Here is a 49,127-nt window from a genome sequence, read left to right on the forward strand (position 1 = left end):
CCCGCCGGTCGGCTGGGGCGCCACGGCGGCGGGCGGCGCCATCGCGGGTGTCGGGTTCACCGTCTCCCTGCTGATCGCGACCCTCGCCTTCGACGGCGACCAACTGGAGGAGGCGAAGATCGGCACGATCAGCGGCATGGTCTGCGCCTTCGCCGTCACCTGGACGATCACCGCGGTGATCGGCCGGCTGCCCAAACACCGGCGCAGCCGCGCGCTCCTCGGCATCACGGAGACCATCGTCGATCTGGCGATGCCGGTCGACCCGGAGCGCGACAAGATCCGCGGCCCGCTGGAGGCGCCCGTCACCGTCGTCGAGTACGGCGACTTCGAGTGCCCGTTCTGCGGGCAGGCCGAGCCCGTCGTCCGGGACCTGCTCGCCGACTTCGGCGATGTCCGTTACGTATGGCGGCACTTGCCGCTCACCGATGTGCACCCGATGGCCCAGATCGCGGCCGAGGCGTCCGAAGCCGCGGCGAACCAGGGCCTCTTCTGGGAGATGCACGATCTCCTGCTCGACCGCCAGGACGCGCTGCGCCCCGTGGACCTGAGGCGCTACGCGTCCGAACTCGGCCTGGACACCGAGCGCTTCGAGCGGGACGTACGCAAGCGGCGCGGCGCGGGGCGGATCGCCGAGGACGTCGAGTCCGCCGACCTCAGCGGAGTGTCGGGGACGCCTTCGTTCTTCATCAACGGCCGCCGCCACCACGGTGCGTACGACATCGACAACCTCTCGGCGGCGGTGCGGGCCGCGCGGCAGCGCGCCGCTCTCAAGCCGCGCGACTCGCCACCGGACTCGCCGCCCGACTCGTCGGCCGGCTGAGAGAAGCGGCGTCAGCTCGCGGCGTTGGCCGCCGACGCCTTGTCCGCGCTGACCAACCGGCGTACGGCGTCGGACTGCCAGTACTCGCGGGCGAACCCCCGCATCTCCTTACGGGCCCGGCGGGCGTCCCCCGAGCCCGGGTGCACCCGCCGGGCGAGATCACTCGCCGAGACGAGAGCGGCGAGCATCCGGCCGCGCGCGTCGGGGAAGCCGACCTTGGCGTCCCCCTGGAAACGGGCGAGGGCCGGGGCCGACCAGTCACGGCCGGCCGACGGGTAGCGGTGGTACGGGAACAGCCCGAGCGCGCGCCGCTTCTCGATCCGGATCGCACCGCGCTTCGCCAGGCTCCGCGCGCTCACCTCCGTCATCTCCCGCGACTCACGGCGGATCCACCGCCGGGCCGAGACCGCCTTGCCGGCGGCGGGAAGCCGCCCGAGCGCGCTGTCGAGCACGGGATCTCCGGTCGGACGACCATCAGAGACGGAGATCCGACCCCGGTCGTGGCCTATCCGCCCTGCGGCCTCCAGCTCGGCGAGCACGGCACCGGCCACGCCGTACCGCGTATGGCTCATGGTGCCGCGCGGCCTGCCGCTGGACGGGTCGATGGCGAGGAGCACCAACTCCTCGGGGAGCGTGACTGTGGTCGTGTCCATGGCGACTCCTACCGTGTGTGGTTCCACTGCTTGCGACGCCGTACGGCCACCCGCGGTTGCCGAACCCCCAGGCCGAACTACTGGGCACTGCCCGGCGACTCGGCCGCCACGACCAGCAAGTTCGGCAGCCGCGTGTAGCTCTCGATGCCCGGTGCCGCGTGTTCCGTTTCCCCCGCGAGAGCCGGATCAAGCCCCGGCTCGGCGAGTTCACGCAACGCGCACCCCAGGGCGGCCAGTTCGCGCGACAGGCCGACAGCAACCGGCGCCCGGCGCGGCCCGCCTCACAGTTTCCGCCTCACTGTCTCCGCTCCGGGGTGCCGCTCGCGGCCGAGACCTCCACGAACTCCGCCCGGCCGCTGGAGGTCAGCCGCAGGATGGGTACGGCCTTGTCGCGCGGGTCGCCGTTGGCCTTGAACGAGATGAAGCCGCTGGCCCCCGGCACCTGTCTGCTCTCGTTCATCTGGGCGAACATCCTCGCGACGCTCCGTCCGGTGGCCTTGCCGCCCTGGCTGATCGCCAACTGGGCCCCGCGCGCCGCTGTGACCACCGCGTCGTGGGACATCATGGCCTGCCCGTCGTCCCGGGGGTCGTCGGGGAACCACTGGTCGAGCTGCCCGCCCTCGACGAAGTACGGAGCGGACCGGGCGGACACCGCGTCCGGGTTCTTCTTGTACATGTCGGGATGGGCGAGACCGGTGTAGTAGATGCCGATCTTCGTCTCGGCCGCGTTCGTCAACTGCTTGGCCGTCAGGTTGGTCGTGTCGTCGCCGGCGAGCAGGGTGAACTCCTGCTTCACACACGTACGGTTGGACAGCGCGTCGAGGAACGCGGAGAGCTGTGTGCCCCGTCCGGCGAAAAAGATGACCTGCGGCTTCTCGTCGCACAACTGCGCCGTCATGAGCTGGAGTTCGGTCCTCCACGAGTCGCTCAGCGAGGAGTCGTACCCCATCCTGTCCGCCACCAGATGGTGGGTGGGGTCGGGGAACGCCTTGGTGAACGCGTCCGCCAGGGTCCTGGCGTAGAGGTTGCTCTTCGCCACGTCCGCCACGACCACCGCCGTACCGAACTTACGCCGCTTGAGGTAGGCGGAGGCGGCCAGCGCCTCGTCCGTGTTCGTCGGTGCCACCCGTACGAAGTTCTCTATGTTCTGGAGGTTGGTGGCCGTCATGATGGAGGCGACCATCGCGATGCCGTTCGCCGACAGCTTCTTGACTGCGGCCCGGTTCGCGTCCGTGCTGGGGCCGAGTCCGGTCACGGCCACCAGATGGTCCTTGGAGCCGGTCCGCTTGATCAGCTCGCCCACCGTGTGCGGCCATTGGGCCGACTGGCTCCCTGAGTTGGCGATCAGCAGCTTGATCCTGGGGCTGCTCGCCAGGTCCCCGCGGTTGACCCGCTGCTGTGCCAGATAGGCGCCTTCGAGCTGGTGGCGTACCGATTCGGGGGTGTTGCTGTCCTGGGCCGTCAGGGTGAACGAGGTCAGATAGGCGACACTGACATAGGGCTTGCCATCCGTCTCCACCTTCTCGTTCTCCTCCTGTATCTTCTTCTCGACCGTGGCGAGATGGGACGCGAAGACATACGAACCGTCGGTCACACCGACACACTCGTGATCCGCGCCTTGCTTCACGACCCCGTCCCCGCAGCGTGCGTTGCTCTCCTGGAGCCAGGACACCAGGAACCAGCCGCCGACAGCGAGGACGACAACGGCCACCGTGCCGAAGGCGATACGCCGGACGATGTGCAGAGGCCACTCGATTCTGACCATCATGTGCTCAGCCCTCCTCTGTCATGGTCTGCGGATGACGCCAATTGCGGTAGCGCTCAGCCTCGTTGAAGAGCGGCACGATGTCGTCGCGGCGGAGCTGGGAGAGCTGGGTGAAGCCGTCGGCGATCATGTTCCCCAGCCGCATCCCAGGGTCGGCGAGCGGATCGCTCCACACCCAGCGTGCTGTCACCAGACCCTGCACCACCGTCCCCACGTCCATGACCTGATGCGAATCGCTGCCCCTGCCGAGCGAAGCCAGCAGCCCCAGCGGACCGCCGTCCGGGGAAAGGCGGTTGGGGGCCGCGGTGATGGATTCGAACTCGCTGATCCACTGCACGGCGGGCACCGCGCGGAAGCGCCCCACGAGATGGTCGACCACCTCGTCGACCTGCCGCACGGCGAGCTTGTGGTACATCTCCTGGATGGGCCGCCCCTCGGCCCTGAAGTGCTCGGCGAGCAGCTCGTGCACGGTGTCCCAGTCGCCCGGGCGCTCCGCCAGCCGCCGCAACAGCAGGCGCCGCAGCCAGGGATGGAGCATGGGGACGAGCGCGCCGGGTCCCGCGAGCAGCCAGCGCGCCCGCATCTCGCCGAACAGCGCGTCGCCGTGGCTCAGTACGCGGGTGCCCACCGACAGGTCACGGGCGGCCGCACACTCGGCGAGGATGTCGTGCTCGCTCTCGTCCAGACCGCGCAGCAGATGTCCGAGCGCCGTGTCCGTGAGCGTACGGGTGACCTCACCGGTGACCAGCGGCTGTTCCGGCAGTTTGCGCAGCCACCGGTCCTGGTCGGGCCCGCTCTCGGCGGGCGCGCCCGACTGCCGCAGTACATCGAGGATCTGCTGCACCGCGCGCGGCAGGCCCCCGGTCAGGCGGTGTACGAAGGGGGAGAGCCGGGTGTACGGCGCGAGGTCCGGGTTCCCGCCCATCCGCAGCTCGATCCGTATGCGCACCTCGTCGAGGCTCAGATCGCGCAGCCGCAGCGGATACCACCAGGTGTCCTCGCTGTCCCTGGTCGGCCGGTTGTTGTGCCAGTCCGCCAGCGAGGCGCGGTCGGGTCCCCGTAGCTGCCACGGCCAGGCGTCCCCGGTGGCGGGACCCCAGCGCGGCAGCCAGCGGTTGGAACTGGCGACGACGGTCAGTGGATCGCACGCCGCCTCCCGCACCACGGCGTCGTCATGACGGGCCCGCACCAGCAGATCGAGGAAGCGACGGCCGTACGGCGAATGGGAGTTGTCGAGCAGCAGCAGGTACGAGCGCGGCATGAAGGCACGCGAGGTGTTACGGCGCAGGTCCTCCAGGAACGCCGAGAACAACACCCGGTCCAGCAGCTCGTGGTCCTCCTCGTCGCCCTCGTGGCGCCACAGGTTCAGCTCGACGAGCGCCTCCCACGGGTCGCCGTTGCGGGTCAGCGGATGGGCGCCGAACCAGTGGGCGCCGGTGGTGAGCTTGCTGGTGAACCCACGGCCGGGCAGCCGGTTCCTGCCGCGCCGCAGGGCGTCCTGGAACACCGAGAGCGCGATGACCGAGGCGCCCTCCGGGATGCCGATGGCGCCCATGCCCACTTCGAAGAACGCCGCCAGATAGTCTCCGTGCCTGGCCTCGTTGGCATGCTGGAAACGGTCGAGCTGCCGTCGTACGGCCGTGCGTCCCTCGGCGAGCGAGCGGATGTTCAGCTCCTGGTCGGAGGCGAGCAGCGCGAGGCTCAGCAGCGGAAACCGGGAGTGGCCGTAGCGCGGCAGCTTTCGCTCCAGTTGGCGGGCGAGCAGGGCGAGCGCGTAGCGCGGCAACAACGACTGCGTACCGCCGAAATTGACGTAGGCGAAGGGGTGCTCAGGGCCGAAACGTTCCATCAGCGCGATGTGCGCCTCGCTGGCGCCACTGCCCCGTGGGCCGAGCAGCATCGTCACAGGACGGTCCGCCGCTGTCGGCTCCTTCAGACACCCCTCGACGAGCGATACGATTCCGCTCCGGCCGCGCAGGCCGATACCCGCGCTCGATTCCACCATGTCTCCCCCCTCCGCCGCCCCATGGTGACCGGCGGCTTGAGGTAGCCCACGGTAGGCGGCCGTACGTGTCAAGTCATCCTGGTTGCAGCATTGTTAGTATCCGCGGCGCGCTCGGGACCCCTCTCCGCGTGACCTGTTTCACACACGGCATCCCATTGGTCTGCGCATGTCCCGGCCGAGTGCGGGCAGGCGCGGTTCTGGAAGCCGTAGTTCTGAGGAGGGCGTGACGGCCACAGCCGTGCGGGCTGCCCCTGAACCTGAGACGGAGACGATCACTGTGCTGATGGCCCACCCCGCGATACTGCGGAACCTTGTCGAGCAGTACGAGAAGCTTCAGGTCCTGCACGCCGAGCAGGGCACCTTCGAGACGCGCCGGAGGCTGGAGGACGTCACGTACACACTGTGCGTCTCCACCGGCACGCAGACGGTGGAAGCCGCGCTGGCCGTCGCCGAACGACAGCTCACAGCCGCCCTTGTCGAGGCGGCTCCCGTGAAGGACACGCCGGACGCGGACGTCCAGCTCACGGCCTGACCGCAGAGAGATGTGAACCATGTCGGTGAACCCGTCGATATACGACCAGCTCGTCCAGGAACACGGTGATGTGGTCAACGAGGCACGCGAAGCGGCCGACCACGCACACCGGCAGGCGGAGGACGTCCTGGACTGGTCCACGCCCAACTCCCGCTTTCCCGGCGGGGGACAGCGGCGCCCGGCGGGCGGCTGACCCCGCCGGCGGCGGGTGCGGTGTGTCAGTTGCCCGCCGCCCCGCCTGTCGGCCCACCTGACGATTCGCCTGCCGGCCCGTCGGCGACCGGCAGGCTCTCGCGTACCTCCCGGGCGGCCGCCACCACGTTCTCCAGTGAGGCACGCACCTCGGTCCAGTCCCGGGTCTTCAGACCGCAGTCGGGATTGACCCACAGCCGCTCGGCCGGAACCGCCTCAAGTCCCTTGCGCAGCAAGGCCGCCACCTCGTCGGCCGGCGGCACACGCGGCGAGTGGATGTCGTACACACCCGGCCCGACCTCACGCGGGTAGCCCGCCGCGGCCAGTTCGTCCGCCACCCGCATGTGCGAGCGGGCGGCCTCCAGGCTGATCACATCGGCGTCCAGGTCCTTGATGGCCCCGACGATGTCACCGAACTCCGCGTAACACATGTGCGTATGGATCTGGGTGGCCGCGGCGGCGCCACCGGTGGCGAGCCGGAAGGCCTCGGTCGCCCAGTCGAGATAAGCGGCGCGGCCCGCCGCCCGCAGCGGCAGTGTTTCGCGCAGCGCCGGCTCGTCCACCTGGATCACCGGAGTACCGGCCGCCTCCAGGTCACGCACCTCGTCGCGCAGTGCCAGCGCGACCTGCCGCGCCGTGTCGCCGAGCGGCTGGTCGTCACGGACGAACGACCAGGCCAGCATGGTCACGGGACCCGTGAGCATGCCCTTGACCGGCCGGTCGGTCAGCGACTGGGCGTACGTGGTCCAGCGCACCGTCATAGGCTCGGGGCGCGAGACGTCACCGGCGAGGACCGGCGGCCGGACGTAACGGGTGCCGTACGACTGCACCCAGCCCTGCCGGGTGGCGAGGAACCCCGTCAGCCGCTCCGCGAAGTACTGCACCATGTCGCTGCGTTCGGGCTCGCCGTGCACCAGGACATCGATCCCGGCCTTCTCCTGGAAGGAGAGGACCTCACGGATCTCGGACCCGATGCGCTCGTCGTACACCGCGGTGTCGATGCGTCCGGCGGCCAGATCGGCGCGGGCCGTGCGCAGTTCGGTGGTCTGCGGGAACGAACCGATGGTGGTGGTCGGCAGCAACGGCAGTCCGAGGCGCGCGCGTTGCTCCCGTGTGCGTTCCGGGTACGGCCGGGAGCGGCGGAGGTCGGCGCCGGTGACCGCGGCTGTCCGCGACCGTACGCCGGGGTCGTTGGTCAGCGCGGAGCCGGCGCGGGACGCCAGGTCGGCGCGGTTGGCGGCGAGTTCGGCCGCGATCGCTTCCGAACCGAGCGAGAGACCACGGGACAGTGTGACGGCCTCGGCGGTCTTCTGCCGGGCGAAGGCGAGCCAGCGCGCGATCTCCGGGTCGATGTCGTGCTCGGCGTCGACGTCGAGCGGGACGTGCAGGAGCGAGCAGGACGGCGCCACATCGACCCGGTCGGCCAGGCCGAGCAGGGTGCCGAGGGTCGACAGGGACTGCTCCAGGTCGTTGATCCAGACGTTCCGCCCGTCGACGACGCCCGCCACGAGCCGCTTGCCCGGCAGCCCGCCGAGGGCGGCGAGGTCATGGAGGTTGGCGATGGCGGGCCCGGTGAAGTCGAGCGCGAGCCCCTCGACGGGCGCCTCGGCGAGAACGGGCAGGGCCTCGCCGAGCCGGTCGAAGTACGAGGCGACCAGCAGCTTCGGCCGGTCGGTGAGCGCCCCGAGACCGCCGGTAGCGTCCGTATCGCCACCGCCCGTGTCGCCGCCACCGCCGTACGCGCGCACCGCCGCGGCCAGCTCCCCGGCGGTGCGGTCCTGTACGAGCGCGGGCTCGTCGAGCTGCACCCACTCGGCGCCGGCCGCCCGCAGATCGGCGAGGACCTCCGCGTACACCGGCAGCAGCCGGTCCAGCAGGGTCAGCGGCTCGAAGTCCGGGTCGACACCGGGTGCCGCCTTCGCGAGCAGCAGGTAGCTGACGGGGCCGACCAGCACCGGGCGCGCCGCGTGACCGAGCGCGAGCGCCTCGCGCAGCTCGGCGACCTGCTTGGCGGAGTCGGCGGTGAAGACGGTGTCGGGCCCCAGCTCGGGGACGAGGTAGTGGTAATTGGTGTCGAACCACTTGGTCATCTCCAGCGGCGCGACCCGCTGGTTCCCCCGGGCCATCGCGAAGAGGCCGTCCATCGGGTCCGCCTCGACGGCGGCCCGGTGGCGGGCGGGGATCGCGCCGACCATCACACTCGTGTCGAGGACGTGGTCGTAGTACGAGAAGTCGCCGGTCGGCACCTCGTGGACACCGGCGCCCGCGAGCTGCCGCCAGTTCGCCGCGCGCAGGTCGGCGGCGGCGGTGCGCAGGGCCTCGGCGGTGACGGTGCCCTTCCAGTACCCCTCGACGGCCCTCTTCAGTTCCCTGGTCGGGCCCTGCCGGGGATAGCCGTGCACAGTGGCGCGTGCGGAATGTGTGGCGTGCGCGGTGCGCGCTGCCGGGGCTGGGGACGTACTGGTCACGGAACTCTCCTTCGCGAGCGTATTCCGGTGACCCCGGGACGGGACGTGGAAACGAAGGGGGATGCGCGGAGTCTGCCGGCGGTGGTTTCCGGGCTCCGGCGGGTCCGGCGGAGCCACGGCCGGTCTTCATGACGGCGGTCGTTCCCACTCACCGTTGCGGGGCAGTCCCGGAATCACACCGGGTTCCCTCGTGCGACGCGCCCGCCTGGCGGACAGGCGCGAAACGGGTACACCCGTAACCCTAACTCGCGTCGCGCCACGCGGCGCTCAGTTCCCCGACCGTCCCGAACCGCCGGGCCGGCTCGGCGCGGGTGGCACGGGCGATCACCGCCAGTTGCGCCGCCGTACCGCGCCACTCCTGCTCCTCGTCCCCGCCGTCCAGCAGCAGCCGCGCCGTACGCCCGAGCGTGAAGACCGTCGTACGCGAGTCGATCAGCGCTCCCCGCGAGAACTCCTCCGGCGCCATGAAGCGCCGCGAGCCCGGCAGCCGCTCCTCCTCCAGGACGAAGGGCCCCGGACGGTACTCGTCCAGATCGATCAGCCGCATGACCCCCGCGTCGAAGTCGTACAGCAGCGAACCGTCGTAGAAGTCGACCGCCACTCGGCCCGAGTCCTCGACGACGACATGCGCGTCCAGGATCCTGCCGACGGCCCGCAGCACCTCCGGCACGGGCAGCGCGCGCAGCCGCGCCATGGCGCTGCCCCGGCCGCCGGGTCCGTTCCCGTACAGGGCGTCGCCCTCGTGCCAGGGCATCACGACTGCCCAACTGCCCTTGGTGGCGAGCCGGTGGAACTGGGGGACGATCGCGGGATGCCGTACGGCACGGTGAAACGTCCAGCCGCGCTCCAGCGACCGCAGCCCCTCCGCGGTGACCGCTTCCTTCACGAACCAGCGCTTGCCGTCGGCGAGGCGTACGCCGTAGGAGACGCACCCCGAGTCACTCTCGCGGAACGTCGTGAACACCTCGCCCACACGGCCGAGGTAGAGCTCCAGATCGGGTACGTCGTCAATGGCGAGGAGTGGATGCAGGACCATGCCGCTCATAGTGTCACCGGTCAGCGTGTCCATGCTGTGAACGGCCGCGCCCGGCGCCCCGAACTCCGCGTTTCCCGGATTGCCCGGTGGATAATCCGCTGCCTACGGTCGCAAGGGAACCTCCGGTGAGAAACCACTGACGAGTGACGGCCGCCGAGAAGAACGAGAGCGAGGAATAGGCGTGAGTGTTTATATCCGTGCCCGGTTCGAGGTACGTCCGGGAGCAGAGAAGGAATTCGAGAAGGCGGCGCTGGCGCTGGCCGCCGCTGCGGCGGCCGAGCCGGGCACGGTGAGCTACCGGTGGTTCTCGCTGCCCGGATCGGCCACCCGTTTCTCCGTGGAGGAGTACGTCGACTCCGCCGCCGTCATGACGCACATGGATGCCGTGGCCGATCTGCTGGCCACCGCCGACGAGAGTGCCGAAATGGTTCTCGTTGAGCTGTACGGCCCCATCAGGCCCGATCTGCGCGCGGTGATGGAGTCGAACCCGAGGGCCACCATCCTGCCGGATTATCCGGCGGCCTGAAATTCGCGTGACTTTATCGGCGGGTCGCTTTATCGGCCTCTCGCGCGGACTGTGGTTACGGTCTCAGGCTCCGGTCCTCCGCGCCCTGAGGATCGCGTCATGAATGGTGACGGGAGCGCCGTCGGGGCCCTCCGCAGTGCGCGCCCGGGACTCCTCGACCAGGACGGTCCACTCGGCCGGGTCGAGGGTGGCGGCGATCTCCGGCGCCGTGGCGAAGAGGTCCGGCAGCATCGGCCTCGGCATGGCGCCCTCCAGGTCGGAGGGGTGGTGTCCGACGAGCAGCAGGAAGCCGCCGGGGGCCACCGAGCGCGCCAGCCGCTGATGGAGCACGAGGCGCTCCTTCTTCGGCAGGTGCATGAAATGCGCCGAGACCAGGTCGTAGGCGGACTCGGCGGGCGGCTCCTCGGTGAGATCGACGTGCAGCCAGGTGATGCGCTCCGCCACGGCTCCGCCGCGCTTACGGGCGTGGTCCGCCGCGCGCTCCAGGGCGACGGCCGAGAGATCCGTACCGGTGACCTCCCAGCCCTGCTCGGCCAGCCAGATCGCGTCGGCGCCCTCGCCGCAGCCCACGTCGAGCGCTCTGCGGGTGCCCTGCACCGGTGCCGCTTCGAGGTCGAGGGCGGCTACCTCGCTGACGAGCTGCGGGTTCGGGTTGCCGCTCCAGAGGGAGTCCTTGGAGAGGTAGAGGTTGTCCCAGAAGGGCTGGTCGTGCGCGAAGCCCTCGGCCCGCATCGCCTCATGCATGTGGGCGTCATGGTCGTCATCGGCGTGGTGTGCGCCGTGTGCGTCCTGCGTGGCGTGCGTGTCGTCCGTCGTGCTGGTCATGGTGACCACCTCCGCACGAAGAGTCGCCCGGCCGCCCCCGGATTGACAAACCCTGTTGCGGAAACGGCAAACTGGGAGGGTGAGCGACGATTTCGACGAGATCCTGACAGCGGTCGGCCCCCGCCTGCGCGCCCTGCGGCAGCAGCGCCAGGTGACCCTGGCCGCGCTCTCCGAGACCACCGGGATCTCGGTCAGCACACTGTCGCGCCTGGAGTCGGGTCAGCGCCGCGCCAGCCTCGAACTGCTGCTTCCGCTGGCCAGGGCGCACCGGGTGCCGCTCGACGAACTGGTCGGCGCCCCGCCGACCGGCGACCCCCGCGTCCACATCAAGCCGACCACCCACCACGGGATGACGGTGCTGCCCCTCACCGAGCAGCCCGGCTCGTTGCAGGCGTTCAAACTGATCCTCGGCCCCGGCCGGCGCCTGGAGCCCGACCCGCGCACCCATGAGGGCTACGAATGGCTGTACGTGCTGAGCGGGCGGCTGAGGCTCGTCCTCGGTGAGCGCGACTTCGTGCTGACCGACGGCGAGGCCGCGGAGTTCGACACGCGCCTGCCGCACTGGTTCGGCAACGCGGATTCCCGGGGCGTGGAGTTCCTCAGCCTCTTCGGCAGGCAGGGCGAACGCATCCACCTCAAGGCGTACCCGCGCACCACCGGCGGTCAGGCGCCGGCGGCCGGGGCGTAGCCCGGGGAATCCCACGGGCCCGGGGGTCCGGGGACGGTGGATCCGCGGGCCCCCGGCCCGGTCACCCGTACGTCCTGATGACCATCAGGGGGACTTCCCGTACGTCCGAGGAGGTACGGCACAACACCCATGCGGGTGGATTCGCGGATTCCGCGCCGTCCGTAGCTTCGTGATCAAGACAGCACCTGATCAGGAGGCAACGCGGACATGAACAGCAAGGCAATCGCCCCCGAGTACCAGGGCGAGTTGAGGACGGTTCTGGGAGTCAACTCCTCCTACGAAGAGGTGCTGACCAAGGCGAGCAAGGCGCGCCGTGGCGCCGGGAGTTCACTGGAGCAGGCGCGGGCCTCGCTGGCCGTGGCCGAGGCGTACCGGCGGCTGGGCCGGGTCGAGGAGGCGGGTGAGGCATGGCGTGACAGTTACCGCAGCGCCCGCCGGACGGGTGAAAAGGCCGCGATGGCCTGGGCGTTGTGGAGCGGCGGCACCCTGGCCAGGCAGTGCGGCACACTGCCGCTGGCCCGCCGGCTGCTGACCCACGCGCTGGACCTCGCCGAGGGCAGCGGCGACCGGGTGGCCTACGGCTACTGCCTGGCGGGCCTCGCCGAGACCGGCCGTATCCAGGGCGACTACGCGGCGGTCGGGGAACTGCACGCCGAACTCCTCGCGCAGGCACGGGCGCACGGCGAACCCCGGCACATCGTCTGGGCGCTGTCCGGCATAGCCCAGATGCACCGCAACACCGGTGCGCTGGACGAGGCGCTGGAGATGTTCGAGGAGTCGGTACGTACGGCCGCCGCGGGCGACGACGCTCGCGGCCACGCCTGGTCGATGCGCGGGGTCGCCGACGTACTGTCCGCCCAGGGGCACCCGGAGCGCGCGTTGGAACTCCTGTCGGAGGCCGAGGTGATCTGCCGACGGATGGATCTGAAGAGCGCCCTGGCCTACAACCACAAGATGCGCGGCAACGTCCTCTACCGGGCGGGCCGTTACGAGAGCGCGCGGTCCGTGTACGCCGGCGCGCTCGCGGAGTTCCGCGCGATGAACGAGCCGCGCGGCGCGGCGCTGTCCCGGCTGGGCCTGGTCAGGGCCCAGTACTTCATGGGAGCGTCGGACGCCTCGACCCTGGACGAACTCAACGCCCTGGAACGGGAGGTGGCCCGGATCGGGCTGCGCCAGGCGGCGGAGACGATCAGAGCTTTCCGCGCGCGGGTGGAGGCGCCGGAGCGTACGGCGGAACGCACGCGCCCGTGACGTACGCCGCCCGGCCGTGACCTGCGCCCGGCCGTGACCCACCGTCCATGTGGGCACCGCTCCCGGTGTGTTCGGCCGGGGCAGGCAGCCGGCCGATCTACCATGAGCCCCGCCCCCGCACCACGGAGCGCTCATCTGGAGGTCGTTGTGTCCGGCTCGGGTCCCGCACCTGCCCCAGGTCCCGCACGGACCCGGCGCCGCCTACCGCGGCGTCCGGTGATCGTGGGCGCGGGAGCGCTCGCCGCCGTGGTGGCCGCCGTCGCCGTATGGGGGTGGGCCGCTCCCGACGCACCCGCGCACCGCGCCGCGTATGCCGACGGGCTGCCGCACACCCGCGTCGACGTGCTGTCCGGCGCGTGCGGGCGCGGCTGGGACCACCCGCGCCCCGGCAGACAGGCCTTCGACGTGCGCAACACCTCGGGCAGGGCCGTCGAGGTCTATCTCAGGAACGCGCGCACCGGCGCAGTCCTCGGCGAGGTGGAGGGGCTCGGCCCCGGCACCACCCGTACCGTGCGGGCCGACGTCGGCGGGGGTTCGTACGCCTTCGCCTGCTACCCGGACGACGCGGTGCCCGTCACCGGACCCACCGTCAAGGTGCCGGACGGCGCAGGACAGAAGGGCGGGCCCGCCGCCGTACCCGTCAGCCTGCACGACTTGATCCCGCCGACGTTGAGCTATCAGCACTGGGTCACCGACCGCATGGACGACCTCGTCACCGCGACCGGCGCACTGCGGTCCGCGATCCGGGCGGGCGACCTCGGCCGGGCCAGGGCCGCCTGGCTGCCCGCCCATCTGGTGTACGAGCGGATGGGCGCCGCCTACGGCACCTTCGGGGACGCCGACCAGGCGATCAACGGCACAACGGCGGGCCTGCCGGGCGGCGCTCACGACAAGGACTTCACCGGCTTCCACCGGATCGAGTACGGCCTGTGGCACGGCGAGTCCGCCTCGGCGCTGCGCCCTCTCGCCGACCAACTGACCGACGACGTCAGCACGTTGCGCACGGACTGGAAGCGGGCGCGGATGGATCCGCTGGACGTCGGCCTGCGCGCGCACGAAATCCTGGAGAACACCCTCCAGTTCGAGCTGACCGGACGCACCGACTACGGCAGCGGCAGCAGCCTCGCCACCGCCCGCGCCAATCTCGACGGCACCCGCGCCGTGCTCACCCGGCTGCGCCCGCTGCTCACCACCCGCTACCCGGGGCTGACCGAGCTTGAAACCGAACTGGCCAGCACGCAGCGCCTGTTGGACCAGCAGAAGCGCCCGGACCACGACGGTGGCTGGACGCCCCTCAAGGGACTCGACCGCAGCCGGCGCGAGAAGGTGAACGCCGACGTGGGCGAACTGCTGGAGCGGCTGGCGGACATCGCCGCGCTCTGCGACGTACGGAGGACGCCATGACGCACGAAACGCACGGGACACGCGAAACGCACGGGACGCCCGAGCGTGACGTACAGCGGCGCGGCTTCCTGCGCGACGCGGCCCTCGGAATCGGCGGGGTCGTGGCCGGCGCCGGGCTGATCGGCGCGGACCGGGCCGCCCCTACCGCCGAGGCCGCCGCCCGGCCCACGGACACCGGCACTTTCCCCGCCTTCCACGGCGCTCACCAAGCAGGCGTCCTCACCGCGCCGAAGCGCAGCACCACCTACGTCTCCTTCGACGTCACGGCGGAGGACCGGAACGGCCTGAGCGAGCTGCTGCGTACGATCACCGACCGGGCGCGCTTCCTCGTACGCGGCGGGGTCCCCGCCCCGGCCGGCATCACCGCCCCGCCGACCGACTCCGGAATCCTCGGGGCCAGGGTGCCGGGGGACGGCCTCTGCGTCACGGCCGCCGTCGGCGCCTCCCTCTTCGACGACCGCTTCGGCCTCGCCGGCCGGAGGCCCCGGCGGCTGCGCGCCATGGAGGCCTTCCCCGACGACGACCTGGACGCCGACCGGTGCCACGGCGACCTGAGTCTCCAGTTCTGCGCCGACAGCACGGACACGGTGCTGCACGCGCTGCGCGACATCGCCCGGCACACCAGGGGCGCCATGCAGGTCCGCTGGCGCGTCGACGGCTTCAGCAGCCCTCCGCGCCCCTCGGGCACACCCCGTAACCTCATGGGATTCAAGGACGGCACAGCGAATCCGGACCCGGGCGACAGCCGCCTGATGGACCAACTGGTGTGGGTGGCAGCCGGCGCTGGGGAGCCCGCGTGGGCGACCGGCGGCAGCTACCAGGTGGTGCGGCTGATCAGGATGCTGGTCGAGTTCTGGGACCGGGTCTCGCTCACCGAGCAGGAACGGATGTTCGGCCGCAGCCGGGAGACGGGAGCGCCGCTGGACGGCAACCACGAGAGCGACTCCCCGCACTACGAGCGGGACCCCAAGGGCGATGTGGTCCCCCTCGACAGCCATATCCGCAAGGCCAATCCGCGCACCCCGGGGACCGGGGACCAGCGCCTGCTGCGCCGCGCGTACAACTACGACCTGGGCATGGACACGAACGGCAACCTCGACATGGGACTGCTCTTCTGCTGCTACCAGCAGGATCTCGCGCGGCAGTTCGAGACGGTGCAGAAGCGGCTGGCGGGCGAGCCGCTGGTCGACTACATCTCGCCCTTCGGCGGGGGCTACTTCTTCGCACTGCCCGGCGTGCGGGACGGCGCCGACTGGCTCGGCCGGTCCCTACTGGCCCCGGGCGCGGCCTGACAACCCGCCAGAAGGTGAACAGGAAAAGAATTTCCGGCTTCACGTGAGGGAGCGGAAGCCGATCTCCGTGTCATTGTGGTCCGGTTGCTTCATCGATGATCCAGGGGCGCAACCTCAGGGCCGCGCACCCGGTCGACTCCGGAGGGCGGGACCGCATGGGCGGCACAAGGGCACGAGCGGGCGCGAAGCGCTGGGGAGCGCTGGCCGGAGCGGCGGCGCTCGCCGTACTCGGCGGTGCGGCGCCCTCCCAGGCGGCCGCACCCGCCACGCACGGCTCGGGGTCCACGGCGACGCCGGTCAAGCACCTCGTGGTCATCTTCGACGAGAACATCTCCTTCGACCACTACTTCGCGACCTACCCGAAGGCCGCGAACACCGACGGTACGAAGTTCACCGCCTCGCCCCGGACCCCCCGCGACATCGACAACCTGCGCACCGCGGGGCTGCTCAAGAAGAACCCCAACCAGTACCTCCCGGAGCGCCTGACCCCCGCTCAGGCCGTGACCTGCGACCAGAACCACTCGTACGGTCCCGAGCAGTACGCGTACAACGGCGGCAAGGCCGACAAGTTCGTTCAGTACACGGACTCCGGCAAGTGCTCGGGCGACCTCTTCGGCGAACCCGGCCTGGTGATGGACTACTACGACGGCAACACGGTCACCGGCCTGTGGAACTACGCCCAGCACTACGCGCTCAGCGACAACTCCTTCGGCTCCGCCTACGGCCCCTCGACGCCCGGCGCGATCGAGCTGGTGTCGGGCCAGACACACGGGGTGGTGTCCACCGACCCCAAGTCGTCCACGGAGGACCCGGAGCAGACCGCCGAGCCCGACCTGGCGGCGGTGGCCTCACCCGACGCCAAGGGGGTCGGCACACTGATCACCGACCCTGACCCGGCCTACGACGACTGCTCGGGCAGCGACCACACCAGCGGCGACGCCTTCGCCGAGCTGCGCGGCAAGAACATCGGTGACCGGCTCAACGAGAAGAAGGTGAGCTGGGGCTGGTTCCAGGGGGGCTTCCGCCCGAGCACCCCGTGGGACGGCCAGGACGGCAACGGTCATCTCGCCAAGTGCGGCGGCACCGCGCACGCCAACGTCGGCGGCGCGCAGGTCGTGGACTACAGCCCGCACCACAACCCCTTCGCGTACTATCGGTCGACCGCCAACCCGCACCACGTGCCGCCGCGTTCGGTCGCCGAGATCGGCCACGCGGGCCCCGCCAACCACAACTACGACCTGACCGACTTCGACGCCGCGCTCAAGTCGGCGCGGCTGCCCTCGGTCAGCTTCCTCAAGGCCCCCTCGTACCAGGACGGCCACGCCGGCTACTCCGACCCGGTCGACGAGCAGAACTTCCTCATCGCCCAGATCAACAAGATCCAGCAGTCGCCGCAGTGGAAGGACACCGCGATCGTCCTGGCGTACGACGACTCGGACGGCTGGTACGACCACGTGGCGGCCAAGCCGCTGAACGGCTCGCACGACACGACCAAGGACAGCAGCGGCAAGACGGTCGACTCGCCCGCCTGCCAGAACGGCCCTGCTCCGGTGGGCGGTTACGAGGACCGCTGCGGGCCGGGCGCCCGGCAGCCGTTGATGGTGATCTCCCCGTACGGCAAGGTCAACGCCGTCGATCACACCCGCACCGAGCAGGCCTCCATCATCAAGTTCGTCGAGGAGAACTGGCACACCGGCCGCATCGGCGACCACTCCTTCGACACCAGGGCCGGGTCGCTCACCAACATGTTCGACTTCAGGCACCCCAACGGCAAGCAGGTGCTGCTGAACAAGGACGGCTCGGTGAAGTCGGTCGGCCCGATCAAGCGGGTCGCCCCGGTCCCGGCAGCGATCACCCGCCCCCAGATCGGGAACGCGGAGTTGCGGGCGACGGCGGCCGCCGAACCGGCGGGCCCGGGGTGGCTGACGTGGACCGGCGCGGCGGTGGTGGTGATCGGCGGCCTGACGGCAGCCTTCGCGGTACGCCGCCGCTCCCGCACCGCTTGACGGTCGCCTCGCGGCGGGCGGCCGTTGACGGGGCCGGTTCGTGGCGCGCGTCGCGGTTTCGGTGCCGGGCGCCGGGGCCTCCGGAGGCACATGTCCGGACGTGTGATTTACGGCGTCGTCACCGCGGAACGTGTTGCCTGAGGCGGTCGTGCGCCACAAATCTCACGTTGGCGTCCGGACACGTACCTCCTGCGACCCCGTCACCCTCCGTCGCCGGTCGCTCGGCCCGTAACGCCGCGTCCGGGGCGGTCAGTGCGGGGTTCCCGCAGGTGAAGGGGGGCGCGTAGGGGTGGTGTCCGGGATACTCACGCGTGATTTGCGGCGCAGGGCCGCGTCCACCTGGCATCCGCCCGCACGCGCCGTAAATCGTGCATCCCGGATATCGCCCCGGAGCGACCCCCGACAACAACCGCAACCAAGGCCGGTGACCCCGTACCCGCCCGCGAAGCTCAGTCGCGGATGTCCTGGAGTAGCCACTCGCTGGGGATCACGTGGCCGAGGCCACGCTCGCGGGCGCGTTCGTAGACGATCGACGCCACCGCGTGGAACTGCGCGCCCTGGATGTTGCCGCGTTCGGAGAAGGTCACCTGCTGGTCGTTGTCGCGGGCGCGGGCGCGGCCCGTGAGGATGTCGTCGAGGCGTACGACCCTCGCCTCCCGTGGTGGGCGCCGGGCGCCGGCGCCGTGCCGGTGGTGTTGCCAGACGGGGGCGTCGGGCTGAGCGCGGTAGACCACGTACTCGTCCTCGGTCGCCCAGCCGGGCGCCGACTCGGGCACCGTGGCGCTGCCCAGGCGCAGCCATACGTCGAAGCGCCGCTTCGCCTCGGCGTCGGGGCGGCCGCCGATGCAGGTCACATGGGTTCCCGGGCGCAGATGGCGGCCCTTGACGACGTCGCCGACCGCGTCGGTGCAGCCGGCGACGATGTCGGCTCCGTCGTACACGGCCCTTGGTTCGTCGACGGCCACCGCGTCCAGGCCGTACAACTCGCGCATTTCCGCGGCGAATCGCTCCCGGTTGGCCCGGGTCGGGCTGTAGACCTGCACGCGCTCCAGGGGGCGTACGGCGAGGAACGCCTCGACATGGCTCCGGGCCATGCCACCGGAGCCGAACATCCCGAGTACCGCCGCGTCCTCGCGGGCGCCGAAGCGGGCGCCGATGGCCGAGTCGGCGCCGACGCGCAGGTGTTGGAGCAGTCCGTCGTTGAGCATGGCCACCGGCTCACCGGTCCGCGCGTCCATCAGGAGGATCAGACCGCAGAACTTCCCGGGCCGTACGCAGTGTTTTTCCTGGGTACGGGTGCCCTCGTGCGTGGCTTCGACCTCGGTCAGTACGTCGGACTTCATCCGGATGGCGACATAGCCGGTGCGCGCCGAGCCGCCCTCCATCGTTCCCCACTGGTAGACGCGCCGGTCGTCGATCGGCAGCCGCAGATCGGTGCGCGGGCGGCAGATCCCGACGCCGGTGGCGAGGTCACGGTACGAGTCCTCCAGCGCGCGCACCACATCGGGCATCGTGAGGACGGCGGCCGTGACCTGGTTGTCGAGGAAGAGCATGGTCCTCCGGTCCTGCGACCGTTGTGGTGGGCGTGTGTCAGGTGCGCAGTGGTACGTCCGGGCCTTCGTGCTCGGTGCGTGCCACCAGGTGGCGCCACATCGCCGACACGTTGAACGACGAGCCCAGGTCGGGCAGTTCGGCGAGATCCTCGTCGGAGATCGGGCGCAGCGGCGCGCCGGTGGAGGCGGCGGCCAGTGTGATCCGGGCCAGTGCGTCCACCGCGAGTGCGTGCGTGACGGCGGTGGCGACGGCCTCGGCGGGGTCGCCGGTGCCCACGGTGACCAGGCCGTGCCCCTTCAGTACGACCACGGGCCTGGTCCCCAGCGCCTCCACCATCTGTTCGGCGAGGTCACGGCGGCGGATCAGCGCCGAGCGGGGCCAGACAGGGATGCCCTCGTGGGCGAGCCGCGCGGCCGGGATGTCGTACGAGCCGACCAGCGGCAGACACGGCAGCCCCGCCACCGATGCGGCGACCACCGCGGGCGGATGGGCGTGCACAACGGCGGTGACCTCGGGGCGGGCGCGCAGGATCTCGGTGTGGATCGGCAGTTCGTTGGGCGCCGTCCAGCCCTCGGGGACCTCGCCCGAGCCGTCGAGGCCGATCTCCCGCACGTCGTCGACCACGGTGAAGGCCAGTCCGCGTTCGGCGGGCCCGCGCCCGCGCATCAGGAGGGACTCGGGTCCCACCCGTGCGCTGACATGGCCGAGGATGTGCTCGACCAGACCGGTGACCGCGAGCACGCGGCAGGCCACGGCGACGCGTTCGCGCAGTTCCTCGTGTGTCTCCCGGCCCGGATCGGTCATCGTCGTCCTGTCCTCGGCTCGTGCTGAGCGCGATAAGTTCGGTCTTTTGGTATGACCTTAATCCATTGGCCGTAATGCCGTCAACGAGCGTGTCACGCATGGGACACTGGATCCATGCCAACGCGCCCCAGGAGTCAGCCTCCGGAAGCCAGGACCGGGGAAGAGACGTCCACCGGGCGGCTCCCCGTATCCGAAGACCTGTTCAAGACCGTGTCCTCCAGCCGTGTCTCCCAGGTGATCGTCGAGCAGATCCGACTGCTTCTCAAAGAGGAACGGCTCAAGCCCGGGGACCGCCTGCCCAGTGAACGCGAGCTGTGTGTGCACTTCGGTGTGAGCCGTGTGACGGTGCGCGAGGCGTTGCGGATCCTCGAAGCCAGCGGGCTCGTGGAGATCCGGGTCGGCGCCCGTGGCGGCGCCTTCGTCACCACGCCCACCTCCGCCCGGGTCGGTGCCGGCCTCGCCGACCTGCTGTCGCTCTCGCCGCTGACGGCGGCCGAGGTCACCGAGGCGCGGCTCGTCTTCGAACTCGGCATCGTGCCGCTCATCATCGAACGCGCCACCGACGAGGACATCGCGGCGCTGCGCGCGATGTGCGACGAGCACGCGGAAGCCCTGGAGCAGGGCCGCTACTCGATGGAACTCTCGGCGGACTTCCATGTCCGGGTCGCCGCCTGCACGCACAACTCGGCGATCGAGATGCTTGTGCAGTCCTTCCACGGTCCGTTGCTGATGAGCCTGCGCGAGGCGCAGACCGTCGAGCCGCTGATGGGCCGGCGCGGCTCGAAGGAACACCGCGCGTTCGTCGACGCGGTCGCCGAGCGCGATCTCGAAGCGGCGACGGCGACCATGCGTACGCACCTGGAGCGGACGGCCGCGCGTGTGAAGGAGGACGGCGCCGGTAAGTGACGGGATGACACCCTCGTGACCGACACCGTCGCGACCCGGCTCCCAGCCGATGGACCGCCACCCGCACACAGCGGGTGGCGGTCTTTTGCTGTGTGCGGCTGTGTGTGGCGGCACCCTTCCCGCCTTCCCGCACCCTTGGCTTACCCCCTCGCAGGTATTATGGTTAGACCACTGGGGGTGAGTTCATGCGGCGCGGCTGGACGACGGCGATCGTGGCCCACCGGCCCGCCAAGTGGCGCTCGGCCACGGCGTGTTCATCCCTGCGGCCCCATCCCCGGCGGCCGGTGTGGCGGACCGGCGCGCGCAGGTCGCTGCCGTCGCCGACGGCGTCTCACACCGAACAGCTCGAACAGCTATCACAGGAGGAACCATGGGTAAGGAAGGGCGTGTCTTCGTCCGAGGTCTCACCTCGCAGACGTACGGCCTTGGCGAGTTCCGCCAGCAGCAACTAGCGGTCGAGAGGGTCCGTGACGACTCCGTCGTCGTGGACGACGCCAAGGTGGGCCACTCCGGTGACAGCGAGAAGTCCCGGACCTGGTGGCGGGTGGGCCCCGGCGACGAGGACTTCCTCACCCAGACCATCCAGGTTCACTTCGTCGAACTGCCGCCGGAGTCCAGCAACCACGGACACGGCCACCAGAACGAGGCCGCCTTCTACATCCTGGAAGGCCGTGGCTACGAGATCCACGACGACCAGCGCTACGACTGGAAGAAGGACGACCTGGTCTTCGTCCACACCGACTCGGTCCACCGCCACTTCAACCCGTACGGCGAGACGGCGACCGCCCTCGTCGTGAAGGCCAAGAGCACCTGGATGTTCATGGGCCTGTGGCAGCAGGGCCGCAGTGGCCCGGTCGAGCGCGAGGCGGAGTTCGGCCCGCGCGAGGAGTGGGCGAACATCTGGACGCCCGGCGTCCTGGACCGCAAGAAGGTCATCGGCGTCGAGGACACCAAGTGGGAGACCACCCCGCTCGGCAACGTCCGCGTGATGTCGTCCCCGGAGAGCACGGACGCCCGGATCTTCTCCATCGACGCCTTCGAGCTCGATGTGCCCGCCGGCAGCCGGTCGGGCAAGTACTGGAAGATGGCGGACGAGGTCCTCTACATCCTCGAAGGCGGCGGCTACGCCCTCCAGTGGGAGGTCGAGGCCGAGATCGCGGAGAAGTACTACGCGCGCGTGGCGCTGGAGCCCACCCGCCACGAGATCACCAAGGGCGACACGCTGTACGTGCCGCAGAACCACATCTGCCAGCTCTTCGCGGCCGACGGCACCCCGCTGCGCGTGCTGTCCGCGCAGAACCGGGTCTTCAAGCACCTCGGTTACGACACGGTCCACTTCCTCGAGGACGCCCCGGAGTACACGTCGGCGACGGCGTGACCCGTCGGGGACGGCGCGCACCCGCCCTGCCCGGTGTGCGCGCCGCCCCCGGCCCCGTACGTACCCACAACGGCCCCGGCCCCTCACACCGCAGATCCGGTGTGAGGGGCCGGGGCCGTCTGCCGCGTACGCGGCGGCCGGAGTGTCAGGCGGCGCCCGACGCGGTACTCGCGGCCAGTTCGTCGGCGGCCTCCCGCGCCGCGAGCAGCAGGTCCTCGGCACACAGCGACGACGGCTCACGCGCCGTCTCCAGACGCAGCGCGAGCGCACCGTGCACCGTTTTGCGGATCCGCCGTCCGTCCAGGCCGGCGAGCGTCCTGCCCACCCGCCGGTGCAGCGCGCCGTCCTCGGCGAGTCCGCTCAACTCGGGCCACTGCGCCGCCAGTTCACGGAGCGAGTCGGCGACGATCAGCGGAATCACCGACTCGTCGGGCAGGTCCGTACGGACCAGCAGGTCGGCCCGCGAGAGGAACGCGTCGTCCACGGCTTCCGCGAAGTTCGTCGTGACCACCAGCAGTGTCCCGGGCCGCTGCGCCCGCAGCACGTCCAGGCCGCTGAGCACGGCGTCGGTCGCCCGGTGCACATCGACGGGATTGGTGTCGAACGACGCGGCCTGCCGCCGTACGGCCAGCGCCTCCACCTCGTCCACGAGCACCATGGTGTGCGGGCGGCGGGCGGCCAGCTCGGGCAGATCCTCCCTGAAGAGCCGGGAGACGGCGCGCTGGCTCTCGCCGAGCATCTCGCTGGGGAAGGCGTGCGGATCGACCTCGACAAGCGTCGTCGCGCCGTGCGGCGCCAGCGCACGCGCCGCCGCCTGGGCGAGCCCCTGGGCCAGGGTCGTCTTGCCGGTGCCCGGCGGCCCGGCGAGCACCACCAGGCCGTGCGGCGCCACGGCCGAGCCCGCGAGCCGCCGCCCGTGCCGGAGCACGAGGACGGCGGTCGCGAGCAGCCGCTCCTTGACACGCGGATCGACGATCACCGCGTCCCACGGCCCGTCATGGTGGTCGGACGGCAGGGCGTGAACTCCGGTCACCCCGTGGGGGAGTGCGGCACTCAACGTGTCAGGCCCCCGCTCACGGCCAGGTGGGACGCGTCAGCGCCGGCCACTGGATGGTCGAAGGGTCACCGGCCTGCGCGTCGCGGATGTGCTCCGGCGGCTCCTCGAAGAGGACCAGCGGATCGCAGAGCGCCCGCATGGTCTCCAGCAGGCTGTCGAACATGTGGATGCGCACGACCTTCGCCGTCCGCTCGGGATCGGTGTTGATGTGCTGGTGCCACAGGAAGTGGTCGACAACGATGATGTCGCCCTTCTTCCACGGATGGCGCTCGCCGCCCTCGGGCTCCGTGCCCAGGTAGCTCTCCCCGGAGCCCTCGACCACGTACAGCCACGCCTCGCCGGGATGCCGGTGCATCGACTGGGCACGGCCGGGGCCGATCTCGAACATGGCCATGGTGATGCCGGACGCCTGGTAGCCGATCGCCCGGTCCAACAGGAAGGTCGTACGGGTACCGCGCGGTGTGTTGCGCAGCTCCAACTCGTCCCAGCTCGTGTGCAGTCGGCCCGAGCGGCGGGCCTCCTGGTCACGCGCCAGCCGGCGCAGTCGCGCCGAGTACGGGTCGGCCCCGTCGCGGCCCGGCGAGAACGGCGGGCGCGGCGACAGCTCGGCGACCGGAGTGTGTCCCGCGTCCTCGATGGACGCCATCCCCATCGTCTCCAGCATCGGCTCGCTGGAGAACGTCAGGTAACGCGTGGTGATGTCACCGTCGTTGCCGCTGCGGTGCCAGGCCCACGCCGGCAGATGCAGCGAGTCGCCGGGGCCCCACTCGATGCGCTCCCCGTCGATCTCGGTCCATCCCCGCCCCGCCACCACGAACACCATGGCGTCCCAGGAGTGCCGGTGCACCGTGGTGGTGGTGCCGGGGTCGATCTCATGGGCGAGGGCGTCCATGCTGCGCGTCGGGAAGTCGCCGTCGGCGCCGGCGTAAACCCCGACCCGGCTGCCCCGCTCGGTGGGGTGCATCGTGACGTCTTCCAGCGCGGCCACCGTCCGGTGGTTGTCCCGCCACTGTTCGATGAACTCCGCCCGGCGGCGTTTCTGCACGTGGTAGTGGGTGACTTCGGTCGTGGTACGGGTACTCATCGTGCCTCCCTGCTCTGGGTAGGTCGGGCTGCTCCGGGTAGGTCCGGCTGCTATGGGCAGGTCGGGGTGGGACCGTGCCCCGGAATGAGGTCTCAGGTGGCGGCGGGTCCCGGTTTCGCCACGGTGTATTCGCGGACCGTACGGCTGCGCAGCGCGCTCACCCCCGAGACGACGGCGGGCACCAGGCCGCCGAGCGTGAGCGCGGAGATCGGTCCCATCGCGCCGGCGACCGTGCCGATCACACTGTCGCCGATCGCCGGGCCGCCCCTGGAACACATCTGGTAGATGGCGGAGACCCGGCCGCGCAGCTCGTCGGGCGTCTCCACCTGCACGGCGGCGTGCCGCACCGTGGTCGCCAGCGCGTCGGCGGCCCCGAGGAACAGCGCCATCACGATCGCGACGGGGAAGATCCGTGACTGGGCGAGACCCACAACGGCCAGTCCGTAGGCGGCCGTTCCCCACAGGACGATCCGCCCCGAGCGCGCGGTGCGGACCAGTCTGAACACCCAGACCGAACCCACCAGGGCGCCGGCCGAGGGCGCCGCCGAGAGCAGACCGTACCCGGTGGCCCCGACATGCAGGACCTCGGCGGCGAAGGCGGGCAGCAGCACCCGGTAGGCGCCGAAGACGGTGGCCGCCAGGTCCAGCCCCATCAACTGCCAGACCACGGGCTCCCGTCGTACGTACGTCACCCCCTCGCGCAGGCTCTCCAGCAGCGACCGCCGCTCGGCGCTCACCTCCAGCGGCGGTACGCGCAGCATCGCGAGGACCACCACGAGCGCCGCGTACGTCACTGCGTCGAACACGTACACCGCACCCGGCCCGCCGAGGGCGATGAGCACCCCAGCGAAGGCGGGCCCGACCAGAACGGCCAGCTCACGCGAGGGGTTGAGCAGCGCGAAAGCCTCCACGAGCTGCTCGCGCGGCACCATCGCCGGGATGAGCGCCTGCCGGGCCGGCTGGTCGAACGTCGCCGCCGCCGTCGCGAGCAGCGAGGAGATGACGACCGTCCACACCGTGGCGGAGCCGGCGAGTGTGACGGCGGCGATCCCCGCCGAGACGACGAGCGCCACACACTGGGTCACCTGGAGCAGCCGGCGCCGGTCGAGCCGGTCGGCGTAGATCCCCCCGATCGGGGAGAGCACCAGCAGCGCGACGGCCTGGGCGAGGCCGACGAGCCCCACCTGCGCGGTGGAACCGGTGAGTTGGTAGACCTGGTAGAGGTTGGCAGCGACGGCGCCCCGGGTCCCGATCTGGGACAGGATGACTCCGCCCCAGTACAGGTCGAAGTCCCGGTTGCGCAGTACGTCGGGTATCGCGACAGGCACAGTCCGCCTCTCTTCGTCCATCTCCTGGCCGGGTGTGTCCGGCCGGCGGTGCGTTCGGCCGCTGATGTGTCCCGGCCGGTGGTGTGTTCCGTACGGCCGTGTGCCGGCCGGGCGGCGGAGACGGATTCAGTCGACGGGTACGAGTGTCACGTTGTCCGGGTCGACGGTCAGGTGGACGTCGGTGCCGGGCTGGATCGACACCGTCGGGTTGGAACGGCTGCGGACCTCGATGCCGTCGACACCAGCGATGTGGTCCACGACGTCTCCGAGGAAGGCGCGGGTCAGCACCTTGCCCGACCACTCGTTGGGCACGTCGCCGCGCCGGGTCGTGGAGATGCCGACACACTCGGGGCGGATCGAGATCAGGACCGTCTCGCCCACCGCGGGTGCCTTCACGACCTGCCGGGCGACCAGCCGTCCCTGGCTCGTCTCGGAGATCACCTCGTCGCCCTTCACCGAAATGACCTTTCCCTCCATGAAGTTGGAGGTGCCGATGAACTCGGCCACGAACCGGGTGGCCGGCTTGGTGTAGATCTCGCGCGGCTTGCCGATCTGCTCGATCCGGCCCTTGTTCATCACGGCGATCCGGTTGGACATCACCAGAGCCTCGGACTGGTCGTGCGTCACATAGATCGCGGTGAGGTGCAACTCCCGCTGTAGCCGCTTGAGTTCGAAGCGCATGGTCTCGCGCAGCTTGGCGTCGAGGTTGGACAGCGGCTCGTCGAGCAGCATCAGCTCGGGCTGGGTCACCAGGGCGCGGGCGAGCGCGAGGCGCTGCTGCTGGCCGCCGGAGAGTTTGGTGGCGGCCCGGTCGGCGTACGCGCCCAGCTCGATCACGTTCAGCACGCGCTCGACGCGCTCCTCGATCTCCTTGCGTCCCGGCCGCTTGGCCCGGGGCATCACTTCGAGCGGGAACGAGACGTTCTTGAAGACCGACATGTGCGGCCAGATCGCGTACGACTGGAAGACCATGCCGAAGCCGCGGCGGTTCGCCTTGAGGTTGACACCCTTCTTGGCGTCGAAGAGCACCCGTCCGCCGAGGGTCACCCGGCCGTCCGTCGGCCGTTCGAGCCCGGCGACGGAGCGCAGGGTGGTGGTCTTGCCGCAGCCGGACGGGCCGAGCAGGGTGAACAACTCGCCGTCCTGGACGTCGAAGTCGACCCCGCCGACGGCATAGGTGCGGGTGGTGTCGGAGCCCTTGCGGGACTTGCGCCCGGCGGACTCGTCGTAGCTCTTGGTGAGGGAATCGACAGTCAGCATCCCTGAAATTCCTTCGCTAGTTCGTGGAGTCGCTCTGCAGCCCGAACCGGGCGCCGAAGCGGTAGGCAATGGAGACGAGCAGCATGAGGATCAGGACCATGCAGACGCCGAGCGCGGCGAGAGTGGTGAACTGGCCGTTCTCGAACTGCTCCCAGATCAGGACCGAGAGCACCTCCTTGCCCGGGCTGTAGAGCAGGATCGTGCTGGAGAGTTCGCGGAAGGACACCACGAGGATGTAGACCCAGCCGGCCAGGATGCCGCTGCTCATCAGCGGCAGCAGGATGCGCCGGAACGTCTGGAACCAGGAGGCCCCGGAGACCGCCGCCGACTCCTCCAGCTCCGGTGACATCTGGGCCATCGCCGCCGAGGAGTAGCGCATGCCGTACGGCAGATAGCGCGTGCAGTAGGCGATCAGCAGGATCAGCAGCGTGCCGTAGATCGGCAGCGGCACCCGCAGGTAGACGAACGACAGGGCGAGTCCGAGGACGAGCCCGGGGATCACGATGGGGGTGAAGGCGAGCATGTCGAGCAGGCGCCGCCCGCGCGCCCTGGTACGCAGGACCACCCACGACACCACGGCGGTCAGCACCATGACCAGGGTCGCCGCCCCGACCCCCAGCAGCAGGGAGTTCTTCAGCGCCGTGAACGCCAGCGGCATGTGCAGGACCTGCCGGTAGTTGTCCAGCGTCATGGTGCTCAGGGCCTTGCGCGACGGAGCCGCGTAGAACTTGAGCAGCGACGCGTAGACGAGTACGGCGACCGGAAGCAGCACCGTGAACAGGAAGTACAGGATCACCGCGCCGCCGACGAACGGCCTGGCGCGCCCCAGCTCCACGGGCCGGGGGCGGAACGCCTTGCCGGTCACCGTCTGGTAGTTGCGCGACGAGCGCTGGAGCCAGCTCGACAGCAGCACCCCGGCCGCCGCGATGACCAGCAGCCCGATGGCGTACGCGCCGGCCGAGCCGTAGTCGACGGGGTAGGCCCGCAGGACGAAGTAGATCCGGCTGGTGAAGACGTAGATGCCGTTCTGGAGCCCCAGCAGTCCCGGCACCTCGAAGCTCTCCAGCGACTGCACGAACATCAGGAGGGCGGAGGAGACCATCGCGGGACGCAGCAGCGGGAGCGTGATGCGCCACAGGATGATGCCCCTGCCGGCTCCCGACATCGCGGCCGACTCCTCCAGCGAGGGGTCCATCGCGCGGAAGGCGGCGACCATGAGGAGGAAGGCGACCGGGGCCAGGTGCAGGCCCTGCACCCAGATCATGCCCCAGAGGCTGTAGATGTTGATCGGGGTCGCGCCGAACAGCGGCTTGAAGACCAGGGAGTTGAGGATTCCGCTCGACGGGTCACCGAGGAAGATCCACGAGGTCGCGTAGAGGATGCCGGGCACGATGAGCGGCACCAGCGAGGCCGCGAAGAACAGCCCCTTGAACGGGGTGTCCGTGCGGACCTGTACGTAGGCGAGCACGGTGCCCAGTATCAGCGCGAGGGCCGCCGAACCGACGGCGAACCACATCGAGTTGAGCAGCATCGTGCCGGACTGGGAGTTGCCGCCGTAGGCGCGCGAGAAGGCGCCGAAGGACACTCCGCCGTTGCCGCTCAGGAACGTGTCGTGGAAGAGGTAGCCGAGCGGTACGAGGGCGAGGTAGCCGACGATGATGACGGCGCCGCCGACCAGCAGGGTCTGGAAGGAGAGCGGGCGGCGTACCAACCGTGCGAGCCGGCCGGGCGTCGCGGGCTCGTCAGGGCCGGGGCCGGTCCCCGGCTTCCGGGCGTCGGACGTGGTGGGAGGAGGTGCGAGTGCCATCCGCGATCACTTCCCGACCGTGGCGACGCCGCGCAGCAGTTCGTCGTACTTCTTGTCCCAGTTGCCGTTCTTCTCGCTCAGGCCCTTCACGTCGAAGGGGACGAGCGTGATCCCGTCGAGGCTCTTGTCGCCGGGGACCTTCGTCGAGGGGGTGAGGCCCTGGTCGACCAGTACCTTCTGGCCGTCCGTCAGCAGCCAGTCGTAGAACAGCCAGGCCGCGGCGGGATGCTGGGCGCCCTTGATCATGCCGACGCCGTTCGGCCGGCCGAAGGCGGGCACCGTCGACTTCTTGTTCGCCGGCAGGTGGGCGACGGGCGCGCCCTTCTCGGCCGCCCTGTCGGTGATGTAGGTGTAGTTCATCGCCTCCATCGGCGTCTGGCCCGCCGTGAGGAACTGCATCATCGTGGTGTGTCCCTTCGCCACCTTGGAGTTGGCGACGATGGCCTTCCACAACGCGTCGACCTGGGCCTGGGTCTTGCCGTGCGACAGCCAGTACTTGGTGACGTTCTCGAACCAGTCGCTGTCGCTGACCTCAAGCGTGATCTTGCCCTTGTACTTCGGCAGCGCCAGGTCCTCCCAGCTCGTCGGCTCCATACCGGGCTTGATCAGCGAGGTGTTCCAGGCCGGCTGGAAGATGTTGAGCCGGCTCGCCGTCCAGTGGGCGAACTTGCCGGTCGGCTCCACCTTGTCGAGGGCCGAGCCGTTGTAGTCCACCAGGAAGCCGTTGTCGGAGAGGGCGGTCATCTCCAGGAAGTTGGTCTCGACGGCGTCGGCCCCCGGACGCTTGGCGCCCTCCTCCTGCATGGTCCGCTGGAGGACCGTCTCGGAGTTGCCGCGGAAGACGCTGACATGGATGCCGGTCGCCTTCTCGAAGGCGTTCGCTATCGGGGTGGCGATGTCCGCGGTCATCGAGGTGTAGAGGGAGAGGATGTTCCCCTCCTGCTTGGCCAGCTCCTTCGCCTTGGCGCGCTGCTGGTCCTTGGGAAGTTTGGCGATCTGGGCGTAGGTGGCGTCGGCCTGACCGTTCGACGAGCTTGGCAGGGCGCCGCCGCATCCCGCGGTCAGGGCCGCGACCAGCAGGCCGGACACGGCGAGAGTCAAGTTACGGGTCCTCATACGAGTGCTCTCCTGAAGAGGTGCGAAAAATAGGTGTGGGCTCAGCCGGCCTTGGGGACTCCGCGCAGGAGAGCGTCGTAGTCGGCGTTCCACTTCTTGGTGTCGGTCTCGGCGGTCTTGGAGAGGCTGTACGTGGTGGTGCCGGCCGGAATCGGGTCCTTGTACCCGGGGACGGACTTGGCCGCCGGGATCCGCAGCGACTTGGCGATGATCTTCTGGCCGTCGCTGAGCACCCAGTCGGTCCAGAGCAGCGCGGCGGCGGCATGGCGGGGGTGGGCCATCAGGCCGACGCCGTTGGGCCGCAGGATCACCGGGTCCACCGCCGGCCGCCAGGCCACCGGAGCGCCCAGCTTGGCCGCCTTGTCGACGGTGTGGCTGTAGACCGAGAGGGCGACGGAGAACTGTCCGGCGCTGAGGAGTTCGCCCTGTACGGTGTGGCCCTTGGTCACCTTGACGTTGCTGACGAGCTTCTTGAAGAAGGAGTCGGCGGCGGCCTTGCTCATCCCTTTCTCCTCGGTCAGGTACGTGTACATCGACGCGTACCAGTCCCAGTCGCCGATCTCCACGGAGAGCTTGCCCTTCCACTTGGGCTCGGCGAGCTCGGCGAAGCTCTTCGGCTCCTGGCCGGGCGGGACCAGCGAGGTGTTCCAGCCGACGACAAAGGCGTTGAAGCGCTCGGCCGTCCATCCGCCGAGGCCCTTCGCCGTGTCCCGCAGACCGGCCTTGGCCGGACCGTCGTACGGGTGCAGCAGCTTCTGGCTGTCCAGTGCGCGCAGTTCGAGGTCGTTGGTGTCGATGACGTCGTTCTGCGGCTTGTTGGCCTGATTCTCCTGGAGCGCCCGCTGGAGGACGGTCTCGGAGTTGGCCCGGAAGGCGTTGACCTTGATGCCGGGGTAGGCCTTCTTGAAGCCGTCGACCAGGTCCTGGATGTCGGTGTTGGAGGTGTAGAGGTCCAGCACCCCGCCCTGCTTCTTGGCGTCGGCGAGCAGCTTCTGGGTCCGCTGCGTCCCGGTCAGTGAGTCGTAGGCGGAGTAGGGGTCGGCTCCTCCCCCTGCGGGGGGCTGGCCGGGGGCGGCCGTCGTGGGCGACGAGCCGCAGCTCACGAGGGTGAGGCTGACGGCCAGGAGGCCGGCGGTTAGGACACCAAGACGCATCGCACACTCCTAAAACGAAAGCCGGACGGTGTCTTCAGAGGGAAGAGCGCCGGACGTGAGAGAGGAGGGCCGGGCCGCGGCCGGGGCTCGGTCGTGGAACGGGGAGGAGGTCGGGGCCCGCGGTTGTCGAGCCGCGGATCCTCCGTAACACCCGTACGCCGTGCCGGTTGTCGTCCCGCATGGCTTTCACCTTCCGGTGGCCGGGGGTTTGGTCATTGCATGAAACACGAGCTTCGGTCTTATGGTCTAACCAACTGACAGTAGTGTTACCTCATTGTTACCGCTGGAAGACGGGCCCGTGCGCCGGGCCGGAGGGTGCCTTTTCCGCGCCCGGGCAGGGCGATCCGGCCGGTCAGGGGGGTGGTGGCGGTTCTTCCCGGCGCTCCGGCACCATCTCCCGGGCGGCGGGCACCGGTCGGAGTGTGCCCGTGTGTCCGTGTGTCCGACGGGGCGGCCCGGGTTCGGGCAGGCGGAAGAGGGCCGCCCGCGGGAGGTGACGCGCCGTCAGTGCCCGGACACACCGGTGTACGGGCGCACCGGCACACACTGTGCGTCCGTTGAGCGTCCGTGCGCCTGTCGGGCTACCCCGAGAGGTACGTCTCGGGAGTCGCCGGAGGGGTCCGGAGAAAGGGAAGGGCCGCGCGGGAAGCGGCAGGGGGCGCCGGCCGGTGCGGTCCGGCGGCGTCGCGGTGAGGCGCCAGGCAGTGACGTTTCGCCTGAAGCGGCGGCTGGTGCGAGGGGAGCGGGGGAGGCGCGTGGAGCCGGCGCGCCGGGCGTCGGTTATCCGGGCGTCGGATCGCCGGGTGCCCGGGTGTCGGGCGGTGCGCCGGCCTCCGTACCCACCGCTTGACGGCTTCATCAGCGGGGTGTGCTGGTGGTGACCTTCGCGCGAGTCCGGCGGTGGTTCCCTCTGTCGCGGTGGTGCGGCATGGCGGTACGTGGGGTGGCGGAGACCTCGGACATCGCCCGGGGCAGCTCACAGCGTGCTCCAGGCCGACCCCGGCGAGGGGAAAGCGGGTCTCCATGATGCGGCGTGCACGGCCGAAACCCTTTCGACGATTCTGCTCGACAGGGACACCTCGACCTCTCAGCCTCGTAGTGGCAGAGCTGCCCGGTAGATCATTACGCGTGTTCGACGCCCCCGTAAAGCGATCGCGCGCACAGGATCAGGAGGCGGACACCTGAACCTGCCGGGGATCCTCGCTGAACACGAGCGACTTGATGGTGACGGGCACGGTGTTGGACGGGAAGCGGACTCGTCCGATGTCGATGTAGTCGAAATCGCGCAGACTCAGCCCGTCGATGACGAGCAGATCGCAGGCGACCCCCAACTCCTCCCGGAGCAGTGTGCCGAGCGTCATGGCGACATCCCCGTCGAGCATCACGTAGACCGGCCTGTCCCGTGCGATCCGCTCGGCGAGACCGTCCCTGAGCCCGCGCGCGAAGGGCAGCAGCCGGTCGTAACTCGGCAGGCCGCTCCACGACATCGCCAGGGCGATGTCGGCGTCGGTCTGTGCCACGTCGAGCACGACGAGGTGATGGCGGACCGCCTCGGCGACGGCCGTCGGGTCGACGCTCTCCCCGAGGGTGTACTCCGGCCTGATGACCTGGAGGTTACGGCGCGGCAGCAGCGCGTCGGGGCTGGAGATGTAGCCGGTGTTGCCGCTGAGCTGGACGCTGTACTCGGACGCGCCCAGCGCGGTGGCGCGCATGCACTCGCCGGCCTCCAGCAGCGGGTACGGCAGCGCGCCGGAGTCCACTCGGCGGCGCAGGGCGCGGCCCAGCGGACCGCCGAGGTCGCCGAACTGCCGGGTCTCCCGCCCGTAGACGTACTCACCGACCCCGCCGGAGAACATCACACCGTCGAACGGCCCTGTCGCGGCGAGCGGGTCGGTCAGGAACAGCCGCTCGACATCCCCGGGAAGCGGGTCGGTGGTGAGGGCGCTGACGAGGGTGTCCGCCATGGTCTCGGCCACCTTCTCGATCTCGTCGGCGTGTGCCGCGGCGCCCAGCTCCCAGTCGTAGCCAGCCCGGAGCGCGTGCGCACGGCCCGCCGGGTCGAGCCTGACGATCCGGTCACCGTCGTCGACGACCTGGAGCCGGCCGCCGATGTGCACGGCCGCCGTGGTGACGATCCGGCCGCCCTCCAGCACCGCGAGCTTGGTCGTACCGCCGCCGATGTCGACATTGAGGATGCGAAGACCGGTGTCGTACGAGCGCTTGGCCGCGCCCGAGCCGTACGCGGCGAGCATGGCCTCCATGTGGTGGCCCGCCGTCGCGTTGACCAGTTCGCCCCCGCGTTCGGCGAGGATGCCGGCGATCGCCGACGCGTTCGTACGGCGCAGCGCCTCGCCGGTGAGGATCACCACCCCGGTGTCGACATCCGCCGGATCGACGTCGGCGGCCGTGTAGGCCCGGTCGATGATCGAGCCCAGCGCCTCGGCGTCGATGTGCTCGGCGCTCGCGTACGGGGTCAGCTCGACCGGGGACCTGAAGACGGTCTCCCGGTGGACGACGATGTAGCGGCTGGTCAGGTCCTCGCTGATCCGGCGCAGATGCAGCCGGGAGAAGACGACCTGGGTGCCGGATGACCCGATGTCCATCCCGACGCTGTGCAGCTTGACGTTGTCCTGCTGCCAGATCGGGTTGTCCTCCAGCGGGCTCAGCGCCTCGTCGTCGTGGTCGTGGTCATGGTCGGGGGAGTACGCCGAGTAGACGGTGCGCACATCGTGTTCATGGCCCTGCCTGTGATCGTGCCCGTGTGTGTGGTGGTGGCCGTGTTCGTGGTCGCTGCTGTGCGCACCGGCGTTGCTCACGCTCGTACTCCTCATCGTGGTCGCTGGACGGATTCCGGCACCCGGACCGAACCGCGACCGGACGACGACGTGCGGCCCGCTGGGGAAGAGGCGGGCCGCACGGGTGACGGACGGTCGGAGAGCGGTGACCGGCGGGCGCGAGTCCTTACGGCTTGGGCGCGAGCGTCGGGATCTCCGCCTCGTACACGGCGTCCATCCGCGGCTCCAGACCCTGCTTGGCCAGCGCCTCGCGGAAGGTCTCCCGCACATACGGCGACTCGTCCGCGTAGTCGATCTGGTCGCCGCCGATACGCTCGCTGATCCAGGCCTTCGGCACGCCCTGGGCGTTGCGCACCGAGACCACCTCGTGCTTGAAGGCGAGGTAACGGCTCGGCTCGGTACCGGTGTTGAAGTGCTGGTGGTACCACATGTTCGGCGGGACGATCAGGGTGCCGACACCCCACTCGTAGCGCTGCGGCTCCTCGCCCTCCGGCCACATCAGGCTGTAACCCTCGCCGGAGAGCATGATGACGTGGGCGCCGGGGCCGTGCTTGTGGCCCTTCTTGTAGGTGGCGATCGGGAACTGCGAGATATGGCTGTTCATCGAGCCCTTGGCCATCGCGAAGCGGATGTGCCCGCCGCCGGCGCCGCGCTCCTTCGCCTCGATCAGCGGCAGGTTGGCCGCGTCTGCGACGAAGTTGGTGTCGAGGAGCAGGCCCTTCTGCTCGCCGTTGGGGGAGAAGTAGTCCGGCTCCCCGTTGAAGCGGTCGGGGAAGTCCTTCGGTGTGTTGAACACGAAGTCGACGTCGTCGTAGAGATTGATGATCGGGGGCATGTTCGTGGAGGAGACGAACCGCGCCGTCTTCTGCCCCGACCCGTTGAAGTGCTGGTGGTTGGCGTTCAGCGGGATGGCGAACAGCGAGCCCGCCGCCCACTCGAAGGTGACCTCGGCGCCGGCGTCGTTCCACACCTTGGTGGACCCCTGGCCTTCGAGGATGAGGATCATCTCCTCGAAGAGCTGGCGCTGCGGCGCCAGTTTGCCGCCCGCCGGGATCTCGCAGACGTAGCAGTCGTTGGAGGTACGGGTCGCCTCGTGGTTGATGAACACACCGCGGCCGCCGCGCCGTTCCCACGGCTTGAGTTCGACCGTCCGCAGATCGCGCACGTAGTGGGCGGCGATGATGTCCAGCCCCTCGGCGGCGACCCAGCGGGTGTACGGAGATTCCTTCTCCGTGGCGAACTTCGCCGCGAGATTCTCGTTGACAATCGCGTCCTTGGCCATGCAACGGCCCTTCCTGGTCGGCGTCACGTCATTACGTCACAGAGGTGGGCGGAACACATGCGGCCGGCTCTGTGGGTGGCCCCCGGAGGGCGGGCAGGCGGGGCCGCAGCGGATTGGTAGAACCATAAGTCCAGCATATGTACGTGTCAACGAACCAGAACGGCGCCGTCCGTGGCCCGGCTGACCGGCCCGTACGGATCAGTGGCCCTCGTCGGCCACCGCCCGGACGGCCACGGCCGCCTGTTCCGGTTCCAGGTAGCGGCCACCGCGCTCGGCGGGGACCAGCCGCTCGTCGAGTTCGTAGCGCAGCGGGATCCCGGTGGGGATGTTCAGTGTCATGACCTCCTCGTGGCTCAGGCCGTCGAGGTGCGCGACCAGCGCGCGCAGCGAGTTGCTGTGCGCCACGACCAGCACTGTCGCTCCGGCGCGCAGGCCGGGCGCGATCGCGTCGTGCCAGTAGGGAAGCAGCCGGGCGCGGACATCGGCGAGGGACTCGGTCCGTGGCAGCAGGTCGCGGGGCAGCCCCGCGTACCGGGGGTCGTCCGAGACGTCCCACTCGCCGCCGCGTTCCGCCGGGGGTGGGGGAGTGTCGTACGAGCGGCGCCAGAGCTGGAACAGCTCCTCGCCGTACGTACGCAGGACCTCGCCCTTGTCCTGGCCCTGCAACGCGCCGTAGTGCCGCTCGTTCAGCCGCCAGTGCCGGCCGGTGGGGACCCAGGCCCGGCCCGCCGATTCGAGCGCGAGGGTGCCGGTGCGTACGGCACGGGTCAGTACGGAGGTGTGCGCCGCGGTCGGGAGCGCACCGGCGGCCCGCAGCAGCCGTCCGGCGTGCCGCGCCTGGGCCTCGCCGGCCGGGGTCAGGTCGACATCGGCCCACCCGGTGAACAGGTTCTTGGAGTTCCACTCGCTCTCGCCGTGGCGGAGAAGGATCAGTGTGCGCATGCGCCGATTGTTGCCGGGGCCGGTCACCGACCCTCCGTCAGGTGCGCTGCCACCCCCGCGATCCCGTCCGGCACGTGGCCCGCCGCCTCCCTCGGGTATGGACGCTTGTTCACTCGGGCACCATCTGGTCTAATGGACAGACCAAGGGACCGCGTACTCGCTGCCGTGTCCGTTGCTCCGGGAATGTCCAACCGTGAGAGGAAGTAGGGACCTTGCCCAAGGTGACCTTTGTCGGCAGTGCCGGTCCCGAACACACCGTCGACGCGGCGGTCGGTGACTCGGTCATGTCAGCCGCGGTGAAAAACGGAGTGCCCGGCATTCTCGCCGAGTGCGGCGGAAACTGTTCCTGCGCGACCTGCCATGTGTGGGTCCGCGAGGAGTTCGCGCCGCTCGTCGGCCCCCCGAACGAGATGGAGGACGACCTCCTCGACCTCGCGGTGGAGGAGCGGCGCCCCACCAGTCGCCTCTCCTGTCAGATCCGGGTCACGGAGGCCCTCGGCGGCCTGATCGTCGAGGTTCCTCCGGAGCACTCGTAGCCGGTACGCCGGACACCAGGCCCGACCACGGGCCCGTCCCGCCCCGGACCGGCCCGGCCGCGCGCCGGCCGCCCCGTAACCACACTTCAGCGGCGCGGCGCCCCGCGACCGTCCAAGGGAGAGCCCCCGCTCTCCGACCGGTGGTGCCTCGAACCCACCGCGAACACACCGATGTCGCCACCCCGGTGACGGGTCAGTACCTGAAAGGGAAACGGCCGTGCTAAGACAAGAGATCAACGAGCTCCTGACGCAGACCGGGCCCGGGACACCGATGGGGAATCTGTTCCGGCAGTACTGGATTCCGGCCCTGCACGCCGACGAGCTCTCCGAGAACGACTGCCCGCCCGTACGGGTCAAGCTGCTGTCCGAGCGCATGGTCGCCTTCCGCGACAGCGACGGACGGTACGGTCTGGTCGACGAGTTCTGCGCACACCGCGGCGCCTCGCTGTGGTTCGGCCGTAACGAGGGATCAGGGCTGCGCTGCCCGTACCACGGCTGGAAGTACGACGTCACCGGCCAGGCGATAGAGGTCCCCTCGGAGGCCGACAACAGCAGCTTCTGTCAGAACGTCAAGCTCACCGCCTACCCGCTGGTCAAGATCGGCGACCTGCTGTGGACGTACATGGGAGACCCGGCGACCCAGCCGGAGTTGCCGGAGTTCGAGTTCGCCCAGGTCCCGCCGGAGCAGACGTACACCTCCAAGCGCTTCCAGCAGAGCAACTGGCTCCAGGCGTTCGAGGGCGGCATCGACTCCAGCCATGTCACCTTCCTGCACTCCGGCGGCCTGAAGACCGATCCGCTGTTCAAGGGAGCCAAGGGCAACGAGTACAACATGAAGGACACCAAGCCGTTCTTCGAGGTCGCCGACAGCGAAGGGGGCCTCTTCGTGGGCGCCCGCCGCAACGCCGAGGAGGGCACCTACTACTGGCGGATCACGCCCTGGGTGATGCCGGCCTTCACGATGGTGCCGCCGCGCGGCGACCACCCGGTGCACGGCCACTTCTGGGTGCCGATCGACGACGAGAACTGCTGGACGTACTCGTTCGACTACCACCCGGTCCGCGCGCTGACGGAGGTGGAACGGCAGGCCATGCTCGACGGGCACGGGGTCCACAGCAAGAACATCCCCGGCACCTTCCGGCCCGAGGCCAACATGGACAACGACTACCTGATCGACCGTGAGGCCCAGCGGCGCGGGGACACGTACTCCGGTGTGGCGGGCATCGCCATGCAGGACGCCTCGCTCCAGGAGAGCATGGGTCCGATCGTGGACCGCAGCAGGGAGCGGCTCGTACCGGCCGACAGCGGGATCATCAAGGCCCGTCAGAAGCTGCGCAAGGCCGTGATCGCCCTGCGGGACGAGGGCGTGACGCCTCCCGGCGTGGATCCCGCGCACCACAGGGTCCGTTCGGCCGCCGTGGTCCTGCCGCAGGCGGAGTCCTTCCTCGACTCCTGCCGCGACGCGGTCACGGTCACACCGGGCGTCCCCCAGGCGTCGGTCTGACATGGCGGCCTCACCGGCGTATCCGATGTATCAGAGCGAGTGCGCACGGGCGACCTCGGCGGCCGAGTCGCGGTTCCGGATCAAGGCGCCCATCGCACCGGCCAGGGCCCCGCGCGTCATCGCACTGGACGGCAGGGCCGCCGGGGTCATGCGCCACCTCGCGACCAGGACCTGGGCCAACGCCAGGTTCTACACCAGTGAGACGGCGTACGAGGCCGGGCGGTCCGGCGAACCGGCGGACGCGGTGGCGCTCTGCGCGCTCGACGGTCCGCCGACGCGGCTCGGCGACGTACTGGCCGGCGCCGACGTGGTGGTGGTGCTCGCCACGGAGGACGGCGGACGGAGCGCTGCCGCCGCCATCGGCCGGGAGTGCGGCAGGAGAGGCATCACGACGGCCGGTGTGGTGCTGGGCGAGGGCTTCGAGGCGGACGACGCGGTCGCCGCCCTGCGGCCGTACGCCCGGGTGCTGCTGCTGTCCGCCGACGAGAGCGATGTGTTCGAACTGCTCACCGCGCTCAGAGTCTGAGAGGCGAGGAGCAGAGGGGCGAGGAGCGGAGGGGCGAGGGACCGGGACCGCCGATCGGCCGCTTTCGCGGCTCCGGCGGTCCCGCCCGTACCGGCCGTTCTCACGACGACAGGACCACGACAGAGAGAAGCAAGGCACTATGGGCAATACGTCTGACAAGGTCAGCCTGCGCTCCCTTCAGCGGATGAAGGACGAGGGCACCAAGATCGTCGGCGTGGTGGCCTGGGACTACCAGATCGCCCGCATCGTGGACCGGGCCGGTGTCGACATCGTCTCGGTCGGCGACACCGTCGGCATGAACCTGTGGGGACAGTCGAATCCCTTCGAGGTCACCATGGAGCAGATGCTCGTGGTCACCCAAGCGGTACGGCGTGGTGTGCGCCGCGCCCTGGTCAGCGCCGACTTCCCCTTCGGCCCCCTCCAGGAGGGCACGGACAGCGCGGTGCGCGCCGCCGTCCGCTTCGTCAAGGAGGCGGGGGTCGACATGGTCAAACTCGACGGTGCCTCCGACTTCCCCGACGCCGTAACGGCCGTCACCCGCGCGGGCATCCCGGTGTTCGCGCAGTTCGGGATCACCCCGCAGACCGCACTGCGGTACGGGGTCGAGTACAACGCGATCCCCTCCGCCGCCGACCAGATCCCCGAAGCGATGAAGGACGCGCTCGTCGAGGAGGCCAAACGGCTGGAGGAGGCGGGCGCCGCGCTGCTGAACTTCACCAACTCGGGCCCCGTCGTGGGCGAGGCGGTCGCCCGCGCCGTCTCCATCCCCGTCGTCGGCGGCTTCGGCGGCGGCCCCTGGCTCGACGGCCGGATGCGGATGGCCCACGCGGCCATCGGCTACTCGGCGGCGGCGATCGACAACCCGCCCGACACCTATGCCAACGTCGCCCGGATCACGCTCGACGCGATGACGGCGTACGCCGACGACGTACGGGCGGCGCGTCAGATCCCCGGCGGCATCCCCGTACCGCCCCGCCCCGCCCCGTGAACCGGAAACGGTCCGGCGGGGGAGAGGAGTAACCCCCATGCCCACCACCGTCATTGACGGCATCGTCACTCGCTACGAGGTGGCGGGCTCGGGCCCGCCACTGCTGATGTTCTCCCCGGGCGGCTTCGACTCCACCCTCGAAAGCTGGCGGACGGTGGGGATCTACCGCCGGCTGGGGCTGCTCGGCCGGCTGACGGAGCAGTACACCTGCGTCACCTTCGACCGCCGTGAGTCCGGCAGGTCAGGGGGGCGGGTGGAGCGGATCTCCTGGGCCGACTACGTCAGGCAGGGCGTCGGCCTCCTGGACCATCTCGACATCGGGCGGGCCCACTTGATGGGCGGCTGCGTCGGCTGCTCCACCGCTGCCGCGCTCGCGGTGGCCCACCCCGACCGGGTGCTGAGCATGGTGCTGTACTCGCCGGCCGGCGGGGTGAAGTACCGGATGAAACAGCACGCGCGGTTCCTGCGGCACCTCGCCTACGCCGAGGAGCACGGGCTCGACCAGGTCGTATCGCTGGCGCTTGGCTCCGAGGCGGGCTTCACCGCCGACCCCCGGGTCGGGCCCTGGGCCGGGGCCATCCGTAACGACGCTGATTTCGCGGGCCGTTACGCGCGGGCCGACGCCGGACGCTACCTGACGACGGTCGGCGCGATGGTGCGGCTGCTGTTCGACCGGGACACGGTGCCCGGTGCGGAGCCCGAAGACCTGCTGGGGCTCGACATCCCGGCGCTCGTGGTGCCGGGACAGGACGAGTCGCACGCCCCATCAGCCGCGCGGTACTTGCAGGAGTGCCTTCCGCTGGCCGAGTACTGGGACATGCCGGTGGCGGAGCAGACCGAGGCCAACGCCCCTGGCAGGATCCTGGAGTTCCTTGGCAGGGTGTGAATCCGACGAGACGTCAGAAGAGGGGGTGCCCGGCCGGTGCGCGTGCTCCGGCCGGGCACCTCTTTGGTGCCTCAGGCCCGCGGGCCCTGCTCCAGTGCCGCGATCTGGTCGATGCGCCGCTGATGCACACCGCCCTTGAACGGGGTCTCCAGCCAGGCGGCCACGATCTCGTCGGCGGTCTCCGGAGCCAGTACCTTCGCGGCCAGGACAAGAACGTTGGAGTCGTTGTTCCCGCGTGAGATCCGGGTGCTCCACAGGTCGTGGCAGAGCCCCGCGCGCACCCCTCGTATCTTGTTGCACGCGATGGTCTCGCCCAGGCCGCTGCCGCCCAGCACGATCCCCCGGTCCGCCGGCCCCTCGATCACCTGCCCGCAGACGTCGACGCACAGCGGCGGGTAGTCCACCACCTGCGCGCCGCTGTGATCGCCGCGATCGTCGACGGTGTGGCCGTGTGCCGTCAGCCACGCGGTGAGACGGCTCTTCAGAGCGACGCCGTTGTGATCGGCGGCGATGGCGATACGCATGGTGTCTCCTGACGTCGGTGTGTTCGTGTGCCGGTGTGTCCGTGTGCCCCGAGCGTGAACAGGCCGCTCCGCGCGCTCTACGCGGTCAGTTCGCGCGTGGTCTCGGCGAACAACCCGTCCAGCTCCATCGGACGCGACAGAATGCGCTGGTCCACGGCATGGCGCATCAGGGCCTCCAGCACCGCCCGGTTGGGGGCGATCCCGTACGGCAGCGGGTCCGCGCCGGTCAGCTCCATCACCTGCCGGTACATACGGTCGGTCGCGGTCGGCGACTCCACGGCGCCGCCGCGCAGGCGGTCGACGTACATCTGCTTGGACCGGGCGAAGGCGTCGAACACATCGGCCCCCAACTCCGGCCTCTCCTTGAGCAGTTCGTCCTTCACCACCACCAGGTGGTTGATCGGGTACAGCCCGCGCCCGGTGAGCGCGGCGAAGCCCGCCTCCTGCGGACGCGGGATCAGCGGTGCCAGCTCGGGGGCGTCCGAGTTCACCCCGACGGTGGCGGCCAGATCGCCGTCGATCAGCATCTCCTCCAGCGAGCGATCGCCCTCCGCGGCCACGACATTCGACGGCGGCCGGTACCCGGCCACATGCTCGTCGCCCGACAGCACCCAGGTGATCCGGCTGAGGTCGACGCCGTACTCGTCCCGCAGGACGGACCGCGCCCATACGCCTGTGGTGACCGTGTAGCCGCGGCTCACCCCGACCCTGCGGCCCTCCAGGTCCTTGGGTCCTGAGATCCCCGAAGCGGGGTTGTGGAGGATCGCGCCGTGGTGGAAACCACGTACCAGGAACGCGGGTACGGCGGTGAAGCGCGCGCCGTGCTCCTTCGCCACCAGGTAGGTGGTGAGCGCCATCTCGCTGATGTCGAACTCAAGACCGCGCACCATCCGGCGGAAGGCATGGACCAGTACGGGCACCTCCTCGAACGCGAAGCGGAAGCCGTGCGGCTCGACCGCGCCGGTTTTCAGCGCCTCGTTGTTGCCCTGGGTGCGGGTCACGGTCCTGAGCTGAGGTTCGGCCATGTCGTCTGCTCGACTCTCTCTTGGCGGGCTGAAAGGCGGAAGGAGGATGGGCGGAAAGGCGGGAAAAGGGGACAGGCGGACCGCGCGGACGGCGGGGCGGCCGACCGCGCGGCAGGGGCCGTTCTGCGCGCAGAAAGGTAGCATGGTCAGTCCATCAGTCCATAGAGTACTGTGCCATCCGGACACCCCCGAGGATGAGGAGAGGTCATGGCAGAGCAGGTGCTGGCAGCGGTCAGGACGGCCCCGGGCACGACCGAACTGCGTGAATTCCCGATGCCGGACATACCGGCCGACGGGGCTCTGCTCAAGGTCGAGGTCGCCGGGATCTGCGGCACCGACGTGAAGATGTACGGCAAGCCGCCCTTCCCCGACCCGGTGATCATGGGGCACGAGAATGTCGGTGTCATCGCGAAAGCGGGCCGCGAGTTCACCGAGCGCAAGGGCCTCGTCGAGGGCGACCGCATCTTCGCCGAGCACTACGTCGGCTGCTTCCGCTGCGACTGGTGTCACCAGGGCGAGTACCGCCACTGCGAGGCGACCGACTGGCGCACCAACCCCGACGCCCGCCGCTACGGCTACACGTCGTCGGACAACCAGTACAACCTGTGGGGCGGCTTCTCGCAGTACCTCTACCTGCCGTGGAACTCGGTGACCCACCGGGTGCCCGACGGGGTGTCCGCCGAACTGGCCGGTCTGGTCACGCCGTTGTCGAACGGCATCGAATGGGCGTTGGTCACGGCGGGCGTCGGGTACGCCTCCACGGTCCTCATCCAGGGCCCGGGACAGCAGGGTCTGTCCCAGGTCGTCGCCTGCAAGCAGGCCGGCGCCTCGCTCATCATCGTCAGCGGTACGACCCGGGACGCGGCGCGGCTCGCCATGGCCGTGGAACTCGGTGCGGACGCCGTCATCGACGTGACCGAGGAGGACGCACTGGCCCGGATCATGGAGCTGACCGGCGGCCGGGGCGTCGACGTCGTGCTGGACTGCACGGCCGGCGCCGGAACCGCCCCTGTCCTGCTCGGTATTGACGCGCTCAAGCGCCGCGAGGGCACCATGGTCGTCCAGGGCGAGCTGGCCGCGTTCCCCGACTTCCCGATGAAGAAGCTCACCGAGAAGTCCATCGCCATGAAGAGCGCCCGGGGACACAGCTACCGCGCCTGCGAACTCGCCCTGGAACAGCTCGCATCGGGCCGTTTCCCACTGGAGAAGCTGAGCACCCACACCTTCGGCCTCCAGGACACCGACCGGGCCATCCGCACCGTCGGCGGCGAGAGCGGCGAGGACGCCATGCATGTCTCCCTGCTGCCCTGGATGGAGACCGCATGAGCGGCATCGTCGTACGCGACCCGCTCCGCGCCGAGCGGGAGGCCGTCGCCGGACTCGCCGGATACGGGGTCGCCACCGTGCACGAGGCCCAGGGCCGCACCGGTCTGCTCGACCCCGCGCTGCGCCCGGTCTACTCCGGCGCGCACATCGCCGGGACAGCGGTGACCGTCAGTGTGCCGCCGGGCGACAACTGGATGCTGCACGTCGCGATCGAGCAGTGCCGGGAGGGTGACATCCTCGTTGTCGCGCCCACCTCCCCTTCGGACGCCGGGTACTTCGGCGATCTGCTCGCCACCTCCGCCGCCGCGCGCGGTGTCAGCGGCCTGATCATCGACGCCGGCTGCCGTGACGTGGCTGATCTGAAGCGGATGGGCTTTCCCGTATGGGCGCGGCACATCTGCGCGTTCGGCACCGTCAAGGAGACCCTCGGCGAGGTCAACACCCCGCTGGTCTGCGCCGGTCAGTACATCGAGCCGGGCGATGTGATCGTCGCCGACGACGACGGTGCGGTGGTCGTACCGCGCGCCCGGGCCGCCCAGGTCGTCGAGAGTTCCCGTGCGCGGGAGGAGAAGGAAGCGGTGTCGCGCGCGCGGTACGGGAGCGGTGAACTCGGCCTGGACGTCAACAAGATGCGCGAGCGGCTGGAGCGCAAGGGCCTGACCTACGTGGACCGGTCGCCCGAGGGCCGTTCCGGTCGCGGCTGAGCCCGTCCGCAGGCTCGAAGGCCACGCCACTGACGGAACGAGGACCCCGAATCCATGCCCCTGATCATTGACTGCCACGGCCACTACACCACGGCCCCGCCCCAGCACCAGCGTTTCCGCGACGCCCAGCTCGCCCGGCTCGCCGACCCCTCGCTGCCTGTGCCCGAACCGGCCGCCATCAGCGACGACGAGATCCGCGAGAGCGTCGAGAACCACCAGCTCAAGGTGTTGCGCGAGCGCGGCGGCGACCTGATGCTCTTCTCTCCCAAGGCCTCCGGGATGGAACACCATGTCACGGACCCCGCGACCGCCCGCGTCTGGGCGCAGGTCAGCAACGACCTGATCCACCGGGTGACCGGACTCTTCCCGCAGCACTTCGCCGGAGTGTGCCAGCTCCCCCAGACACCGAACGGCACACTCGACGACGTGATCGCCGAGCTGCGCCGGTGCGTGGAGACCCTCGGCTTTGTCGGCTGCAACCTCAACCCCGACCCGTCCGGCGGGTTCTGGAACTCGCCGCCGCTCACCGACCCGTACTGGTTCCCGCTGTACGAGGTGCTGGTGGAGCTGGACGTACCCGCGATGATTCATGTCTCGACGTCCTGCAACCCGAGCTTCCACACACTCGGCGCGCACTATCTCAACGCCGACACCTCGGTGTTCATGCAGCTCGTCCAGCACGACCTGTTCGACCGCTTCCCGGCCCTGCGGTTCGTCATCCCGCACGGCGGCGGCGCTGTCCCGTACCACTGGGGGCGCTACCGGGGCCTCGCCGTCCGGATGGGCCGGCCCGACCCGGCGGAACACCTGATGCGGAACGTCTTCTTCGACACCTGTGTCTACCACCAGCCGGGCATCGACCTGCTGCACAAGGTCATTGACACCGACAACGTCCTCTTCGCCTCCGAGATGCTGGGCGCTGTCCGTGGTGTGGACCCGGAGACCGGCATCGCCTGGGACGACACCAAGCAGTACATCGAACGGGCAGGCCTCACCGACGAACAGTCGCACAAGGTCTTCGAGGGAAATGTCAGGCGCGTCTACCCCCGCCTGGACGCGCGACTGAATTCGGAAGGCAGGTAACACCCCATGTCCCGACTGCGACTGACCTTCGCCTGTGGCGACTACGACCGCACACGCGCCCTGTACGAAGGGACGATCCAGCCCGACGGGATCGATCTGACCTACCTCCGGCTGCCCGTCGAGGAGACGTTCTTCCGGATGATGCGCCACCAGGAGTTCGAGGTGGCGGAGATGTCGCTGTCCTCGTACGTCCTGTCCCTCAACGCCGACCCGTCGCCCTTCGTGGCGCTGCCGGTCTACACCTCCCGGATGTTCCGGCACGGCGCGCTCTACTGCCACGCCGACTCGGGCATCTCCTCCCCGGAGGACCTGCGCGGCAAGGTGGTGGGCACACCGGAGTACCAACTCACCGCGTGTGTATGGATGCGCGGCATCCTGGCGGACCGGCACAACGTACCGTTCGACTCCGTCACGTACCTGACGGGTGGTCAGGAGACAGCCGGGCGCATCGAGAAGGCGAAGGTGGCCCTCCCGGACTCGGTGAAGATCAGCCCCATCCCGTCCGACGCGACACTGGCCGCCATGCTGGCCGCGGGCGAGATCGACGCCCTGTGCACACCGCGCGTCCCGAGCCCGTTCGCCGCCGGCGACCCGCGGGTCCGGCGGGTGTTCCCCGATGTCGTCGCCAGCGAGAAGGACTACTACGCGCAGACGGGCATCTTCCCGATCATGCATGTGGTCGTGATCCGGCGCGACGTCTACGAGCAGTACCCGTGGGTCGCGCAGTCGCTGTACAAGTCGCTGCTCGCCGCCAAGAACCAGGCGTACGCGAGCCTTTACGACACCTCGGCGCTGCGCTTCATGCTGCCCTGGCTGACCCCGCAGTTGGAGGAGGCGCGGGCGCTCCTCGGGGACGACTACTGGTCGTACGGCGTCGGGGGCGCCAACCACGAGAACCTGTCGACGTTCCTGCGCTACCACCACGAGCAGGGGCTGTCGCGGCGCCGATGGACCCCCGAGGAGCTGTTCGCGCCCGAATCGCTGGAAGCGGCGGTCATCTAGGGCCGGTCGGCGGGGAATTGACAGTGCGGAGGAGAAGGGGACCGGCGGCGGAGCCGAAGCCACCGCCGCCGGTCCCCTCGTTGTGCTCCTGACGGGATGAACGCTCTTTCAGCTCGCCCCGACCGCGTCGCCGCGCGCGGCGAAGAGCGTCTTCAGCGGAGTGGCGGCGTCCCCGGCCCGCGCCGCCGGAATGGTCGCGTCCTGCGACAGCGCCTTCCGTACGGCCATGTAGTCGGACGGGTTGTTGACGGCGTCCACCGCCAGGAGTTGGTCCTCCCGGTAGTAGAGGACCGAGAACCGCTCCGAGTCCGGCTCGCCGCGTACGACATAACTGTCGTAGCCGGCGGAGAGCCCGGCGATCTGGAGCTTGAGGTCACCCTGGTACGACCAGAACCACGGCACCGTCCGGGTGTTCCGGAGGGTGCCGAGGAGCGTCGCCGCCGCTGTGCCCGCCTGGGCGACGGCGTTCTGCACCGACTCCAGCCGTACTCTGCCCAGTCCCGTCATCGGATGCGGCTGTACGGTGCAGTCGCCCGCCGCCACAACGGCGGGATCGCTGGTGCGCGCGTGGGAGTCGACGACGATACCGCCGTCACACTCCAGACCGAGACCCGTCGCGAGTTCGGTGCGCGGGACGACCCCCACGCCGACCAGGACGAGATCGGCAGGGACCTGCCGGCCGTCGGTGAGCCGCACCCCGGTCACCTGTCCGCCGGCCCCGTCGAAGCCCGACACCTGGGCGGACAGGAGCAGTTCGGTGCCGCGCCGCAGATGCGCCTGCCGGTAGAACTCCGAGACGACCGGTGCCACGGCTCGCTGGATCAGCCGGTCAGCGGCCTCGACGACGGTGACACTCTTGCCGAGCGCCCGGGCGACAGCGGCGGCTTCGAGGCCGATGAATCCGCCGCCGACCACAACGACCCGATGGGCGTGGGTGAGTTGTGCCCGCAGGTCCACCGCGTCGTCACGGTCCCGCAGGTAGCAGATCCCGCCGAGGTCGGACCCGGGCACGGCGAGCCGCCGGGGACCCGCCCCGACGGTGAGTGCCAGGCGGTCGAACGGCAGCGAGCGCCCCGACGCCGTGACGGCCGTACCCGATCCGGCGGGGTTGGCGGGGCCGGCGGGGTTGGCGGAGTTGGTGGCGGACAGGGCCAACTCGCTGACCCGCTCCCCGCGTACGAGCCGGATGTCGGAGTCGGTGTAGAAGGCGTCCGAACGGAAGGCCAGGGACTCGGCGGTCGCCTCGCCGGTGAGGAACTCCTTGGACAGCGGAGGCCGCTGGTAGGGCGGATGGTCCTCCTCGCCGACCAGGGTGATCGGTTCGGTGTCACCCAATTGCCTTAGGGAGACGGCTAGTTGGAGCCCGGCCTGGCTCGCGCCCACGATGAGCGTCCCGTTGCTCACCGGGACCTCCTGGAGGGGGGAACGAGAAGGGGACGCGGGGCGGCGGCGGACGGTCCGGCGACGCCGGGCGCCCGTCGAGGGCAACGTCGCTGGGCATGGCACAGCATCGAGCGGCCCCTCTCAACGTAGGCATTAATGTAATACCATTATACCATCGAGCGATTTCCGGGAAAGGGAGCGCGGACAGGCGCCCAGCCGGACGGCTCTCCGCTTCGTCTGACGCCTCATAAATACGTGGCGCGGACTGAGGTGGCCCGGTTATGGTCGATGCGTTGCGGACGGCGGCCGTTGGTTGAAGCCGCTGTTCAGGTGTGCCGAAGTGTGATCAGGGAGGTGTGACCGATGGCTGTTGTTGCGACGAGCGCTGCTCGCATCCGGAAGTTCATCAAGTTCACTCCCGTGGTCTCCGGCTGATCTCATTCCACCTGCGCGCCTGAGTGCGCGTGCCGGGGCCACCCCCCTGAAGGGTTCCCCCTTGTCTTTCTCCGCTGTCCCCAACTCAACAGCTTCCAGCTCCGCTCCTTTCAACTCCCCTTCCGCCGAGGCTTCTTCCCCGTCGCACGCCCTGGTCCCCTACGGATGGGACGAGGAGTGGGACGCGCGGTTCGCGCCGTACGCGGCGCGGGGTCTGCTGCTCGGCCGGGTGACCCGGGTCGACCGCGGCCTGTGCGACGTCGTCACCGCGGCGGGAATGGTCCGCGCCGACACGGAGTTCGTCGTGCCGCGCGATCCGATGAGTGTGGTGTGCACCGGCGACTGGGTGGCCGTCGACCCCGGCGGCGACCCGCGGTACGTACGGACCCTGCTGCCGCGCAGGACGGCCTTCGTACGGTCGACGTCCTCGCAGCGCTCCGAGGGCCAGATCCTCGCCGCCAACGTCGACCACGCCGTCATCGCGGTCTCCGCCCAGGCCGAACTCGATCTGGGGCGCGTCGAACGATTCCTGGCGCTCGGCTGGGAGAGCGGCGCCGTACCGCTGCTCGTGCTCACCAAGGCCGACCTGGTCGACGACCCGGCCGTGCTCGCCCATCTCGTCGAGGACGTCGGGAACACGGCGCCCGGCGTGCGGGTGCTCGCCGTCAGTTCGGAGACGGGGGAGGGGATCGAGGAACTCACCACCCTGCTCTCGGACGGTACGAGTGTGCTCATCGGGGCGTCGGGCGCCGGCAAGTCGACCCTCGCCAACGCGCTGCTCGGCGAGGACGCGATGGAGGTGCAGGCGATCCGTGACGTCGACGGCAAGGGCCGGCACACCACCACGACCCGTAACCTCCTGGTGCTGCCCGCCGGTGGCGTACTCATCGACACCCCCGGACTGCGGGGCGTCGGGCTCTGGGACGCCGGGACCGGCGTCGGACAGGTCTTCGCCGAGATCGAGGCGCTCGCCGAACAGTGCCGTTTCCACGACTGCGCCCACACGGCGGAGCCGGGGTGCGCGGTCCTCGCCGCCCTGGAGGACGGGGTGCTGTCGGACCGTCGACTGACGAGCTACCGCAAGCTCCTGCGGGAGAACGAGCGCATCGTCGCCAAGACCGACGCCCGGATGCGGGCGGCGGTGACCCGCGAGTGGAAGCTCAGGAGCGCCCAGGGCCGGCAGGCGAGCCGGATCAAGCGGGGCGGCCGGCCGAGCTGAGCGGGGCTGGCTTAGCGTCTGCGGGCGGGGTGGGGGCTGGGGGTGGGGAGGGTTGG

Annotated in this window: 42 protein-coding genes and 1 riboswitch; of the genes, 21 read left to right on the top strand and 21 right to left on the bottom strand. The window is 70.0% G+C overall.

Annotation, left to right across the window (positions count from 1 at the left end; all coding sequences use genetic code 11):
* Positions 1-820: thioredoxin domain-containing protein (locus tag QR77_RS49460; protein WP_236710915.1), on the top strand; the 820-nt coding region annotated here is incomplete at its 5' end.
* An 11-nt stretch (positions 821-831) separates the two neighbouring features.
* Here the strand turns inward: QR77_RS49460 and QR77_RS33480 are convergent.
* The 3 genes from QR77_RS33480 to QR77_RS33490 form a co-directional block, all read right to left on the bottom strand.
* A complete protein-coding gene (locus QR77_RS33480) occupies positions 832-1,473 on the bottom strand; it encodes a GPP34 family phosphoprotein (protein WP_040025791.1) in 642 nt (213 codons plus the stop codon).
* Positions 1,474-1,768: 295 nt separating this feature from the next.
* Positions 1,769-3,241, bottom strand: coding sequence for a branched-chain amino acid ABC transporter substrate-binding protein (locus QR77_RS33485; protein WP_236710917.1), 1,473 nt, complete (start codon positions 3,239-3,241; stop codon positions 1,769-1,771).
* Between the two features lie 4 nt (positions 3,242-3,245).
* Positions 3,246-5,243, bottom strand: a complete 1,998-nt coding sequence (locus tag QR77_RS33490; protein ID WP_040025792.1) for a hypothetical protein — start codon at positions 5,241-5,243, stop codon at positions 3,246-3,248.
* A 277-nt stretch (positions 5,244-5,520) separates the two neighbouring features.
* Between QR77_RS33490 and QR77_RS33495 the strand changes: the two genes are divergently transcribed.
* Positions 5,521-5,775, top strand: coding sequence for a DUF5133 domain-containing protein (locus QR77_RS33495; RefSeq protein WP_040029083.1), 255 nt, complete (start codon positions 5,521-5,523; stop codon positions 5,773-5,775).
* Positions 5,776-5,794: 19 nt separating this feature from the next.
* Positions 5,795-5,968 (top strand): hypothetical protein, encoded by a 174-nt coding sequence (locus QR77_RS47600; RefSeq protein WP_173476390.1) that lies wholly within the window; start codon positions 5,795-5,797, stop codon positions 5,966-5,968.
* A 25-nt stretch (positions 5,969-5,993) separates the two neighbouring features.
* Here the strand turns inward: QR77_RS47600 and metE are convergent, their stop codons facing one another.
* Together metE and QR77_RS33505 are read right to left on the bottom strand one after the other, a co-directional pair.
* Positions 5,994-8,435 carry a 5-methyltetrahydropteroyltriglutamate--homocysteine S-methyltransferase gene (gene metE / locus QR77_RS33500; RefSeq protein ID WP_052489243.1) on the bottom strand — a complete coding sequence of 814 codons (2,442 nt, stop codon included), beginning with the start codon at positions 8,433-8,435 and terminating at the stop codon, positions 5,994-5,996.
* An 83-nt stretch (positions 8,436-8,518) separates the two neighbouring features.
* Positions 8,519-8,623, bottom strand: a riboswitch (cobalamin riboswitch).
* A gap of 53 nt (positions 8,624-8,676) precedes the next feature.
* Positions 8,677-9,471 (bottom strand): serine/threonine protein kinase, encoded by a 795-nt coding sequence (locus QR77_RS33505; RefSeq protein ID WP_040029085.1) that lies wholly within the window; start codon positions 9,469-9,471, stop codon positions 8,677-8,679.
* 181 nt (positions 9,472-9,652) lie between these two features.
* Here QR77_RS33505 and QR77_RS33510 point away from each other — a divergent pair, with 181 nt between their 5' ends.
* Positions 9,653-9,997, top strand: coding sequence for an antibiotic biosynthesis monooxygenase (locus QR77_RS33510; protein ID WP_040025793.1), 345 nt, complete (start codon positions 9,653-9,655; stop codon positions 9,995-9,997).
* A 63-nt stretch (positions 9,998-10,060) separates the two neighbouring features.
* On the opposite strand, the gene QR77_RS33515 is transcribed toward QR77_RS33510, so the two are convergent.
* Positions 10,061-10,822, bottom strand: coding sequence for a class I SAM-dependent methyltransferase (locus QR77_RS33515; RefSeq protein ID WP_236710918.1), 762 nt, complete (start codon positions 10,820-10,822; stop codon positions 10,061-10,063).
* Positions 10,823-10,901: 79 nt separating this feature from the next.
* Here QR77_RS33515 and QR77_RS33520 point away from each other — a divergent pair, with 79 nt between their 5' ends.
* From QR77_RS33520 to QR77_RS33540, 5 genes are all read left to right on the top strand, one after another.
* The gene (locus QR77_RS33520; RefSeq protein WP_040025794.1) at positions 10,902-11,510 is read left to right on the top strand and encodes an XRE family transcriptional regulator; all 609 of its coding nucleotides are present in this window, start codon (positions 10,902-10,904) and stop codon (positions 11,508-11,510) included.
* Positions 11,511-11,717: 207 nt separating this feature from the next.
* On the top strand, positions 11,718-12,761 hold the full coding sequence (locus QR77_RS33525; RefSeq protein ID WP_040025795.1) for a tetratricopeptide repeat protein: 1,044 nt from the start codon (positions 11,718-11,720) through the stop codon (positions 12,759-12,761).
* A gap of 102 nt (positions 12,762-12,863) precedes the next feature.
* The gene (locus QR77_RS33530; protein ID WP_078877459.1) at positions 12,864-14,165 is read left to right on the top strand and encodes an EfeM/EfeO family lipoprotein; all 1,302 of its coding nucleotides are present in this window, start codon (positions 12,864-12,866) and stop codon (positions 14,163-14,165) included.
* Positions 14,162-15,457 carry an iron uptake transporter deferrochelatase/peroxidase subunit gene (efeB, locus tag QR77_RS33535; protein WP_052489245.1) on the top strand — a complete coding sequence of 432 codons (1,296 nt, stop codon included), beginning with the start codon at positions 14,162-14,164 and terminating at the stop codon, positions 15,455-15,457. The genes QR77_RS33530 and efeB overlap by 4 nt, the downstream gene beginning before the upstream one ends.
* 155 nt (positions 15,458-15,612) lie before the next feature.
* Positions 15,613-17,463, top strand: coding sequence for an alkaline phosphatase family protein (locus tag QR77_RS33540; protein ID WP_040029089.1), 1,851 nt, complete (start codon positions 15,613-15,615; stop codon positions 17,461-17,463).
* A 449-nt stretch (positions 17,464-17,912) separates the two neighbouring features.
* On the opposite strand, the gene QR77_RS33545 is transcribed toward QR77_RS33540, so the two are convergent.
* On the bottom strand, positions 17,913-19,016 hold the full coding sequence (locus tag QR77_RS33545) for an ornithine cyclodeaminase family protein (protein WP_040025796.1): 1,104 nt from the start codon (positions 19,014-19,016) through the stop codon (positions 17,913-17,915).
* A 37-nt stretch (positions 19,017-19,053) separates the two neighbouring features.
* Complete coding sequence (locus tag QR77_RS33550; protein WP_040025797.1) at positions 19,054-19,821, bottom strand: class II aldolase/adducin family protein; 768 nt, start codon at positions 19,819-19,821, stop codon at positions 19,054-19,056.
* 114 nt (positions 19,822-19,935) lie between these two features.
* Between QR77_RS33550 and QR77_RS33555 the strand changes: the two genes are divergently transcribed.
* Entirely contained in the window at positions 19,936-20,727 is a 792-nt protein-coding gene (locus tag QR77_RS33555) for a FadR/GntR family transcriptional regulator (RefSeq protein ID WP_078877461.1), read from the top strand.
* Positions 20,728-21,097: 370 nt separating this feature from the next.
* The gene (locus tag QR77_RS33560; RefSeq protein ID WP_040025799.1) at positions 21,098-22,105 is read left to right on the top strand and encodes a cupin domain-containing protein; all 1,008 of its coding nucleotides are present in this window, start codon (positions 21,098-21,100) and stop codon (positions 22,103-22,105) included.
* 145 nt (positions 22,106-22,250) lie between these two features.
* Here QR77_RS33560 and QR77_RS33565 read toward each other — a convergent pair whose 3' ends face one another.
* The 10 genes from QR77_RS33565 to QR77_RS33610 form a co-directional block, all read right to left on the bottom strand.
* Positions 22,251-23,138, bottom strand: coding sequence for an AAA family ATPase (locus QR77_RS33565; protein ID WP_236710921.1), 888 nt, complete (start codon positions 23,136-23,138; stop codon positions 22,251-22,253).
* A gap of 40 nt (positions 23,139-23,178) precedes the next feature.
* Positions 23,179-24,246: a cupin domain-containing protein gene (locus QR77_RS33570; RefSeq protein WP_040025801.1), complete on the bottom strand. Its 1,068-nt coding sequence runs from the start codon at positions 24,244-24,246 to the stop codon at positions 23,179-23,181.
* 92 nt (positions 24,247-24,338) lie between these two features.
* The gene (locus QR77_RS33575; protein ID WP_236710922.1) at positions 24,339-25,574 is read right to left on the bottom strand and encodes an MFS transporter; all 1,236 of its coding nucleotides are present in this window, start codon (positions 25,572-25,574) and stop codon (positions 24,339-24,341) included.
* 126 nt (positions 25,575-25,700) lie between these two features.
* A complete protein-coding gene (locus QR77_RS33580; protein WP_040025804.1) occupies positions 25,701-26,834 on the bottom strand; it encodes an ABC transporter ATP-binding protein in 1,134 nt (377 codons plus the stop codon).
* 16 nt (positions 26,835-26,850) lie between these two features.
* A complete protein-coding gene (locus QR77_RS33585; protein ID WP_040025805.1) occupies positions 26,851-28,641 on the bottom strand; it encodes an iron ABC transporter permease in 1,791 nt (596 codons plus the stop codon).
* A 6-nt stretch (positions 28,642-28,647) separates the two neighbouring features.
* Complete coding sequence (locus tag QR77_RS33590; protein ID WP_040025806.1) at positions 28,648-29,757, bottom strand: extracellular solute-binding protein; 1,110 nt, start codon at positions 29,755-29,757, stop codon at positions 28,648-28,650.
* Between the two features lie 41 nt (positions 29,758-29,798).
* Entirely contained in the window at positions 29,799-30,911 is a 1,113-nt protein-coding gene (locus QR77_RS33595; RefSeq protein ID WP_040025808.1) for an extracellular solute-binding protein, read from the bottom strand.
* Between the two features lie 1,166 nt (positions 30,912-32,077).
* Positions 32,078-33,727, bottom strand: a complete 1,650-nt coding sequence (locus QR77_RS33600) for an ethanolamine ammonia-lyase reactivating factor EutA (RefSeq protein ID WP_236710923.1) — start codon at positions 33,725-33,727, stop codon at positions 32,078-32,080.
* Positions 33,728-33,872: 145 nt separating this feature from the next.
* Positions 33,873-34,988, bottom strand: coding sequence for an ethanolamine ammonia lyase-activating protein (locus QR77_RS33605; protein WP_040025809.1), 1,116 nt, complete (start codon positions 34,986-34,988; stop codon positions 33,873-33,875).
* 198 nt (positions 34,989-35,186) lie between these two features.
* Complete coding sequence (locus QR77_RS33610; RefSeq protein ID WP_040029092.1) at positions 35,187-35,930, bottom strand: 2,3-bisphosphoglycerate-dependent phosphoglycerate mutase; 744 nt, start codon at positions 35,928-35,930, stop codon at positions 35,187-35,189.
* 212 nt (positions 35,931-36,142) lie between these two features.
* On the opposite strand from QR77_RS33610, the gene QR77_RS33615 reads away from it, so the two are divergent.
* The 5 genes from QR77_RS33615 to QR77_RS33635 all read left to right on the top strand — a co-directional run bounded on the left by QR77_RS33615 (position 36,143) and on the right by QR77_RS33635 (position 40,370).
* Positions 36,143-36,466, top strand: a complete 324-nt coding sequence (locus tag QR77_RS33615; protein WP_040025811.1) for a 2Fe-2S iron-sulfur cluster-binding protein — start codon at positions 36,143-36,145, stop codon at positions 36,464-36,466.
* A 217-nt stretch (positions 36,467-36,683) separates the two neighbouring features.
* On the top strand, positions 36,684-37,970 hold the full coding sequence (locus QR77_RS33620) for an aromatic ring-hydroxylating dioxygenase subunit alpha (RefSeq protein WP_040025813.1): 1,287 nt from the start codon (positions 36,684-36,686) through the stop codon (positions 37,968-37,970).
* A gap of 1 nt (position 37,971) precedes the next feature.
* Entirely contained in the window at positions 37,972-38,496 is a 525-nt protein-coding gene (locus QR77_RS33625) for a hypothetical protein (RefSeq protein ID WP_040025814.1), read from the top strand.
* Between the two features lie 139 nt (positions 38,497-38,635).
* Positions 38,636-39,484 carry a 3-methyl-2-oxobutanoate hydroxymethyltransferase gene (locus QR77_RS33630; protein ID WP_040025815.1) on the top strand — a complete coding sequence of 283 codons (849 nt, stop codon included), beginning with the start codon at positions 38,636-38,638 and terminating at the stop codon, positions 39,482-39,484.
* A gap of 37 nt (positions 39,485-39,521) precedes the next feature.
* Complete coding sequence (locus tag QR77_RS33635) at positions 39,522-40,370, top strand: alpha/beta hydrolase (protein WP_040025816.1); 849 nt, start codon at positions 39,522-39,524, stop codon at positions 40,368-40,370.
* Between the two features lie 71 nt (positions 40,371-40,441).
* On the opposite strand, the gene QR77_RS33640 is transcribed toward QR77_RS33635, so the two are convergent.
* Positions 40,442-40,894, bottom strand: coding sequence for an RpiB/LacA/LacB family sugar-phosphate isomerase (locus QR77_RS33640; RefSeq protein WP_173476391.1), 453 nt, complete (start codon positions 40,892-40,894; stop codon positions 40,442-40,444).
* Between the two features lie 77 nt (positions 40,895-40,971).
* Positions 40,972-41,919: an ABC transporter substrate-binding protein gene (locus tag QR77_RS33645; RefSeq protein WP_040025817.1), complete on the bottom strand. Its 948-nt coding sequence runs from the start codon at positions 41,917-41,919 to the stop codon at positions 40,972-40,974.
* Positions 41,920-42,126: 207 nt separating this feature from the next.
* Here QR77_RS33645 and QR77_RS33650 point away from each other — a divergent pair, with 207 nt between their 5' ends.
* From QR77_RS33650 to QR77_RS33665, 4 genes are read left to right on the top strand one after another with little or no spacing between them, the layout of a single operon-like run.
* Positions 42,127-43,245, top strand: a complete 1,119-nt coding sequence (locus QR77_RS33650; protein ID WP_040025818.1) for a zinc-binding dehydrogenase — start codon at positions 42,127-42,129, stop codon at positions 43,243-43,245.
* Complete coding sequence (locus tag QR77_RS33655; RefSeq protein ID WP_040025819.1) at positions 43,242-43,949, top strand: 4-carboxy-4-hydroxy-2-oxoadipate aldolase/oxaloacetate decarboxylase; 708 nt, start codon at positions 43,242-43,244, stop codon at positions 43,947-43,949. Before QR77_RS33650 ends, QR77_RS33655 begins: the two co-directional genes overlap by 4 nt.
* Before the next feature lie 60 nt (positions 43,950-44,009).
* Positions 44,010-45,032 carry an amidohydrolase family protein gene (locus QR77_RS33660; protein WP_040029094.1) on the top strand — a complete coding sequence of 341 codons (1,023 nt, stop codon included), beginning with the start codon at positions 44,010-44,012 and terminating at the stop codon, positions 45,030-45,032.
* A 6-nt stretch (positions 45,033-45,038) separates the two neighbouring features.
* Positions 45,039-46,034 carry a 4,5-dihydroxyphthalate decarboxylase gene (locus QR77_RS33665; protein WP_040025820.1) on the top strand — a complete coding sequence of 332 codons (996 nt, stop codon included), beginning with the start codon at positions 45,039-45,041 and terminating at the stop codon, positions 46,032-46,034.
* A gap of 108 nt (positions 46,035-46,142) precedes the next feature.
* On the opposite strand, the gene QR77_RS33670 is transcribed toward QR77_RS33665, so the two are convergent.
* Positions 46,143-47,438 carry an FAD-dependent oxidoreductase gene (locus tag QR77_RS33670; protein ID WP_040025821.1) on the bottom strand — a complete coding sequence of 432 codons (1,296 nt, stop codon included), beginning with the start codon at positions 47,436-47,438 and terminating at the stop codon, positions 46,143-46,145.
* Between the two features lie 565 nt (positions 47,439-48,003).
* Between QR77_RS33670 and rsgA the strand changes: the two genes are divergently transcribed.
* Entirely contained in the window at positions 48,004-49,071 is a 1,068-nt protein-coding gene (gene rsgA / locus QR77_RS33675) for a ribosome small subunit-dependent GTPase A (protein WP_052489778.1), read from the top strand.
* Positions 49,072-49,127 lie beyond the last annotated feature (56 nt).

The sequence above is a fragment of the Streptomyces sp. 150FB genome, from assembly GCF_000818195.1.
GTDB lineage: Bacteria > Actinomycetota > Actinomycetes > Streptomycetales > Streptomycetaceae > Streptomyces.

Excerpts from the sequence above, each read along its gene's own strand:
- QR77_RS33480 (WP_040025791.1), bottom strand. The coding sequence starts at position 1,473 with ATGGACACGACCACAGTCACGCTCCCCGAGGAGTTGGTGCTCCTCGCC.
- QR77_RS33485 (WP_236710917.1), bottom strand. The coding sequence starts at position 3,241 with ATGATGGTCAGAATCGAGTGGCCTCTGCACATCGTCCGGCGTATCGCC.
- QR77_RS33490 (WP_040025792.1), bottom strand. The coding sequence starts at position 5,243 with ATGGTGGAATCGAGCGCGGGTATCGGCCTGCGCGGCCGGAGCGGAATC.
- QR77_RS47600 (WP_173476390.1), top strand. The coding sequence starts at position 5,795 with ATGTCGGTGAACCCGTCGATATACGACCAGCTCGTCCAGGAACACGGT.
- QR77_RS33505 (WP_040029085.1), bottom strand. The coding sequence starts at position 9,471 with ATGGTCCTGCATCCACTCCTCGCCATTGACGACGTACCCGATCTGGAG.
- QR77_RS33515 (WP_236710918.1), bottom strand. The coding sequence starts at position 10,822 with ATGACCAGCACGACGGACGACACGCACGCCACGCAGGACGCACACGGC.
- QR77_RS33525 (WP_040025795.1), top strand. The coding sequence starts at position 11,718 with ATGAACAGCAAGGCAATCGCCCCCGAGTACCAGGGCGAGTTGAGGACG.
- QR77_RS33530 (WP_078877459.1), top strand. The coding sequence starts at position 12,864 with ATGAGCCCCGCCCCCGCACCACGGAGCGCTCATCTGGAGGTCGTTGTG.
- efeB (WP_052489245.1), top strand. The coding sequence starts at position 14,162 with ATGACGCACGAAACGCACGGGACACGCGAAACGCACGGGACGCCCGAG.
- QR77_RS33540 (WP_040029089.1), top strand. The coding sequence starts at position 15,613 with ATGGGCGGCACAAGGGCACGAGCGGGCGCGAAGCGCTGGGGAGCGCTG.
- QR77_RS33545 (WP_040025796.1), bottom strand. The coding sequence starts at position 19,016 with ATGCTCTTCCTCGACAACCAGGTCACGGCCGCCGTCCTCACGATGCCC.
- QR77_RS33550 (WP_040025797.1), bottom strand. The coding sequence starts at position 19,821 with ATGACCGATCCGGGCCGGGAGACACACGAGGAACTGCGCGAACGCGTC.
- QR77_RS33555 (WP_078877461.1), top strand. The coding sequence starts at position 19,936 with ATGCCAACGCGCCCCAGGAGTCAGCCTCCGGAAGCCAGGACCGGGGAA.
- QR77_RS33560 (WP_040025799.1), top strand. The coding sequence starts at position 21,098 with ATGGGTAAGGAAGGGCGTGTCTTCGTCCGAGGTCTCACCTCGCAGACG.
- QR77_RS33570 (WP_040025801.1), bottom strand. The coding sequence starts at position 24,246 with ATGAGTACCCGTACCACGACCGAAGTCACCCACTACCACGTGCAGAAA.
- QR77_RS33580 (WP_040025804.1), bottom strand. The coding sequence starts at position 26,834 with ATGCTGACTGTCGATTCCCTCACCAAGAGCTACGACGAGTCCGCCGGG.
- QR77_RS33585 (WP_040025805.1), bottom strand. The coding sequence starts at position 28,641 with ATGGCACTCGCACCTCCTCCCACCACGTCCGACGCCCGGAAGCCGGGG.
- QR77_RS33590 (WP_040025806.1), bottom strand. The coding sequence starts at position 29,757 with ATGAGGACCCGTAACTTGACTCTCGCCGTGTCCGGCCTGCTGGTCGCG.
- QR77_RS33595 (WP_040025808.1), bottom strand. The coding sequence starts at position 30,911 with ATGCGTCTTGGTGTCCTAACCGCCGGCCTCCTGGCCGTCAGCCTCACC.
- QR77_RS33605 (WP_040025809.1), bottom strand. The coding sequence starts at position 34,988 with ATGGCCAAGGACGCGATTGTCAACGAGAATCTCGCGGCGAAGTTCGCC.
- QR77_RS33610 (WP_040029092.1), bottom strand. The coding sequence starts at position 35,930 with ATGCGCACACTGATCCTTCTCCGCCACGGCGAGAGCGAGTGGAACTCC.
- QR77_RS33625 (WP_040025814.1), top strand. The coding sequence starts at position 37,972 with ATGGCGGCCTCACCGGCGTATCCGATGTATCAGAGCGAGTGCGCACGG.
- QR77_RS33630 (WP_040025815.1), top strand. The coding sequence starts at position 38,636 with ATGGGCAATACGTCTGACAAGGTCAGCCTGCGCTCCCTTCAGCGGATG.
- QR77_RS33635 (WP_040025816.1), top strand. The coding sequence starts at position 39,522 with ATGCCCACCACCGTCATTGACGGCATCGTCACTCGCTACGAGGTGGCG.
- QR77_RS33640 (WP_173476391.1), bottom strand. The coding sequence starts at position 40,894 with ATGCGTATCGCCATCGCCGCCGATCACAACGGCGTCGCTCTGAAGAGC.
- QR77_RS33645 (WP_040025817.1), bottom strand. The coding sequence starts at position 41,919 with ATGGCCGAACCTCAGCTCAGGACCGTGACCCGCACCCAGGGCAACAAC.
- QR77_RS33650 (WP_040025818.1), top strand. The coding sequence starts at position 42,127 with ATGGCAGAGCAGGTGCTGGCAGCGGTCAGGACGGCCCCGGGCACGACC.
- QR77_RS33655 (WP_040025819.1), top strand. The coding sequence starts at position 43,242 with ATGAGCGGCATCGTCGTACGCGACCCGCTCCGCGCCGAGCGGGAGGCC.
- QR77_RS33665 (WP_040025820.1), top strand. The coding sequence starts at position 45,039 with ATGTCCCGACTGCGACTGACCTTCGCCTGTGGCGACTACGACCGCACA.